Source organism: uncultured Formosa sp. (assembly GCF_947500765.1).
Classification (GTDB): domain Bacteria; phylum Bacteroidota; class Bacteroidia; order Flavobacteriales; family Flavobacteriaceae; genus Formosa.
Window position 1 is genome coordinate 461372 of sequence record NZ_CANMTH010000002.1, and the last position, 57671, is coordinate 519042.

General features: G+C 32.1%; 50 protein-coding genes (2 of these 50 running past the window's edge). 17 read left to right on the top strand and 33 right to left on the bottom strand.

What is annotated here, in order from left to right; translation table 11 throughout:
* On the bottom strand, positions 1-572 hold the beginning of the coding sequence (locus Q1B05_RS05085; protein WP_299778261.1) for a PAS domain S-box protein. The gene continues 901 nt to the left of window position 1, outside the view; only the first 572 of its 1473 coding nucleotides appear in the window; the start codon lies at positions 570-572; its stop codon lies beyond the left edge, outside the window.
* A 167-nt stretch (positions 573-739) separates the two neighbouring features.
* Between Q1B05_RS05085 and Q1B05_RS05090 the strand changes: the two genes are divergently transcribed.
* Together Q1B05_RS05090 and Q1B05_RS05095 are read left to right on the top strand one after the other, a co-directional pair.
* Positions 740-1117, top strand: coding sequence for a Na(+)-translocating NADH-quinone reductase subunit F (locus Q1B05_RS05090; protein WP_299778263.1), 378 nt, complete (start codon positions 740-742; stop codon positions 1115-1117).
* Positions 1118-2101 carry an FAD:protein FMN transferase gene (locus Q1B05_RS05095; RefSeq protein WP_299778265.1) on the top strand — a complete coding sequence of 328 codons (984 nt, stop codon included), beginning with the start codon at positions 1118-1120 and terminating at the stop codon, positions 2099-2101. It abuts the gene before it with no gap.
* A gap of 206 nt (positions 2102-2307) precedes the next feature.
* On the opposite strand, the gene Q1B05_RS05100 is transcribed toward Q1B05_RS05095, so the two are convergent.
* From Q1B05_RS05100 to map, 3 genes are read right to left on the bottom strand one after another with little or no spacing between them, the layout of a single operon-like run.
* A complete protein-coding gene (locus tag Q1B05_RS05100) occupies positions 2308-2688 on the bottom strand; it encodes a DUF423 domain-containing protein (RefSeq protein ID WP_299778267.1) in 381 nt (126 codons plus the stop codon).
* Positions 2689-2713: 25 nt separating this feature from the next.
* Positions 2714-3478: a class I SAM-dependent methyltransferase gene (locus tag Q1B05_RS05105; RefSeq protein ID WP_299778269.1), complete on the bottom strand. Its 765-nt coding sequence runs from the start codon at positions 3476-3478 to the stop codon at positions 2714-2716.
* Entirely contained in the window at positions 3478-4296 is an 819-nt protein-coding gene (gene map / locus Q1B05_RS05110; RefSeq protein ID WP_299778271.1) for a type I methionyl aminopeptidase, read from the bottom strand. The genes Q1B05_RS05105 and map overlap by 1 nt, the downstream gene beginning before the upstream one ends.
* A 124-nt stretch (positions 4297-4420) precedes the next feature.
* On the opposite strand from map, the gene Q1B05_RS05115 reads away from it, so the two are divergent.
* Complete coding sequence (locus Q1B05_RS05115) at positions 4421-5692, top strand: acetyl-CoA hydrolase/transferase C-terminal domain-containing protein (protein ID WP_299778273.1); 1272 nt, start codon at positions 4421-4423, stop codon at positions 5690-5692.
* Here the strand turns inward: Q1B05_RS05115 and Q1B05_RS05120 are convergent, their stop codons facing one another.
* Both Q1B05_RS05120 and gpmI read right to left on the bottom strand, forming a co-directional pair.
* Positions 5693-6109, bottom strand: a complete 417-nt coding sequence (locus Q1B05_RS05120) for a BT0820 family HAD-type phosphatase (RefSeq protein ID WP_299778275.1) — start codon at positions 6107-6109, stop codon at positions 5693-5695.
* A 27-nt stretch (positions 6110-6136) separates the two neighbouring features.
* A complete protein-coding gene (gene gpmI / locus Q1B05_RS05125; protein ID WP_299778277.1) occupies positions 6137-7657 on the bottom strand; it encodes a 2,3-bisphosphoglycerate-independent phosphoglycerate mutase in 1521 nt (506 codons plus the stop codon).
* Positions 7658-8157: 500 nt separating this feature from the next.
* Between gpmI and Q1B05_RS05130 the strand changes: the two genes are divergently transcribed.
* Positions 8158-8550, top strand: coding sequence for an ankyrin repeat domain-containing protein (locus Q1B05_RS05130; protein WP_299778279.1), 393 nt, complete (start codon positions 8158-8160; stop codon positions 8548-8550).
* 416 nt (positions 8551-8966) lie between these two features.
* A complete protein-coding gene (locus Q1B05_RS05135; protein WP_299778281.1) occupies positions 8967-9365 on the top strand; it encodes an ankyrin repeat domain-containing protein in 399 nt (132 codons plus the stop codon).
* 137 nt (positions 9366-9502) lie between these two features.
* On the opposite strand, the gene Q1B05_RS05140 is transcribed toward Q1B05_RS05135, so the two are convergent.
* Both Q1B05_RS05140 and Q1B05_RS05145 read right to left on the bottom strand, forming a co-directional pair.
* Complete coding sequence (locus Q1B05_RS05140) at positions 9503-10282, bottom strand: C4-type zinc ribbon domain-containing protein (protein WP_299778283.1); 780 nt, start codon at positions 10280-10282, stop codon at positions 9503-9505.
* A gap of 3 nt (positions 10283-10285) precedes the next feature.
* Positions 10286-11380 (bottom strand): Nif3-like dinuclear metal center hexameric protein, encoded by a 1095-nt coding sequence (locus Q1B05_RS05145; RefSeq protein WP_299778285.1) that lies wholly within the window; start codon positions 11378-11380, stop codon positions 10286-10288.
* Between the two features lie 53 nt (positions 11381-11433).
* Here Q1B05_RS05145 and lpxK point away from each other — a divergent pair, with 53 nt between their 5' ends.
* Positions 11434-12441: a tetraacyldisaccharide 4'-kinase gene (gene lpxK, locus Q1B05_RS05150; RefSeq protein WP_299778287.1), complete on the top strand. Its 1008-nt coding sequence runs from the start codon at positions 11434-11436 to the stop codon at positions 12439-12441.
* Here the strand turns inward: lpxK and Q1B05_RS05155 are convergent.
* The 10 genes from Q1B05_RS05155 to Q1B05_RS05200 all read right to left on the bottom strand — a co-directional run bounded on the left by Q1B05_RS05155 (position 12438) and on the right by Q1B05_RS05200 (position 22362).
* Positions 12438-14666, bottom strand: coding sequence for an ATP-binding protein (locus Q1B05_RS05155; protein WP_299778289.1), 2229 nt, complete (start codon positions 14664-14666; stop codon positions 12438-12440). The genes lpxK and Q1B05_RS05155 overlap by 4 nt on opposite strands.
* Positions 14667-14714: 48 nt before the next feature.
* Positions 14715-15710, bottom strand: a complete 996-nt coding sequence (gene gap, locus Q1B05_RS05160) for a type I glyceraldehyde-3-phosphate dehydrogenase (protein WP_299778291.1) — start codon at positions 15708-15710, stop codon at positions 14715-14717.
* The gene (gene lipA, locus Q1B05_RS05165; RefSeq protein WP_299778293.1) at positions 15710-16588 is read right to left on the bottom strand and encodes a lipoyl synthase; all 879 of its coding nucleotides are present in this window, start codon (positions 16586-16588) and stop codon (positions 15710-15712) included. The genes gap and lipA overlap by 1 nt, the downstream gene beginning before the upstream one ends.
* Before the next feature lie 137 nt (positions 16589-16725).
* Positions 16726-17274, bottom strand: coding sequence for an RNA polymerase sigma factor (locus tag Q1B05_RS05170; RefSeq protein WP_299778295.1), 549 nt, complete (start codon positions 17272-17274; stop codon positions 16726-16728).
* Entirely contained in the window at positions 17265-18377 is a 1113-nt protein-coding gene (locus Q1B05_RS05175; RefSeq protein ID WP_299778297.1) for a glycosyltransferase, read from the bottom strand. Before Q1B05_RS05175 ends, Q1B05_RS05170 begins: the two co-directional genes overlap by 10 nt.
* An 8-nt stretch (positions 18378-18385) precedes the next feature.
* Positions 18386-18589: a membrane or secreted protein gene (locus tag Q1B05_RS05180; RefSeq protein WP_299778299.1), complete on the bottom strand. Its 204-nt coding sequence runs from the start codon at positions 18587-18589 to the stop codon at positions 18386-18388.
* 153 nt (positions 18590-18742) lie between these two features.
* Positions 18743-19546 carry an anti-sigma factor gene (locus Q1B05_RS05185; protein WP_299778301.1) on the bottom strand — a complete coding sequence of 268 codons (804 nt, stop codon included), beginning with the start codon at positions 19544-19546 and terminating at the stop codon, positions 18743-18745.
* Positions 19547-19555: 9 nt separating this feature from the next.
* Positions 19556-20089: a sigma-70 family RNA polymerase sigma factor gene (locus Q1B05_RS05190; protein WP_299778303.1), complete on the bottom strand. Its 534-nt coding sequence runs from the start codon at positions 20087-20089 to the stop codon at positions 19556-19558.
* A gap of 69 nt (positions 20090-20158) precedes the next feature.
* Complete coding sequence (gene murB / locus Q1B05_RS05195) at positions 20159-21172, bottom strand: UDP-N-acetylmuramate dehydrogenase (RefSeq protein ID WP_299778305.1); 1014 nt, start codon at positions 21170-21172, stop codon at positions 20159-20161.
* Positions 21172-22362: a pyridoxal phosphate-dependent aminotransferase gene (locus Q1B05_RS05200; protein ID WP_299778307.1), complete on the bottom strand. Its 1191-nt coding sequence runs from the start codon at positions 22360-22362 to the stop codon at positions 21172-21174. The genes murB and Q1B05_RS05200 overlap by 1 nt, the downstream gene beginning before the upstream one ends.
* 178 nt (positions 22363-22540) lie before the next feature.
* On the opposite strand from Q1B05_RS05200, the gene Q1B05_RS05205 reads away from it, so the two are divergent.
* Positions 22541-23794 (top strand): PDZ domain-containing protein, encoded by a 1254-nt coding sequence (locus Q1B05_RS05205; RefSeq protein ID WP_299778309.1) that lies wholly within the window; start codon positions 22541-22543, stop codon positions 23792-23794.
* 63 nt (positions 23795-23857) lie between these two features.
* On the opposite strand, the gene Q1B05_RS05210 is transcribed toward Q1B05_RS05205, so the two are convergent.
* Positions 23858-24247 carry a DUF1573 domain-containing protein gene (locus tag Q1B05_RS05210; RefSeq protein WP_299778311.1) on the bottom strand — a complete coding sequence of 130 codons (390 nt, stop codon included), beginning with the start codon at positions 24245-24247 and terminating at the stop codon, positions 23858-23860.
* 276 nt (positions 24248-24523) lie between these two features.
* Between Q1B05_RS05210 and Q1B05_RS05215 the strand changes: the two genes are divergently transcribed.
* Positions 24524-27160 carry a valine--tRNA ligase gene (locus Q1B05_RS05215; protein WP_299778731.1) on the top strand — a complete coding sequence of 879 codons (2637 nt, stop codon included), beginning with the start codon at positions 24524-24526 and terminating at the stop codon, positions 27158-27160.
* 176 nt (positions 27161-27336) lie between these two features.
* Here Q1B05_RS05215 and Q1B05_RS05220 read toward each other — a convergent pair whose 3' ends face one another.
* From Q1B05_RS05220 to gcvP, 4 genes are all read right to left on the bottom strand, one after another.
* On the bottom strand, positions 27337-28188 hold the full coding sequence (locus Q1B05_RS05220; protein WP_299778733.1) for a glycosyltransferase family 2 protein: 852 nt from the start codon (positions 28186-28188) through the stop codon (positions 27337-27339).
* 2 nt (positions 28189-28190) lie between these two features.
* On the bottom strand, positions 28191-28712 hold the full coding sequence (locus Q1B05_RS05225; protein ID WP_299778313.1) for a methyltransferase: 522 nt from the start codon (positions 28710-28712) through the stop codon (positions 28191-28193).
* Positions 28713-28741: 29 nt separating this feature from the next.
* The gene (locus Q1B05_RS05230) at positions 28742-29800 is read right to left on the bottom strand and encodes a 3-oxoacyl-ACP synthase III family protein (RefSeq protein ID WP_299778315.1); all 1059 of its coding nucleotides are present in this window, start codon (positions 29798-29800) and stop codon (positions 28742-28744) included.
* Between the two features lie 111 nt (positions 29801-29911).
* On the bottom strand, positions 29912-32755 hold the full coding sequence (gene gcvP / locus Q1B05_RS05235) for an aminomethyl-transferring glycine dehydrogenase (protein WP_299778317.1): 2844 nt from the start codon (positions 32753-32755) through the stop codon (positions 29912-29914).
* A 124-nt stretch (positions 32756-32879) separates the two neighbouring features.
* Here gcvP and Q1B05_RS05240 point away from each other — a divergent pair, with 124 nt between their 5' ends.
* Positions 32880-33710: a hypothetical protein gene (locus Q1B05_RS05240; RefSeq protein WP_299778319.1), complete on the top strand. Its 831-nt coding sequence runs from the start codon at positions 32880-32882 to the stop codon at positions 33708-33710.
* On the opposite strand, the gene Q1B05_RS05245 is transcribed toward Q1B05_RS05240, so the two are convergent.
* From Q1B05_RS05245 to Q1B05_RS05265, 5 genes are all read right to left on the bottom strand, one after another.
* Complete coding sequence (locus Q1B05_RS05245) at positions 33700-33960, bottom strand: glycine dehydrogenase (protein ID WP_299778321.1); 261 nt, start codon at positions 33958-33960, stop codon at positions 33700-33702. The genes Q1B05_RS05240 and Q1B05_RS05245 overlap by 11 nt on opposite strands.
* Before the next feature lie 4 nt (positions 33961-33964).
* Complete coding sequence (locus Q1B05_RS05250) at positions 33965-34519, bottom strand: sigma-70 family RNA polymerase sigma factor (RefSeq protein WP_299778323.1); 555 nt, start codon at positions 34517-34519, stop codon at positions 33965-33967.
* 121 nt (positions 34520-34640) lie between these two features.
* Complete coding sequence (locus Q1B05_RS05255; RefSeq protein ID WP_299778325.1) at positions 34641-36671, bottom strand: M3 family metallopeptidase; 2031 nt, start codon at positions 36669-36671, stop codon at positions 34641-34643.
* Between the two features lie 171 nt (positions 36672-36842).
* Positions 36843-37322, bottom strand: coding sequence for a 5-(carboxyamino)imidazole ribonucleotide mutase (gene purE, locus Q1B05_RS05260; RefSeq protein ID WP_299778327.1), 480 nt, complete (start codon positions 37320-37322; stop codon positions 36843-36845).
* A gap of 35 nt (positions 37323-37357) precedes the next feature.
* Positions 37358-38512: a 5-(carboxyamino)imidazole ribonucleotide synthase gene (locus Q1B05_RS05265; protein ID WP_299778329.1), complete on the bottom strand. Its 1155-nt coding sequence runs from the start codon at positions 38510-38512 to the stop codon at positions 37358-37360.
* A gap of 162 nt (positions 38513-38674) precedes the next feature.
* On the opposite strand from Q1B05_RS05265, the gene Q1B05_RS05270 reads away from it, so the two are divergent.
* Positions 38675-39784, top strand: coding sequence for an adenylate kinase (locus Q1B05_RS05270; protein WP_299778331.1), 1110 nt, complete (start codon positions 38675-38677; stop codon positions 39782-39784).
* Positions 39785-39840: 56 nt separating this feature from the next.
* Positions 39841-40839 carry a GTPase ObgE gene (gene obgE, locus Q1B05_RS05275; protein ID WP_299778333.1) on the top strand — a complete coding sequence of 333 codons (999 nt, stop codon included), beginning with the start codon at positions 39841-39843 and terminating at the stop codon, positions 40837-40839.
* A 67-nt stretch (positions 40840-40906) separates the two neighbouring features.
* Here obgE and Q1B05_RS05280 read toward each other — a convergent pair whose 3' ends face one another.
* Positions 40907-47104, bottom strand: a complete 6198-nt coding sequence (locus Q1B05_RS05280) for an MG2 domain-containing protein (protein WP_299778335.1) — start codon at positions 47102-47104, stop codon at positions 40907-40909.
* Between the two features lie 155 nt (positions 47105-47259).
* Between Q1B05_RS05280 and Q1B05_RS05285 the strand changes: the two genes are divergently transcribed.
* Together Q1B05_RS05285 and Q1B05_RS05290 are read left to right on the top strand one after the other, a co-directional pair.
* A complete protein-coding gene (locus tag Q1B05_RS05285) occupies positions 47260-48003 on the top strand; it encodes a hypothetical protein (protein WP_299778337.1) in 744 nt (247 codons plus the stop codon).
* Positions 48004-48057: 54 nt separating this feature from the next.
* Positions 48058-49413, top strand: coding sequence for a Mur ligase domain-containing protein (locus Q1B05_RS05290; RefSeq protein ID WP_299778339.1), 1356 nt, complete (start codon positions 48058-48060; stop codon positions 49411-49413).
* Positions 49414-49588: 175 nt separating this feature from the next.
* Here Q1B05_RS05290 and Q1B05_RS05295 read toward each other — a convergent pair whose 3' ends face one another.
* The 3 genes from Q1B05_RS05295 to Q1B05_RS05305 all read right to left on the bottom strand — a co-directional run bounded on the left by Q1B05_RS05295 (position 49589) and on the right by Q1B05_RS05305 (position 53300).
* Positions 49589-52138, bottom strand: coding sequence for a mechanosensitive ion channel domain-containing protein (locus Q1B05_RS05295; protein WP_299778341.1), 2550 nt, complete (start codon positions 52136-52138; stop codon positions 49589-49591).
* A gap of 96 nt (positions 52139-52234) precedes the next feature.
* On the bottom strand, positions 52235-52831 hold the full coding sequence (locus Q1B05_RS05300) for an FMN-binding negative transcriptional regulator (protein ID WP_299778343.1): 597 nt from the start codon (positions 52829-52831) through the stop codon (positions 52235-52237).
* Between the two features lie 16 nt (positions 52832-52847).
* Complete coding sequence (locus tag Q1B05_RS05305) at positions 52848-53300, bottom strand: DUF1569 domain-containing protein (protein ID WP_299778345.1); 453 nt, start codon at positions 53298-53300, stop codon at positions 52848-52850.
* Positions 53301-53350: 50 nt separating this feature from the next.
* On the opposite strand from Q1B05_RS05305, the gene radC reads away from it, so the two are divergent.
* The 4 genes from radC (at position 53351) to Q1B05_RS05325 (ending at position 56859) form a co-directional block, all read left to right on the top strand.
* Positions 53351-54049, top strand: a complete 699-nt coding sequence (radC, locus tag Q1B05_RS05310; RefSeq protein ID WP_299778347.1) for a DNA repair protein RadC — start codon at positions 53351-53353, stop codon at positions 54047-54049.
* A gap of 70 nt (positions 54050-54119) precedes the next feature.
* Positions 54120-55424, top strand: coding sequence for a polysaccharide deacetylase family protein (locus Q1B05_RS05315; protein WP_299778349.1), 1305 nt, complete (start codon positions 54120-54122; stop codon positions 55422-55424).
* Positions 55414-56100: a YjjG family noncanonical pyrimidine nucleotidase gene (locus Q1B05_RS05320; RefSeq protein ID WP_299778351.1), complete on the top strand. Its 687-nt coding sequence runs from the start codon at positions 55414-55416 to the stop codon at positions 56098-56100. The genes Q1B05_RS05315 and Q1B05_RS05320 overlap by 11 nt, the downstream gene beginning before the upstream one ends.
* Positions 56101-56133: 33 nt before the next feature.
* Positions 56134-56859, top strand: a complete 726-nt coding sequence (locus Q1B05_RS05325; RefSeq protein ID WP_299778353.1) for a hypothetical protein — start codon at positions 56134-56136, stop codon at positions 56857-56859.
* 14 nt (positions 56860-56873) lie between these two features.
* On the opposite strand, the gene Q1B05_RS05330 is transcribed toward Q1B05_RS05325, so the two are convergent.
* A protein-coding gene (locus Q1B05_RS05330; protein WP_299778356.1) for a replication-associated recombination protein A crosses the window boundary here: on the bottom strand, positions 56874-57671 show its 3' portion. Its footprint extends 480 nt past the window's final position; only the last 798 of its 1278 coding nucleotides appear in the window; its start codon lies beyond the right edge, outside the window — the gene reads right to left on this strand; it ends in the stop codon at positions 56874-56876.

Sequence of the window (57671 nt, forward strand, 5' to 3'; positions counted from 1 at the left end):
ATCTTTATATCTTCGGGATGCGTAAGCTCTTTTAAACTATATTTTTTAAATTCTTCTTTTGTGTATCCAAAAGTATTACATAGACTTTGGTTAATATCTATCCAGTTACCTTTTAAATCTATAATTGCCATGCCAACCAAGGCACTTTCAAATGTTTTTCTAAGGTGTTGTTCTTTTAAGGCTAAAGTTTTAGTGATTTTTGTTTTTTCATCTATATCTTGAAATAAACCTTGCACTTTTATACATTTATTGTTTTCTATTATAGGCATGCCTATAGATCTTACCCATTTATCATGACCTGTAGCTGTAACAATTTGAAGTTCAGTATCAAAATTTGCGTGTTTATTAATGCAATCAGTAAATAATTGAGTTATTGTGTCTCTATCTTGCCCTGCTTTATAAAAAGATAATCCAGAATCAACGTCTGGTTTATAGTCAGGAGATACATCGTGTATTTTTTTTGTCTCAGAACTCCATTGGAGTGTTGCTAATTTTATATCATATTCCCATGTGCCTATAGCAGCATGTTCTTGAATAAAATTGAATAGGGAGGATTCATTTTTATTAATCATTTTGCTAATATATATGGTTTATATTTTAAAGAATAGTATTTTTTAATTTTAACGTTAAAATGTAAAAAACTCTTTATTCTTAACTTATATTCGGAAATATGTAATCTAGCCTTTATCTTTGCCTAGGTAAATTTTATTTTAACTAAACAATTTAGACTTATCCTAATATGAGTAAAGCACTTACTACACAAGAATTGCATAATTTGGCTATGAATCATGTTGGAAAAGATTTAGAAAAACGAGGCTTCGAATTTATAGCAGTTAATAGTAAATTAAAACGCCATCCACAATTTGTTTGTATTGATAAAACAGGACAATATTTTTTTGTTTTAGTGAGGGCCGTATTACTGCCAGACCATCCTGATAATTACGATGTGGTCTGGATGGAAACGTTTAAAGATCATGCCAAAAATAAAGATGCAAAAGTACTTTATGCAGGAGTTGGATTAAGTAACCCTAACGGAGAAGAACTTCCTATTTATCTTAATGAAGAATATTTAATCCAGTATAACGGTATTCAAGTTATAGAAACCCATTTAAATTAAATGAGACAAGCCCTTTTTTTTATATTATTTTTTGTTGTTCTTTTTTCGTGTAACAATTCTAATGAGCATGTTAAATTAGCGGGTCCTGTTTTTGGAACGTCTTATTCTGTTCAGTATTTTTCTGAAGACGGCATTAATTATCAAAATCAATTTGATAGTTTATTTGATGTTATAAATCATTCTATGTCTACTTATATTCCAGATTCAGATATCTCTCTTCTGAATAAAAATAAATCAAATGATATAGATAATCACTTCGCGTATGTTTTTGATGCTTCAAAATTGCTTTATAAGGCAACAGAAGGCGCTTTCGATCCTACAATTGGTGTTTTAGTGAATGCTTGGAGTTTTGGACCGGAAAAAAGAATTATAGGTTTAGATAGTCTTAAAATAGATTCATTAATGATTAGTGTAGGTTTAGATAAAGTGACTCGAAGTCATAATAAAATCATTAAAGAAAATCCGAATACATATATCGACTTTAATGCCATTGCTAAAGGTTATAGTGTAGATGTTATTGGACGATTTTTAGAATCAAAAAATATTACAGATTACCTTGTAGAAATAGGAGGAGAGATTAGAACCAGAGGTACAAATAAAGAAAAACAGAGTCCTTGGAAAGTGGGCGTAGAAATGCCCCATTTTGATGGTACACAATCTTTGCTTCGCGCAGTTGAATTAAAGGATAAAGCCATGGCAACATCTGGGACTTATAGAAAGTTTAAGGTAGATGCTAATGGTAATCGATACGCTCATATTATCGACACCAAAACAGGATATCCTAGTAAAACTAATTTGTTAAGTATTTCTGTAATTGCCGAAGATTGTATGACTGCAGATGCTTATGCAACGGCATTTCAGGCTATGGGAATTGATAAAGTAAAGGCTTTTGCCGATAAACACTCTGAATTAAAAGTGTTTGTTATATTCGAGAATGAAGAAAAAGAGCTTGATAGCTTATCTTTAAATAATTTTCCACAATAGAAATATCTACTTTCTAGCAGTTAGAAACATATTTTTAAAATCTGGCAGGCTTAAGATAATATCTAAAAGCTACTACTTAATAAAAAGCTGAACCAATTTGTATTGGTTCAGCTTTTAATTATTATATGAAATACCATAAGTTCCATTCTTTAAGTGGTTTTATATTGAAAAAGGAATGGTTTAAATATTAATGTTCTGAAGTGTTTCTAGAACATAGACATTAACGCTTTAACCAATAATAGCAACCATCCAGATGCTAAAAGCACACCTCCAATAGGTGTAATAGGTCCTAAAAAACTCATTTTTTTTCCTTTAGCATCAGATAAAATCAAACCATAAATACTAAAAGAAAACAGTATAATTCCTAGTGTAAAGCACCAGTATATTGCAGTCGACGAATAGCTATTGTTTAATCCTAAAATTAATAATACAATAGCATGATACATTTGGTATTTTACTCCAACTTCAAAACTTTGTAATTGATCTGTAGATAAAATTTTCTTTAAAGCATGTGCTCCAAAAGCACCAAAAATTATAGATAACATACCAAACAAGGCACCTGTTGCAATTATAATAGATTGTGTCATATTTTGTTTAGTAAAGCTAAAAATGTTATTTATAAACTACAGGAATAATTTCACCAGAGGCCAAGCAGTATTGTTGTATTGCATCTGCAGAAAGGTTTGCTGTATAATCTACTTCATCTACATTAAAACCAATGCTACGCAGTTTATTGAAGTAATCTCTACCATAAACACGAACATGGTCGTATTGTCCAAATATTTTAGCACGCTCTTTTTTATCGGTGATCGAATCGTCTTCAAAGGTAACTTCTCGAGATGCATCTTGAGGGATTTGAAAAATACCCATACCACCTGGTTTAAGAACCCGATAAAGTTCTTGCATAGCTTTGGTGTCATCTGGAATGTGTTCTAATACATGATTACACAAAATAACATCGAAACTATTATCTTTAAAAGGTAGATTACAAATATCAGCTTTTACATCTGCCAAAGGCGACAGTAAATCTGTTGTGGTATAATCTAAATTTTTAAGTGCTCTAAACCGTTTGTAAAAAGCTTGTTCAGGAGCAAAATGAAGTACCTTTTTAGGTGCAGTAAAAAAATCTGTTTCATTTTTAAGATATAGCCATAATAATCTATGGCGTTCTAAGGATAGGGTAGAAGGTGATAAAACATTATTCCGTTGCGTACCGTAACCGTAAGGTAAAAACGATTTAAAACTTTTCCCATCAATAGGATCTGTAAAATTACTGCCTTTTAAAACTGCAGCCATTATAGGACGAACCACATAACTTAAACGGATAAGTAATGGCCTAGGTATGGTATTTAAAACAAATTTAAAGGCTTTTTTCATTAAAGTACAAACGGCGTTTGTCTAAACTCGTCTTCTTCAGTAGTTGTGATGCCTAAAGCTTCGTGTACATAAGCAAATGTTGAAAGTAATTCTGCTTTACCATCTACAATAGCAACATCATGTTCAAAGTGTGCACTTGGTTTTTTATCTAAAGTAGTAATTGTCCAACCGTCTCTATGTTGTTTAATGCGTTGCGTTCCTAAATTTATCATAGGTTCAATAGCAACAACCATACCTTCAATAAATTTTTTCCCACGTCCGCGTCTTCCGTAGTTAGGCATTTCTGGGTCTTCATGCATTTTACGGCCTAAACCATGTCCTACAAGTTCTCTGACAACACCATAACCTTGAGCTTCACAGTAATTTTGAATAGCATAACCAACGTCGCCTACACGATTACCTACTTTTAATTCGCGTAATCCAACGTAAATAGACGCTCTTGTTACGTCTAATAATTTTTGAGTTTCTGGAGCAATTTCTCCTACAGCAAATGTATATGCATGGTCTCCGTAAAAATCATTTTTAAGTGCACCACAATCAATAGAGATTATATCGCCTTCTTGTAATGGAGTATTGTTTGGTATTCCGTGAACAACTTGTTCATTTGGACTCATGCAGAGTGAATTAGGGAAATCATACATCCCTAAAAAACCAGGATAAGCACCATGGTCTCTTATAAAGGTTTCTGCAAGTTTATCAAGTTCTAAAGTTGTTACACCAGGTTTTACTGCTTTAGCTAGTTCCCCTAATGTTTTAGATACGATTAGTGCACTCTCGCGCATTAATTCTATTTCTTCTCGTGTTTTTATTATAATCATGTCAATAAAATATGTGCAAATATACTTAAAAATACCTAGTTAAATTGTTTATACTAATATGACTTTAGACAGTTTTTAAACCTTAAAAAAAGTCGTAATTTGCATTTTTAAAAAAAAGAGGAGTATGTATAATTGTGTGAGTGCAGCAGATGCTGTTAAAGTTATTAAATCTAACGACAGAGTCTATTTGCACGCCGCCGCCGCCGTGCCTCAGTTATTAATAAATGCCTTGACGGCTAGGCATGAAGAATTACGTAATGTTGAAATTTGCCATTTACATACCGAAGGAGAAGCGCCTTATGCAAACCCAGAATTACGCAATAGTTTTCATGTAAATTCTTTTTTTATAGCTAAGAATATAAGGCATACAATTAAAGCAGGAAATGGATCTTATACTCCTGTGTTTTTAAGTGAATTGCCACTGTTATTTAAGCGTAATATTGTTGATTTACAAGTAGCACTTATTCATGTTTCTGTTCCAGATATTCATGGATACTGTTCTCTAGGGGTTTCTGTTGAAGCGACATTGGCTGCAATTGATAATGCAGATTATGTGATTGCACAGGTTAATAAACAAATGCCAAGAACGTTTGGAGATGGTATTATTCATATTTCTGAAATTAATTCGTTTGTAGAATGTGATGAACCCTTGCCTACACATGATATTCCTGAGCCTACTAAAATTGAAAATAAAATAGGTGCATACGTTGCCAATTTAATAGAAGATAGAAGTACACTGCAAATGGGAATTGGTACCATACCAAATGCGGTATTATCATTATTAGGAAATCATAAAGATTTAGGATTACATACAGAAATGTTTTCTGATGGTGTTATAGATTTAATCTTGAAAGATGTAATTAATGGTAATTATAAAAGTATAAATCCAGGACGAGCATTAGCTACATTTTTAATGGGGTCGCAACGTTTGTATGATTATGTAAACGATAATCCATATATAGAACTAAGAAGTTCTGATTACGTTAATGATGTGTCTGTTATTAAACAAAACCCGCGTATGGTGGCTATTAACTCTGCTATTGAAGTAGATGTTACAGGCCAAGTTTGTGCAGATTCTATTGGTGCAGATATGTACTCTGGAGTTGGAGGACAAATGGACTTTATACGAGGGGCTTCTTTAAGCGAAGGAGGTAAAGCCATTATAGCCTTACCATCTGTCACTAAAAATGGTATTAGTAGAATTGTTGCGTCTTTAAATTCTGGTGCAGGTGTTGTTACTACACGAGCGCATATTCATTATGTAGTTACAGAATATGGCGTAGCAAATTTATATGGTAAAAACATACAACAACGCGCAAAAGCATTGGTTGAGATTGCACATCCAGACCATAGAGAGTCTATAGATAGAGACTATTTTAAATTAGTAAGAGGCTAATTATTTTTTAAAAAGAGAGGAGAAAAATCCTCTCTTTTTTTCAATACTATTTGGATCAAAATTAGGGTCTGATAATAAGTGATATATCTCTCCCCAACCTAAAAATCCACCAATATTTCTATCATCGATAAAAATATCGGCGTTGATTTTTCTACTTTTAGTAACCTCAAACTCCTCTCCAGGAAAACTACTATTTATTGCATAAAATTCAATACCATTTTCTTTGCAAAATGCAACAGCCTCTTCTAGAGGTTTCCCGCATCTGTAAGTCCATAATATAAGTCGGTGTCCATCTTTCTGAAGACGCTTTAGGGTTTCGAAAGCAAATGTTTTAGCTTTTCCTATTTTTGGATATGCATCTTCTACAACAGTACCATCAAAATCTATGGCAATAATTAATTTATCTTGAAAAATCATTCAGTAAGGTTATGTTTTTTGTAAGTATTAATCTATAAGTGAATGCCTTGTCATCGCTTCTGGTTGAGGCACTCCAATTAATTTTAAAATTGTTGGTGCCATATCTCCAAGGACACCATCGTTAATTTGTTTTAATTCATTATCAATAAGAATTAAAGGCACTGGGTTTGTTGTATGTGCTGTGTTTGGAGAACCGTCAGGATTAATCATAGTTTCACAGTTACCGTGATCTGCAATTAATAAAGTTGTATAACCGTTTTCTAACGCTGTTGTAACCACTTCTTTAACACATTCGTCTACAGCTTCACAGGCTTTAATAGCAGCATTCATAACACCTGTATGTCCAACCATATCTCCGTTAGCAAAGTTTAAACACACAAAATCAACGTCTCCTTTCTTTAATTCAGGAACCAATGCGTCTTTTAATTCGAAGGCACTCATTTCTGGTTTTAAATCGTAAGTCGCTACTTTTGGAGAATTTTTCAAAATACGAGATTCACCTTCAAAAGGTTCTTCTTGTCCGCCTGAAAAGAAAAATGTAACGTGAGGATACTTTTCTGTTTCAGCAATACGGATTTGTTTTTTATTATTTCTTGCAAGTATTTCTCCTAAAGTATCTTTTAAATTATCTTTATTGAAGACAACTTTTATGTTTTTAAAGTTTTCGTCGTAGTTAGTTAGTGTAACATAGTACAAATCTAACTTATGCATATTTTGTTCGTGATAATCGTTTTGTGTTAATACTTCTGTAAGTTCACGACCTCTATCTGTTCTAAAATTAAAGAAGATAACAACATCTCCAGCTTTAATTTTTCCAACAGGATTTCCGTTCTCATCACAATTAATTATAGGTTTGATAAACTCGTCTGTAACGTCGTTATTGTAATTCTTAGAAATAGAATCTCCTACATTAGTTGTATGTTCTCCTTCTCCGTTTACCATACCGTCATATGCGATCTTAACACGCTCCCAACGTTTATCTCTATCCATTGCATAATAACGGCCTGTTATAGACGCTATTTTAGCAGGAGTATTTTGTATGTGATTTTCTAATTGATTTACAAAACCTAATCCAGACTTAGGATCTACATCACGACCGTCTGTAAAACCATGCACAAATACATCTTGTACATTTGCTTCGTTTGCTGCATCTAATAATCCGAATAAATGTTTAATATGTGAGTGTACACCACCAGTACTTAATAAACCTAAAAAGTGTACTGGCTTATTATTGTCTTTAGCATATTTAAAAGCATCTGCTAAGACTTGTTCTTTTCCAAGAGTTTTGTCTTTAACCGCTAAATTAATTTTAACTAAATCTTGGTATACAATTCGTCCAGCACCTAAATTCATGTGTCCAACTTCACTATTTCCCATTTGTCCTTCTGGCAAACCTACGTTTTCACCATCTGTCCTTAATTGAGCACTAGGATATTTAGTATATAAAGAATCAATGAAAGGTGTGTTGGCATTGTCTATAGCCGATACTTTTGGGTCTGGAGACATACCCCAACCGTCTAGTATCATTAAGATGACTTTTTTATTCATAATACATTTTATTTAGTACGTAAAGATAAAAGTTTAAAATGTCTTTAGGGAATTATTTAGGTTACAAAATCATGCTTTTTAATGCTTTTTTTAAGATTTTTTCACTACATCGTTTTAGTAGAAATGTCTTTAATATAATATTAACAATTTTGTTTTTAAATGGTTAGTCTAGTGTTATCAAAAAAAAATAGTTGTAACAATTTAGAATTCGTACAGTCTTTATAATACAATCAAACAAAGTAATTTATTTCACTTAAAATCTTTCATCATGAGAAACATTAACACACATTATTCTGAATTACCATTGTATTTAATTTCAGAAACGAAACAATTACCGTTTTATACATATCATAGTAGGCGTAATAGTTGTTTTGACTTTTAGAGAAATGTGAGTATCTATTAAAACGTAATCAATTTTATTAATACTCATATTTAAAACGGTGTCTTTTTTTATTATATAACAAACAAAAAATATCTAATTCAATTAAAATATTATAATCATGAAAAATCTATTATTTATTATCGCTATCGTATTTGGAGCATCAATAACCCAAGTTCAAGGAGCTAATTCGAATATACATTTAAAACCGTTGCAGCTTAGTGAGAATGTTTATGAAGTTAATTTATTATGTAAGTCTATTGCAAAAGGTGACACGGAAATTGTTAAAAAATTAATAGAGAGTGGTGAAGATGTTAATAAAAAATCTAACGGATTGACTCCGGCCATGTATGCGGCTAAATATAACAGAGTAGATATACTTAAATATTTAATTGCTAAGGGGGCTAATTTAAAAACAAAATGTAGTCTTGGATATACTGCTTTAGATTATGCTAAAGCAACAAATGCAAAAGATGCACAACACATTATTGAAGTTTTTTTAGTCAAAAAATAAAAACGAAATTATTTCGTGCTTTTTAACAAGAGGTTATTACTATTATAGCCTCTTTTTTTATAGAATTATTTCTGTTTATTGACACCCTAATAGGTTGATTAGATGCTTTTTTACTCTTTGTTAACTTAGAATTAGTGTTTTAATGACACAATGTTAAAATTAGTGTTAAAATAGCTAAAAACACCTAAAATAATAATGGGGTTTTAGAGGTGTTTTAGTGATTTTATGTTAACAAAAGACTTAAAAATAAACAGTTTTACTAGTGAAAATTGAAATTTGATTAAAGGTTGATAAAACCACTTTTTTAAATGTTAATATTTTGTTAAAAAGAATATTAAGATGTGATATTCTCATTAAATTTGAAATATATTATTAAATATATAAAAATATTCAATTTTATTAAAAATGTCGTAATTATGAGAACTTTACTATTTATCATCACAATCGCATTAGGAACTGTAACTACAAACGTACAAGCTTCTAATTTTATTTCAAATACAAACTCAAATCTTTTAACTGTAGAAGTGTACAAACCAATGGTTAATTTATTATGTACATCAATAGCAAAAGGAGATACAGAAATTGTTAAAAAGTTAATTGCAAACGGAGAAAGCGTTAATGCAAAATCTAACGGATTAACTCCTGCAATGTATGCCGCTAAATATAACAGAGTTGAGATTCTTGAGCTTTTAATTGCTGAAGGTGCTAACTTAAGAGTTAAATGCAATAAAGGGTATACAGCTTTAGAATATGCAAAAGCTACAAATGCAAAAGAAGCTCAAAGAATTATTGAAGCTGCAATTGCTAAAAAGTAAAAGAATAAATAACATAAATTGCTAAGTAAAGAGGATGTCTATGTAGATGTCCTCTTTTTTTATGCGTTTAATTTATGTCATAAAAAAACCGTCTAAATAGTTTAGACGGTTTTTTGTTTATTTATAAAGAAAAGGGTTTAGAATTTAGCAAAAAGCTTTTCCATTTTTTCTTTTTGTTCTGTAGCTAAGGCTTCATCAACTAAGATTCTACCACTATGCTCATCTGTAATAATTTTTTTACGAGAAGCAATCTCCATTTGAATTTGTGGTGGAATAGTAAAAAAAGATCCTCCAGAAGCACCTCTTTCAATGGCAACAACTGCTAATCCGTTTTTAACATTTGTACGAATTCTTGTGTAAGCTTTTACTAAACGCTCTTCAATTAAAGTCTTGTACTCATCAGATTTTTTAATCAATGCTAATTCTTCTTTCTCTGTTTCAGATAAGATAGCATCTAATTCACCTTTTTTGTGTTTTAAATGCGCTTGGCGTTCTTTAGAACGTTCTTTAGTTTGACCAATAATTTCTTTCTTTTGTTCAATTTGAACTTTGAATTCATTGATATGCTTTTCAGCTAATTGAATTTCTAACTCTTGGAATTCTACTTCCTTAGTAAGTGAGTTATATTCTCTGTTATTACTAACATTTTTTAGTTGCGCACTATATTTTTTAATTAAAGATTTAGCCTCTTCAATTAAATTCTTTTTAGATTTAATTTCTTCATCTAAAGTTTCTAGACTAGCGTCTAATTTCTCAAGTCTCGTGTGTAGTCCAGCAACTTCATCTTCTAAATCACGTACCTCTAAAGGTAGTTCTCCTCGAACGTTTCTAATTTCATCGATTCGAGAATCGATAAGTTGTAGATCGTATAAAGCTCTTAAACGTTCTTCTACAGTTACTTCTTTACTTTTTGCCATACTTTAAAAATACTTAACAGGGTTTGTATCGGTCTTTGATAAAACGATTGCAAAATTAGTGATTTTTTTTGTAAGATGTGCTACTAAACCATTTTTTGTAAACTGTTCACTTTCAAAATGACCAATATCTGCTAAAATTAATGTGTTTTCTGCCGAAAAAAAGTCGTGATACTTTAAGTCGGCTGTTATAAATGCATCAACTCCAGCGCGTTTAGCATTTTCAATAGCAAAACTTCCTGATCCACCTAAAACTGCAATTTTTTTTATGGATTTACCTAATAATGTACTATGGCGAACACAAGCAGTATTCATTTTAGTTTTTAAATACGTTAGAAATTCTGTTTCGCTCATTTCAGATTCAAACTCACCAATCATTCCAATTCCAATATGTTGGTTTGTGTTTTCTAGTGTTGTTATTTCGTAAGCAACTTCTTCATAAGAATGTGTTACGAATAATGTTTTTAAAATTTTTGATTCTAAATGTTTAGCAAAAGTTACAGAAATTTGAGTTTCTTCTTCAAAATGAGTTTCTCCTTTTTTACCAATTGTAGGATTAGAATTAACGTTTCCGTTAAACGTTCCTGTACCTTCAAGATTAAAACTACAATCTGAATAATTTCCGATTTGTCCAGCACCTGCATTAAATAAAGCCTTACGCAATGTTTCTGCTTCTGCTTTGGGTACATAAGTTGTGAGTTTTTTTATGGTGCTTTTCTGCGGAATTAAAATGGATGTATTAATTAAGTCAAGTTGATTACAAATCATTGCATTAACACCTTCAAGATGATTATCTAATGCGGTATGAATGGCATAAATTGCAATATTGTGTTGTATGGCTTTTAAAACAACACGTTCTACATAGGTTTTTCCTGTAATTTTCTTTAAGCCTTTAAAAATAATAGGATGAAAACTTACAATTAAATTACAGTTGTTTTCTATAGCTTCATCTACAACAGCTTCTAAAGTGTCTAGTGTAACTAGAATACCAGTTAACTTTTCGTTTTTATTACCAACAAGAAGCCCAACATTGTCGAAATCTTCGGCATAATTTAGAGGTGCAAAATTTTCAAGATGATTTATAACGTCTTGAATAATCATAATATTTATGGTATTAGGTTTAAAACAAAGATAAAATATTTACTTTCGTTACAATGAAATTATTGCGTTACATCTTCTTTCCAATCGTGCCTATTTATTATTGTATAACTTGGGTTCGAAATCTTTTATTCGATTTAGGTATTTTAACATCTACCTCGTATGATTTTCCTGTTATTTGTGTTGGTAATTTAAGTGTTGGTGGCACAGGAAAAACCCCAATGATTGAATATTTAATACGGTTATTAAAAGACGATTATAAAGTGGCTACTTTAAGTAGAGGGTATAAACGTAAGAGTGAAGGCTTCCAAATAGGGAAACCTGGAATTACAGCAGATGTTTTAGGTGATGAACCTTTTCAGTTTTATTCAAAATATGCAGATAAAGTTGCTGTTGCTGTAGATGCAAATAGGAGAGAAGGTATTGTTAAACTTAAGCAGTTACTGCCTAAAATAGATGTTGTGCTTTTAGATGATGCTTACCAGCACAGAAAAGTTAAAGCAGGGTTTAATATTTTACTTACCACATATTCTAATATTTATACTTCAGATATTGTTTTACCTACAGGAAATTTAAGAGAACCAAAAAAAGGAGCTAATCGTGCAGATATTATTATAGTAACTAAATGTCCTGTATTACTTTCGGATTCTGAAAAGAAAAAAATAACAGAAGCTATAAACCCTAAAACTCATCAACATGTGTTTTTTAGTGCTATAAAATATGCCGATTATATTATTTCTAATACCAAGAAATTGCTTTTGGCAGATGCTCCAAAATTCACTTTAGTTACAGGAATTGCTAATCCAGTGCCGTTAGTTGATTTTTTATCTGAGAAAGGGTTAGATTTTGAGCATTTAAACTTTAAAGATCATCATGATTTTACTCCAGAAGAATTGGATGTTTTTAAACAGAAATCATTTATAATTACTACTGAAAAAGATTTCATGCGTTTAAATCGGTATCCGTTTTTAGAAGATAAACTATTTTATTTAAGTATAGAGGCTGTTATAGATAATCCTTCATCTTTTAATCACACAGTGAAAACGTTTATATCTCGTTTTTAACCTTTACTATCTTTATTACCAATTACTGCACTGTATAATTTCTTTTCGAATTCGTCTTGTTTAAATGGTTTAGATATAATATCATCGAAACCAGCTTCTTCAAATTCCTGCATTTTATCTTCAATAGTAACGGCTGTAAGCGCAAATATATTAAGTTCTCTATCAAATGTCCTAATAATCTTAGTGGCTTCAATACCGCTTATGCCAGGCATGTGTATGTCCATTAAAACAACATCGTAATGATTGTTTTTAACCATATCTACAGCTTCTTCACCATTATCGACAATGTCACAATTAAGTTTCATTTTGGTAAGAATTTTATTTGTAATCATTTGGTTAATTTTGTTATCCTCAACAACCAAAATTTTAATATTACTTAATTCTATGTCTGTAACATTTTTAAAGTAATTTTTCTTTTGCTCAGGAAGAACTTCTTCTGTAGTATGTTTTAAAGGTATTTCAAAAATGAATATTGTTCCCTTATTCAGTTCACTTTTAAGATAAATTTTACCTTTAAGAATATCAATCAATCCTTTTACAATTGATAGACCAAGTCCTGTACCTCCGTATTTTCTATTAATTTGTATTGACCCTTGAGAGAAACTTTCAAACATATGTTTTTGCTTCTCTGTTGTGATTCCAATTCCGTTATCTTCAATTTCAAATTTCAAATTAAATATATCGTCGGACTGATCTAGTTTAATAACTCTAACCCAAATATCTCCATCTTTAGTGAACTTGATCGAGTTTCCTATTAAATTGATTAAGATTTGAGATAATTTAATTTGATCGGCTTTAAAGTGAAGCGGTATATCTGTATCGTATTCAAAATGAATTTTTACACCATTATCTATGGCAGAATTTTTTAATGCAGAAATGACATCAGAAATTTTCTTTCTTAAATCGAAAACTTCATATTCTACGTCTACTTTATTTGCTTCAATTTTATTAATTTGAAGGATATCGTTTATAAAGGTTAATAGGTAATCTCCAGAAAATTTAAGTGATTTTAAATGTTGTATCTGGTCTGGTTTAGGGTTTTCATCTAACAGCATATTTGTTAATCCTGTAACGGCATAAAGTGGCGTTCGTAACTCGTGAGTTACTGTAGATAAAAAGTTTGCTTTAGTCTTAGAAGCTAATTCGGCTTTCTCTTTAGCAAGTATTAATTCTGCATTTTTTTTATGCAGCATGTTGTTTGTTTTTAACCTAATGTTGTTGTTTTTGTAAAGCGATAAGGTTAGAAGAGACAGGATAGTGATAAGTGCTATACTTAAAATAGTTGCTAATTTATTTAGACTCTTATCAACTTTTAATTTCTGTAAATCGGCTTCTTTTTCCTTCTGAAACTCGGTTTGATTATCTAAAATAAATTTAGCACGTTTCTCAGGCGATAAATTTTTGTGTTTTATTTCAAGTAAAGATTGAGATAAAGTAATGTGATTTTTTAAATATTGAGTAGATACTTGATAATTACCTAGTTTCTCGTTTAATTCGCTTAAAATTAAATAACCATTACTTAATACGTCTGTAAAGTGATTGCTTTCTGCAATTAAAATTCCCTGATTTCCATATTTCAAAGCGTTATCATTTTCGTTTAAAAAATAATATACTTTCGCTTGATAAATCAAGGCACTACTTCTAATTTTTTTTAAATCGTAACGCTGTGCTAACGCTAAAGATTTATCCATGCGTTCTCTTGCTTTTCTATATTGTTTAAGTTCAATATAGGCTTTTCCTTGATTTAAAAGAACTTCTGCCTCGAATTCAGAAAGACCTTCTTGTTCGAATAACGATAATGATGCGATATAATATGTTAGTGCTTGTTCGTATTCTTTTAACGACATGTAGACATTTCCTAACGTTTTATAAGTTTCTGCAAGATTTACATTGTCTTTTGCAAAACGTTGAACTTCAATGGCTTTTGTAAGTGTTTTTAAAGCTTCATCATTGTCTTCAATAACGTATTCTAATTTCCCGATTTTAGAATAAATAAGACCAATACTTTTTTTGTTTTCTATGTTTTCTGCAAGTTTTAAAGCCTCTTCTAGCTTCTTTTTAGCAGGATAATAATTGTTGTTGTCTAAGTCGTATTGCGCTTGTGTAATGCGGTAATCTATAGTGTTTTGAATGGTTTCAGGGTCGTTGCTAACAGTTTCCTGAGCATTAAGACTAATGGTGAATAGTATAAGTATTCCTACTAAGTAGCTTTTAATGTTAATCATAAAATAATTCGATTATCGCGTAAACATTCTTTTACCCGTTAAAAGTAACTATTTTTCCGACAACTTGCCTATTAAATCGATAATTCTACTTGAATATCCTGTTTCATTATCATACCAACCAATAATTTTCACCATATTTCCAATAACAGAAGTCATTTGTGCATCAAAAATACAAGAATGTGGATTACCTACAATATCTATAGAAACTATTGGGTCTTCAGTGTATTCTAAGATTGATTTTAAATGTGTTTCTGAAGCGGCTTTAAAAGCGCGGTTTACATCTTCTATTGTCGCTGTTTTCTTTATATTGAATGTTATATCTGTTAGAGAACCATTAGCAACAGGTACGCGAATACCACAACCTCCAATAACATTAGATAGATTTGGAAAAATTTTAGTTAATGCTTTTGCAGCTCCAGTTGTGGTAGGGACAATAGATTGTCCTGCAGCCCGTGCACGACGTAAATCACGATGTGGCTGATCGTGTAAACTCTGATCTGTTGTGTAAGAATGAATTGTAGTAATGTATGCTTGTTCAATACCAAATAGATCGTTAATAACGGCCATCATTGGTGCTGCATTATTTGTTGTACAAGAAGCATTAGAAATGATTTTTTCACTACCATCAATCAAATAATCATTAACACCTAATACAATTGTTTTAATATCATCCTCAGGAGCAGGTACACTTAATATAACACGATTTGCACCATTTTTTATGTGATGTTGTAAAACGTCTTTTGTCTTAAATTTACCAGTAGATTCTATAACAAAATCTACTTGGTAAGGCTCCCAATTTATGTATTGGGGATGTGTTTCATTTAATAATGGAATATGAACATTGTTTACTACAATATTATTTCCTTTATAAGTTACAGGCTTATTTAAAATACCATGAATACTATCGTATTTAAGCAGATGACTTAACGTATAGGCATCTGCTAAATCGTTTATAGCAACTACGTTAATATTAGGATGATCTTGAAGGAGTCTAAAAACACGACGTCCAATACGACCAAAACCATTTATGGCTACATTAATCATTAGTTAATGTGTTTCTGTGCTTTGTAAGAAGAACGTACTAAAGAGCTGCTTTCAACATGTCTAAAACCTAATTCTAAACCAATTTTTTCATATTCAGCAAATTGATCTGGAGTAATAAAACTTTGTACAGGTAAATGTTTTTTACTAGGTTGTAAATATTGACCAATAGTAACAATATCTACATCATTGGCTTTTAAATCGTGAAGTGTTTCTATAACTTCTTCACGTGTTTCACCAAGACCTAACATAATTCCAGATTTTGTTCTACGTTGTCCTTTAGATTTTAAATATTTTAAAACACCTAAACTACGATCGTATTTTGCTTGAATCCGTACATCACGTGTTAAACGTCTTACGGTTTCTATATTGTGAGATACCACTTCTGGTGCAACTTCAATAATACGATCAATATGTTTTTCTACCCCTTGAAAATCAGGAATAAGTGTTTCTAAAGTTGTATTCGGGTTCATACGTCGAACAGATTTAACGGTTTCGGCCCACATAATACTCCCCATATCTTTTAAATCGTCGCGATCTACACTAGTAAGAACGGCATGATTTATTTTCATTAATTTAATAGAGCGAGCTACTTTTTCAGGTTCGTCCCAATCTACAGTTTCTGGCCTACCGGTTTTTACACCACAAAACCCACAAGATCGAGTGCAAACATTTCCTAAAATCATAAATGTTGCAGTACCTTCTCCCCAGCATTCTCCCATATTTGGGCAACTACCAGATGTACATATTGTGTTTAAACTATATTTATCTACAAGACTTCTTAGTTCGGTATACTTTTTTCCTGTTGGTAATTTTACACGTAACCATTTTGGTTTTGGAAGACGTTCAGGTAAAATATTTGAAGCAGTTTCTGTATTCATGAATTTTTTCTTTTCGATAAGCAAATATACAAAGTAAAATTTTAAAAGTATGCTATAAAGACGTTGGATGATAAACTCGGAAATCGACTTAAAATAGAAGTTTGTTTGAACGTTTTTTAATACTGATTTTTTAGAAGTTATTCATTTTGAATAATTTCTGAAAGTAATTTTTTAGCTCGAAGCAGTTTAACTTTTACATTATTGATAGGCTCCTTAAGTTCGTTGGAAATTTCTTTATAAGTTAATTCTTGAAAATAGCGAAGATTGATCACTTCTTGGTAATGAGGTTTTAATTTTTTGATGTCTCTAAGAAGTTTTGCTAAATTTTGATCGGTGATAATTTTATCTTCAGCGGAAGGGGATTCGTCTAAAACTTGATTGAGAGTGTTTGCATCTTCATTTGAAATCTGCCTGGAAATAGAACTTTTTTCTTTCCGAAGTAAATCAATATGAAGGTTTTTAGAAATAGTTATTAGCCATGTTTTAAAAACAAATTCATCATTATATGTTTCAATTCTATCAAAAGCTTTAGAAAATGTTTGAATAGTAATGTCTTCTGCATCGTTCTCATTTCCGATACGTTTTAACTGAAACCCATAGACATCATCCCAATACGTGTGAAGCAAAAAATTGAATGCTTTTTGATCGTTTTCTTTGGCTTTATGTATGGCGTTTTTTATTTCCAAGTACGAGGTTTTGATATCTTATTTGATATAAATATAGCTAATTGTGTTAGAATAATGAAAATTTCTAGTATTGGGATTAGAAATACTAAATCAGTTTCGTTTAATTTTTTAGCTGTTTTACCAATAATAGTCCACTGTACAAGAATGCGTAAAACAAATAAGCTAGCTACAATTTCCCAATTAAATAAGTAAGACAGTAAAAATATACCTGTACTCCAAAATAAAAGTTGAGATATATAATATAAACCTAATAAAAATTGATGACTTTTTTTATAGTGATTAGCGGTAGATACATGTCTGCGTTTTTGTCTTAACCAAGCTCCAACTGTTTTTTTAGGAACAGATTCTGTGAAACTTTCTGGAGAATAACACAAAGCGGTATTTTTACTTGTGGCCATTTGGTTTACAAATAAATCGTCATCGCCAGAACGTACATTCATGTGGTTAATAAAACCGTTGGCTTCAAAAAATAAAGTTTTTGTATAGGCTAGATTACGTCCTACGCCCATGTATGGAATACCCATGTTTGCATAAGAAAAATATTGAGAAGCGGTTAAAACAGTTTCAAATCTAATTAATTTATTTAGGAAGGAATTCTTAATTTTAGAATAAGCTCCATAACCTAAAATTATAGATTTATTGTCTCCAAATGCCGCTGCCATTTCTGAAATCCAAGTATTAGATACCGGTTTGCAATCTGCATCTATAAATAATAAATGGTCATGTTTTGCTGCTTTTATACCAAGGGTTAAAGCATATTTTTTATTCGCCCAAAAGGCTTCAGTATTCTTTACATCAACAATTTTAATAGTATTAAACTGTTCTGCAAAATCTTCAATTACACTTAAGGTTTCATCACTAGACGCATCATTAATTAAAACGATTTGAAAGTTAGGGTAATCCTGATTTAAGATTGAAGGTATAAACTGTTTTAAATTTTCTTCTTCATTTTTAGCACACACAATAACAGAAATAGGAATAGCTGTTTTTTGGGCTTGTCTAGGTTTTAGAAATGCAAATGATCTAAGAAAAATTAAATAATAAAATAACTGTATAAAGACAATTGCTACAAAAATGTAGAAAATAATGTCAAGTGCAACCATGAATAAACTTAAGAGTGTTGGGGTTCGCTACAGTCTTTGTATTGTTCAGGAGTTTTTCCACAAAATCCACAAGCTTCACCAGATTGGTTTAAGGCAGGGTTTTGGCTTGCACAAGTTCCAGCAAATTTACCATCTTTTTTTGCCCATAATTTTATGGCTATTCCTGCAATTCCAACTCCTAATAAAACTAATGTTATAAGAAATAATTTCATAACTGTATATTTAATTGAATAGGCTACATCTTTAAAGTAATTTTAGAGTAACGTATATTTGACAAAGGTACTATAATTTGATAAAATAGTGAAAAAAGAAAGCCTCACTTTATCTATAAAAGTGAGGCTTGTTTAAAGTATGTTTTGTTGCGATTAATCTCTACTTTTTAATGCAATTTCTGCAACCGAATTTTCTAAAGAAGCATTAGTATTACCGCCTTTAGGCTCTATAGTTATATTTAAACCTAGCGCATTTTCTGTATACGGAATTGATTGTAACTGTTTATCTGTTTCGTCTAAAATACCTAAATTCACCATTTTACCATTTAATTCGGCCCATATTTGGTAGCATTGTTCTTTAGGAAGTTCAGGAAGTGAAACCACATCAATCATAGATGTTTTTTCTTTTGGGTTTATGTAAGCAACCGTTTTTAAATTCTTAGCTCTATTATTTCCCTTGATAATGTATCTCTCGGTTTCAGTATTGTTTAATTGTTTGAACTGAGACATAATATCGTCTAATCTTTGATTATTTTGCTGAATGTCGCTTCTTAAATCAAATATTTCATCTACAACTACTTGGTTTTCTCGCTTTAAATCTAAGTTTTTAGTATAAAAGAAAACGGAAGCACATGCAAATAAAGCGGCAACTATACTGGCAGCAACCGTAAACCTATATGATGGTTTTGTAGTGTGTAACTGAGGTTGTAATTTAATTACTGGATTTTCGTTATCTATAGTATTTAATACGTTATTTAATATAGAAGTAGGCGCTTCAACAGCGTGGTATTTAGATATAATTTCTAAATTATATTGTAATTTATTATATGCGTGTTCTACTTCTGGAAATTTTGAGATGTAGTTTTCAACTAATTCTGTTTCTTTAGAAGAGGTTTCTCCTATGGTGTATTTTTCTAAAAGATCAGAATTTAAAAATGTAGTTATTTTATCATTCATGATTATAATTTATTCGGGATCGTAAATCTTTTTCAGTTCACGAAGTCCTATTTTTAATCTTGATTTTATGGTACCTAACGGAATGTTTAATTCGTCGCTAGCCTCCTGCTGCGTCATGCCTTCAAAGAATAGTGCATTAAGTACAATATTGTACTTTGGATCTATAGACCTTAGGTGTTTTTGAATATCCATGACATCCTGATTTAAACCTTCAGCCGATATTTTATATACGTTAGAATCTTCTATTTGGACTTCCTTATTTTCTTTATTTGAAAGCGATCTTATTTTATCTATTGCTGTATTATATGCAATTCTATATAGCCATGTAAATAATTTGGCTTTACTTGGGTCGTAAGATTTTGCTTTTTTCCAAACTTTAATAAAGCTCTCTTGTAGTACATCTTGAGCTAAGTCGGGGTCTGTTATCACTTTAGAAATTACTCCTAGAAGTGCATCGGCATAATGTTGATATAGTAAAGTAAGAGCCTTTTTGTCTCCATGCTTTAATAGCCCAACAATTTCCTGTTCAATAGGTGTAATCAAAATAATAGCGTTTAGTTAGTTTAATCACAATAGGATGTAATTAATCAAAGTTAGATAAATTATTGCTAATTATAAGATATTAACCTCGGATTCGATAGTAATATTAAAGATTCGTTGAATTGTTTGTTGAATTATGGTAGAAAGTTTTAAAATATCGTAACCCGTAGCTCCACCGTAATTCACTAAAACTAAGGCTTGATTTTTATGAACACCATAATTACCCAAACGTTTTCCCTTAAAACCAGCTTTTTCAATAAGCCAACCCGCAGGAATTTTAACTTCGGTTTCCGAAACCGGGTAACTTGGAAGGTCTGGAAACTGTTTTAAGGTCTCAAGATAAACAGATTTATCGACCACAGGATTTTTGAAAAAACTACCACTATTTCCAATCTTTTTGGGGTCGGGTAATTTACTTTTTCTAATTGCAATTACGGCATTAGAAACCTCCTGAATTGTTGGTTCTGTAACTTGCATAGCTTCTAGTTCTGCAATAATAGCTCCGTAATTGGTATGTAATGTATGGTTTTTTGTAGTCAGTTTAAAAGTTACTGATGTAATGATATACTGACCTTTAGCACGATGTTTGAAAATAGAATTCCTATAACCAAATTCACACGCTTCTTTTTTAAATACCGTTATGGCTTTAGTTTTTAGATTAATGGCTTCACAAGATTCAAAAATATCTTTTAATTCTACGCCATAAGCACCAATATTTTGAATAGGAGAGGTGCCTACATTTCCAGGAATTAAAGACATGTTTTCAAGTCCACCAAAATTATGACTCAAGGTCCAAAGCACAAATTCGTGCCAATTTTCACCAGCATTTGCTTTCACTAAAACGGTATCGTCTGTTTTAGATATAATTGAAATTCCTTTTAATCGTATAAGAATAACTAAAGCATCTACATCTTTAGTTAATAAAATATTACTTCCGCCACCTAAAATTAATTTTTCAGGATACTCTTTAAGCGCCAAAACCTTTTCTAAATCTTCTAGATTAGATATTGTTACAAAATGTTTTGCAACAACATCTATTCCAAAAGTATTGTATGGTTTTAAAGATACATTGTGTTGTATTTTCACTAGTCTTTATAAACTTTTAAAGCTTCTTTTAATAATGTAACAGCTTTAATTAAACTTTCTTTATTTAAAACGTAAGCAATTCTAATTTGGTTTAAACCTACACCTGGAGTAGAATAAAATCCAGCAGCAGGAGCAACCATTACGGTTTCCTTATCAATGTCAAATTCTTCTAATAGCCATTTTGCAAATTTATCAGAGTTTTTAATAGGCAATTCTACAATACAATAAAATGCACCTTTTGGAACTCCTATTTTAACACCGTCTATTTTTTCTAATTCAGAAATTAAAGTATTTCTACGACCAAGGTATTCTGTTTTAACTTCGTCAAAATAGCTTTGTGGTGTGTCTAAAGCGGCTTCACTAGCAATTTGTGCTAATGTTGGTGGGCTTAATCGTGCTTGAGCAAATTTTAAAGCGGTTTTTATAACTGCTTTGTTTCTAGAAACAAGACAACCAATTCTAGCGCCACACATGCTGTAACGTTTAGATACAGAATCAATCATAATGGCATAGTCTTCTAAGCCATCAATAGACATGATAGAATGATGTTCTACACCGTCGTAAGTAAACTCTCTATAAACTTCGTCTGCAATTAAAAACAAATCGTGTTTTTTAACTAATTCAGCCAATTGAAGAATTTCTTCTTTAGAGTATAAATAACCTGTAGGATTTCCTGGGTTACAAATTAAGATTGCTTTTGTTTTAGGCGTAATTAATTTCTCGAATTCAGAAATTGGAGGTAACGCAAAATTATCTTCAATTTTAGAAATCACAGGAACTACATTTACTCCAGAAGCAGTAGAGAATCCGTTGTAATTTGCATAGAACGGTTCGGGGATAATAATTTCATCATCGGTATCCATAATGCTTCCAAAAGCAAAAAGCAAGGCTTCACTTCCTCCGGTAGTTACAATAATATCGTCGTGCTTTACTTCAATATTATTTTTATGATAGTAATTCGCAATCTTAGTTCTGTATTGTTCAGAACCTTCAGAACGGGAATATTCTAATGTTGTTAAGGTATTATTTTTTACCGCATCTAAAGCGATTTGAGGTGTTTTAATATCAGGTTGACCAATATTTAAATGATACACTTTTTTTCCGGCTTTGTAAGCTTTCTCAGAGTAAGGAACCAATTTACGAATTGGAGATTCGGGCATGTTCTGGCCTTTGTTAGATATTCTTGGCATAGTATAAAATTTGTTATGACAAAGTTGAGGAATTTTCTTTAAAAAGGTTTAAAAATGATGTTATAAAATAAATACGTAAATTGATATCAGCGAATTTTACGAATTCATGAAAAATTTATGCCTTTTTTTGATTTTTATGTGTTTTGTGAGCCTTTCTGGGTTTTCGCAAACAGGCTTTATGCTTCAGAAAAAAAAGAAGTTCGATAAAATAAATTTTAAACTCATTAATAATTTAATAATAATTCCTGTAGAAGTAAACGGTGTAGCGTTGTCCTTTATTTTAGATACTGGAGTTTCTAAACCTATAGTTTTTAGTTTTTTTAATGAAAAAGACACGCTTCAAATAAAGAATACAGAGGCCTTTTTTTTACAAGGTCTTGGAGATGGCACATCGTTTGAAGCCTTGAAATCTAAGAATAATGTTTTTAAAATAGGAGCAGCTATAAATTTAAATCAAGACATGTATGCCATTCATGATGCTAATTTAAATTTTACACCTCAATTAGGAATTCCAATACACGGTATAATTGGTTTCGATTTATTTAAAGATTTTATTATCGAAATAAATTATGCTTCTAAATATATTAAATTAAATAATCCTGATTCTTATCGTTACAAAAAATGTAAAAAATGCGAAACAGTAAATCTAGAATTTTATAATAATAAACCGTATTTAAATGCAGAAATTAAATTGAATGACACTAACATTCCTGTAAAATTATTAATTGATTCAGGTGGAAGCGATGCATTGTGGTTGTTTGAAGATAAAGCGTTAGGGGTATATGAATATAAGCACTATTTTAAAGATTTTTTAGGAAGAGGGTTAAGCGGAAGCGTTTATGGCAAGCGTTCTAAAATTCAGGAACTTAATATCAAGTCGTTTACATTAAAAACTGTAAATGTAGCATATCCAGATTCTATAGCCATACAATTAGCTAAGCGTGTAGAAGATAGAAATGGTAGTATTTCAGGAAATGTATTAAAACGGTTTAATATGATTGTAGATTATAGAAATGCACGATTTACTTTAAAAAAGAATAAATTTTATAAAGATGATTTTGCTTATAATAAAAGTGGGATAGAATTAGAATATCGTGGAGATTTAATCGTAAAAGAAGAACATGGTTATGCTTCTAATGCGTTTTCAGATAGAGAGATGGATATAAGTGTTGCATTAACTCCAAGTTATAGCTATGTCATTAAGCCTGCTTTTGTAATTGTAGAATTAAGACAAGATTCTCCCGCAGCACGTTCAGGGTTAATGATTGGAGATGTAATTTTAAAAATAAATAAAAAACGTGCATATCAATATAAACTGCAGGATATTATTAGTGTGTTCTATGGTCGAGAAGGCGATCGGGTTAACGCTATAGTAGATAGAAATGGTACTGTTTTAAAGTTTACGTTTAAATTAGAATCTCCTCTAAAATAAAACCCCTTGAGTATGAGCTCAAGGGGTTTTATGTGTGTGTAAAGAAAAACGTTCTCTGTTTTTCTATTTTGTTTTACTAGGATCAATAACTTCTCCTTTTATTTTTAATGCTACAGTTGGTGTTTCTGCATTAGACATAACAGTAATTGTTTTTCTAATAGGCATTACACGGTTTGTATCATATTTTACTGAAATTTCTCCAGTTTCGCCAGGCATAATAGGTCCTTCTGGTTTTTTAGGTACTGTACAACCGCAACTAGATGTTACTTTAGAAACAATAAGTGGTGCATCTCCAGTGTTTGTAAATTCAAATACACGAACACCATCGGCTCCTTTATTTATAGTCCCGTAGTCAATAGTATCAGATTTAAACTCGATTTTAGCAACTTTATCTTGTGCTTGAATAGAGAAACTTATTAATCCAATAAATAAAATAGTTATAAATTGTTTCATGATATTGTATTTTTTATTTGTTGTAAACGTAAATACTTTTTATTCAGTATGCAAAATTTTTAGATGTATTACTTACGCATTAACATTATATTAAGATTTGCTAATCTATAAACTTACAATATAATTTCACATCAAAAGAAATATAAGTACTTTTGCATCTTATGTTCAAAAACTATTCCAAAGTAATAAAATGAACTTAAAATAATAGATTTAAATAACTATTTATTAGGTTTCATTTTTTTATTTTAAGCAATACAAAGACTCAAAATTATGCCGATGGATATTCCTTCAAAATATGATGCAAATTCAGTAGAAAGTAAATGGTACGATTACTGGATGAAAAATAATTATTTTCATTCAACACCAGATGATAGAGAACCGTATACCATTGTAATCCCTCCACCAAATGTTACAGGTGTGTTGCATATGGGACACATGTTAAACAATACCATTCAAGATGTATTGGTACGCCGCGCACGTTTATTAGGTAAAAATGCTTGCTGGGTTCCTGGAACAGATCATGCTTCTATTGCTACCGAGGCGAAAGTAGTTGCCAAATTAAAAGAGCAAGGCATAGATAAAAACGATCTTACTCGCGATGAATTTTTAGCACATGCTTGGGAGTGGACAGAAGAGTACGGAGGTGTGATTCTTGAACAACTTAAAAAATTAGGATGTTCTTGCGATTGGGATAGAACGAAATTTACAATGGACGACGATATGTCTGAAGCTGTAATTAAAGTGTTTGTCGATTTACATAACAAAGGCTTAATTTACCGTGGTTACCGTATGGTAAACTGGGATCCGGAAGCACAAACAACCTTGTCTGACGAAGAAGTGATTCACGAAGAGCGTCAAGGGAATTTATATTACATTAAGTATAATATTGAAGATAGCGACGATACGTTAACAATTGCTACCACACGTCCTGAAACGATTTTTGGAGATTCAGCAATTTGTATTAACCCGAACGATGAACGTTTTACACATTTAAAAGGAAAGAAAGCAATTGTGCCAATATGTAATCGTGTGGTGCCTATTATTGAAGACGAATATGTCGATTTAGAATTTGGTACTGGATGTTTAAAAGTAACGCCTGCTCACGATGAAAACGATAAGAATTTAGGCGATAAGCACAATTTAGAAGTTATCGATATTTTTAATGCAGATGCAACTTTAAATAGTTTCGGATTGCAATTTCAAGGTCAAGATCGTTTTGAAGCAAGAAAAACAGTCGCAAAAGAACTTGATGCTTTAGGTGTTTTAGAAAAAACTGAAGTTCACGTTAATAAAGTAGGAACGTCTGAACGTACAAAAGCAGTTATCGAGCCACGATTAAGCGACCAATGGTTCTTAAAAATGGAAGATTTAGTAAAGCCAGCTATCGAAGCTGTTTTAGGAGAAAATGCTGAAATCAAATTATTTCCAAAGAAATTTGAAAACACTTACCGTCACTGGTTAGAGAATATTCGCGATTGGAATATTTCTCGTCAGTTATTATGGGGACAACAAATTCCTGCATATTTCTATGGTGATGGAAAAGAAGATTTTGTAGTTGCAGAATCTATTGAAAAGGCAGTAGCATTAGCTCAAGAAAAAACGGGTAAAACCGATTTAAAAGCTGAAGATTTAAAACAAGATACAGATGCTTTAGATACATGGTTCTCGTCTTGGTTGTGGCCAATGAGTGTATTCGACGGTATTCGCAATCCTGAGAATGAAGAAATCAAGTATTACTATCCAACTAATGATTTAGTAACAGGTCCAGATATTTTATTTTTCTGGGTTGCTAGAATGATTATTGCTGGTTACGAATACAAGGACGAAAAACCATTTAATAACGTATATTTAACTGGTTTGGTTCGCGATAAGCAACGTCGTAAAATGAGTAAATCTTTAGGAAACTCTCCAGACGCTTTAAAATTAATTAGTGATTACAGTGCAGATGGTGTACGTGTTGGTTTATTGTTGAGTAGTGCGGCTGGAAACGATTTAATGTTCGATGAAGCACTTTGCCAACAAGGAAAAGCATTCGGAAATAAAATTTGGAATGCCTTTAACTTAACCAATATTTGGGAAGTTAGTGATGCTATCGAGCAACCACAATCTAGTAAAATAGCTTTAGAATGGTACGACGCTAAGTTTCAAGATGCTTTAATAGAAATTGAAGACCATTTTAGTAAATATCGTTTAAGTGATGCTTTAATGAGTATTTATAAATTGATTTATGATGATTTCTGCGGATGGTTATTAGAAATTGTAAAACCAGCGTATCAGCAACCAATCGATGCTAAAACGTACAATAATGTAATGGCTTGTTTTGAAGATAATTTAAAAATTCTTCATCCGTTTATGCCGTTTTTAACTGAAGATATTTGGCAATATATTGCAGAACGTACTCCAGAAGAAGCATTAATAGTTGCAAAATGGCCTGTGGCGAAAGCAATAAATAAAGACTTAATTTCTCAATTTGAATTTGCATCTGAAGTCATTTCAGGAATTAGAACAGTACGTAAAGACAAGAATATTGCATTTAAAGATGCTATTGGTTTTTCTGCAATTAATCATGAAAATGCAAATACTGATTTTGATACTGTAATTGCTAAATTAGGAAATCTTGAAGCTATTGAATATGTGTCTGAACCTGTAGAAGGCGCAATGACGTTTAGAGTAAAATCTAATGAATATTTTATTCCTATGGAAGGTGCAATAGACGTTGAAGCAGAACTTAAAAAGCTATCAGAAGAATTAAAATACACAGAAGGTTTCTTAAAATCTGTTCAAAAGAAGTTATCTAACGAACGTTTTGTCGCAGGTGCTCCAGAGCAAGTTATCGCTAACGAACGTAAAAAAGAAGCAGATGCTATAGCTAAAATTGAAACATTACAATCTAGTTTAGCCAGTTTAAAGTAAATAGGTTACTCTGTAATAATTACACAGAGTCTCATTATAAAAAACACCTCAGTAGATTTTGCTGAGGTGTTTTTTTATAAATTTTAAATTACCTTGTCATTCCGACGATAGGAGGGATCTCGTCTTCAAATTTTAGAACTTACACTTTATTAACTCTATTTTACATGTTTCTTTTATTAGAATCCAAATTTCTTCAACATGCCATTCCATCGTAATTTTCTAATAAAATCACCTTGTTCGGGAGTTACTAAGGGGGTAATGTTTTCTTTTTTAGCTTTAAAATAGCCAGACATATAATCATTAAATAATCGGATGTTTTTCTTTTTCATCGCTAATTTAAAAGCAGAAATGGCTGTGATAGAAAATCCGTAGCGCATTTTATACATGGCTTCACCTTGCATGTATTTAGAGCTTTTATTATAACTCGCGCCAGTTGGTTTTAAATGCTTAACGTGTAATGATTTGTCTGTGAGAATTTCCCAATGATAATACTTTGCTAGTAATTCATCAATAGTATCCCAACCCATGGCTGGTTTTAATTTTCCAATATCAAGAAAGCATTCTTTTCTATAGGATTTTAATGCACCACGAATATGATCTTTATTGGTTAAATCTTCTAGAATCCAATTCTTATCTTTTTGGATATAACAAAATCCAGCAGCCATACCTAATTTTAAATTGGCTTTAAAATGATTAGAAATCGTTTCTAAATAGTTTTCAGGAAAGATTAAATCGGCATCAAATTTGCACATGATGTCGTAGTTGTCATCTAATGTTTCTAAGCCTTTGTAAAAGGCGTTTATAATTTTAGATCCTGGTAAATGTTTATTGGAAGATTTTACATTTACAATAGAAATCCAAGAGTATTTTTCAATATATGTTTCAACTATAGTTTTTGTATCATCTGTAGAATGATCGTTTACTACTACTACTTTTTTTGGTAAAAACGTTTGCTGACTTAAGGATTCTAAGGTTAATCCAATAGAGTCGGCTTCATTATGAGCGGGTATGACAATATAGAAATTCAACATTATATACGTTCTGCATATACAATATAGTAACGCGGTATAAAGCGTCTTAGAATAGGGCGTATTCCAATTTTATTTGTAGGATTAGTCCATTTATGACGGGCTTTAATTTGCCAGCCAGCTTTTTCAAGTAACCAATCGAATTGCCAGTCCTCGAACTCATGGTAATGTCTGTCTCGCATATCGGTTTTACTTCTATAAGCTTCAGCAAACCATAGTTTAAGTGGTACACTTGCTACCAATTTATTAGCTTTAATATCTTTTAAAACAGTAAAAGGAGATAGTAGATGTTCGAAAATTTCGAAAGCAGTTACAACATCTGCATTAGAGTTTTTTAATGCAGAGGTGTCTATATCTAAATCTTCACCAGAAGTGTTTTTAACATTAAAACCGTGCTCTTCCATTACTTTAGTAAATGGGTTTACAACACCTAAATCTAAAAGATTAGATTCTTTTTGTATGTGTTGCTCTAAGAATTCAATGGTGTTTTTATATCGCTTATGCGGAAAATGACTTTCGTACATGGTGTTCTATTTCCGCATAAGCGGTACTTTTAATATTTATATACTATAGCATTAATGTGCATTCCTGCACCAACGCTTGCAAATATAATAACATCGCCTGTGTTAAGACTATGATTTTCTAATTTATTATGTCTAACAATATCGAAAAGGGTAGGTACTGTAGCGACAGAACTATTCCCTAAATTTCCAATTGTCATAGGCATAATATTCTCTGGTGTTTTCATTTTAAATAGACGGTAGAAGCGTTTTAGAATGGCATCGTCCATTTTTTCATTGGCTTGATGAATAAAAACCTTCTTAACATCATTTATATCTTCACCACTTGCATCTAAACAGGCTTTCATTGCAGAAGGGACATGAGTTAATGCAAATTCGTAAATTTTACGACCATCCATTTTTATATACTTGGTGTCATCTTCAGAATCTTTGTTGAATGTTTTGCCGTAAGATAAATGAAATGCATTGTCAAGCGTATAACTTTCTGTAATGTGAGATAATATACCTCCTTCTTCATTAGTAGCTTCAAGAATACAAGCGCCTGCACCATCAGAAAAAATCATGGCATCTCGGTCGTGTTTATCGACGACTCTAGAAAGCGTTTCAGAACCAATAACTAAACAACGTTTAGCAATGCCTGCTTTTATAAAAGCTTGTGCCTGTATAACGCCTTCAATCCATCCTGGACATCCAAAAAGTAAATCGTAAGCAACACATTTAGGATTTTTAATTTTTAGCTTGTGTTTTACACGTACAGCTAAACTTGGTAACATATCACTTTGTCTGCTTCCTAATGGAATATCTCCAAAGTTATGGGCAAAAATGACGTAGTCTAACGTTTCTGGGTCTATGTTGGCATTCGCAATTGCTTTTTCAGCAGCGAAAAAACCGATGTCAGAAGATGTAAATTCTTCTTTCACATAACGACGTTCAGAAATGCCTGTTATGGATTTAAATTTATCAATTATGACAACATTGTCATTTTCGAAGGGAGTTCCGTCATTATTGAGGAACGAATGATTGAGAAAACTATCGTTTTTTTGAACAACTGAAGGTATGTAACTTCCTGTTCCTGTGATTTTTATGTTCATTAAAAAGAAATTGCCTTTATAGCGTGTTTTGTACCCATGAAGATACTGACATTTACTATAAAGGCAATGCTTATTTAAAGGTAATTTACGATGTCCAAAAACGCCTATAAATTACATGTAACTTTCTATAGGTGCACAAGTACACATTAAATTTCTGTCTCCAAAAGCATCATCTACACGACGTACAGTTGGCCAAAATTTATTATCACGAACATAGTCTAAAGGGAAAGCAGCTGTTTCTCTAGAGTAAGGGAAATCCCAAGTACTAGAAGTAAGCATTTCCATAGTATGCGGTGCATTTTTTAATACATTATTTGTGTCTTCTTTAGATGCTGAGTCTATTTCCTTTTTAATAGAAATAAGGGCATCACAAAAACGATCCATTTCTTGTTTACTTTCACTCTCTGTTGGTTCAATCATTAAAGTTCCTGCGACAGGGAAAGATACTGTTGGTGCATGGAATCCGTAATCCATTAAACGTTTTGCTATATCTGTAACTTCAATACCATGTGCCTTAAACGGTCTACAGTCTACAATCATTTCGTGTGCCGCTCGTCCGCATTCTCCAGAATATAATGTCTCAAAATTACCTTGTAAACGACTTTTAATATAGTTTGCATTTAAGATTGCAACCTTAGTAGAATCTGTTAGTCCTTGTGTGCCTAACATTTTAATGTAACCATAAGAGATTAAACATACTAAAGACGATCCGAAAGGCGCAGCAGAAACAGCTTTAATTGCTTTTTCTCCTCCTGTTTTTATTATAGGGTTTCCTGGTAAAAATGGAACTAATTGTTTTGCTACACAAATTGGTCCAACACCTGGGCCACCACCACCATGAGGAATAGCAAACGTTTTGTGTAAGTTTAAGTGACAAACGTCTGCACCAATGTTTCCTGGATTTGTTAATCCAACTTGAGCATTCATGTTTGCACCGTCCATATATACTTGTCCGCCGTTATCATGAATAATTTCAATAATTTCTTTAATCGCAGATTCGTAAACACCGTGAGTAGATGGATAGGTTACCATTAAACAAGCTAAATTGTCTTTATGTAATTCTGCTTTCTCACGTAAATCATCAATATCAATATTTCCTTCTGTAGTCGATTTTGTTACCACAACTTTCATACCTGCCATAGCTGCACTTGCTGGATTTGTTCCATGAGCAGAAGACGGAATTAAACAAATATTTCTATGCTGATCGTTACGAGATTCATGATAAGCTTTTATTACCATTAAACCCGTAAATTCGCCTTGTGCACCAGAATTAGGTTGTAAAGACGTTGCAGAAAAACCAGTAATTTCTGTTAATTGATTTTCTAAAGCTTTTAAAACGGTTTGGTAACCTTGTACTTGATCTAAAGGCGCAAAAGGATGAATACTACCCCAATTAGGAGAGCTTAAAGGCAACATTTCTGAAGCGGCATTCAATTTCATTGTACAAGAACCTAAAGAAATCATAGAGTGATTTAAAGATAAATCTTTACGTTCAAGCATTTTTATATAACGCATTAATTCAGTTTCTGAATGGTGCGTATTAAATACATCTAAAGTTAGGAATGGTGATGTACGTTGTAAATTTTTATTAATGTTATTAGATTCAGATAGTGATTCAATAACAATTGGTTCTGTTTTTACAACTTCAGCAAAAACAGAAATAATATCATTTAAATCTGAAATAGATGTTGTTTCATTTATAGAAATGGTAACGGCATCTGCATGTGGGTAGAAGAAGTTAATCTCCTTTGTTTCTGCAATTGCTTTTATTTTTTCAGCATCAGCTTCAATATTTAAAGTATCGAAGAAGGTGTCGTTCTTTTGTTTGTATCCAATAGTTTTTAAAGCCTCCGACAATGCTGAAGCTTTATCGTGCACTGCGTTTGCAATAAAACTCAAACCTTTTGGTCCGTGATATACTGCATACATTCCTGCCATAACGGCTAATAATACTTGAGCTGTACAAATGTTAGATGTTGCTTTGTCTCTTTTAATATGTTGTTCCCGAGTTTGTAAAGCCATACGTAAAGCACGGTTTCCATCTAAGTCTTTAGTGACTCCAATAATACGTCCTGGAAGATCACGTTTGTAAGCTTCTTTAGTGGCAAAATATGCTGCGTGAGGCCCGCCGTAACCCATAGGGATTCCGAAACGTTGTGTGGTTCCTACTACAACATCGGCACCAAATTTACCTGGAGCTTCAAGTTTTACTAAACTTAAAATATCTGCAGCAACTGCTACTTTTATATTTGCAGCATTCGCTTTTTCTATAAATGTTTTAATATCACTAATTAATCCATCTTTACCTGGGTATTGTAAAATAGCACCAAAGAAATCTGCAGAAAAATCGAAAGTGTCTTCATTACCTATAATCAATTCAATTCCGATAGGATTAGAACGATTTTGCAATAAAGCTAAGGTTTGAGGAAGAATAGATTCTGAAACAAAGAATTTGTTTACACCATTTTTTTTCTGAGCACGATCGCGAACCGCGAATAGAAGACTCATTGCTTCTGCTGCAGCTGTACTTTCGTCTAATAAAGAGGCATTAGCAATTTCCATTCCTGTAAGATCTGTAATCATGGTTTGGAAATTTAATAAAGCTTCTAAACGCCCTTGAGCTATTTCTGCTTGGTATGGCGTATATGCTGTATACCAACCTGGATTTTCTAAAATATTACGTTGTATAACTGCGGGTAATATAGTTGGATGATATCCTAAACCAATATATGATTTGAATATTTTATTTTGTGTTGATAACTCATGAATATGAGTTAGGTAGTCATGCTCACTCATTGGAGCGTCTAAATTCAGAGGCTTTTGTAAGCGGATACCATCAGGGAGAGTCTCGTAAATAAGTTGATCTAAACTGTCTACGCCTATAGTGTTTAACATTTGGTTTTGGTCCGCTTCTCTAGGACCAATATGACGCAATGAGAAAGCATTTGTATTCATAAAATATAATTGTGTTTTGCGGCGCAAAAATACATAATTTACTAAGTTCTGTTGTTACGATTAATTAAAGATTTTTGTTAAAGCAGGTTGTTAATTCTAGTTTATATATTTTTGCGGAATGACAATGTTGAAAAAACTCTTTAAATTTTATCTAAATGCCAGTATTCATGTTTCTTTATCAGTGTTTTCTTTAGCATGGATTACATTGGTAAAATACGGGTTGCCTTTCGATGAAAATATTTTGTATTTTATTTTATTTGCATCTGTTGTAGGGTATAACTTTGTGAAATACTTTGGATTAGCAAAACTGCACCGTAGATCTATGGCGAGTTGGTTAAGAGCTATTGAACTCTTTTCTATATTGTGTTTTGTGTTTATGTGTTATTTTGTTTTTAAGTTAGAGCTAAACACCATTTTTATTATAACGGGATTTGGATTGGTAACGTTTATGTATGCTATTCCGTTTTTACCAAAACGTTTTTTTGTAGACAAGCATCATAATTTAAGAAGCATAAGTGGACTTAAAGTATATTTAATCGGATTAATTTGGGCTGGAGTAACCGTATTGTTGCCTTTAATTAACGAAAATTATGCGTTTGATGAAGATGTAATTTTGACGTTTATACAACGTTTTGTTTTTATAATAGCGTTGATGTTGCCCTTTGAACTTCGTGATTTAAAATATGATAGTTTGAAATTAGGAACAATTCCGCAGAAAATAGGAATAAATCGAACTAAAATTTTAGGTGTTTTATTGGTGCTAGTGTTTTTCTTTTTAGAATTTCTTAAAACACATTTAATAGGTCATTATATTTTAATACAATTTATAATAGCGTTTGTTCTTATTCTATTTATACTTTTTTCTAGGCAAGATCAGAGTGATGTATATACAGCATTTTGGGTAGAGGGAATCCCTATAGTGTGGTTAGCTTTAGAACTTTTTTTTAATGTTTAGCATTTTGGTTTTTTATTTCCTTTTCTAAACATTTTTTCATTTCAGATTTTGATTTACTATCTAAACATACAATGTTAGATTTCTTTATTGTTTCAGTTAGTTTATGATTGTCTATAGTATGTTTTTTACATAGATCACAAAATAGAATATGTATTCTAAGTTTTAAACGTTCCAAAAATGTAGACTCGTTGTATTGTGCCTTATCACAAACATGTGACGCTTCTTCGCAAGACATAAATAATTTATTCATAATTTTAATACCAGTTTTTTTCTAGACAGCTTGAAAGGGCTGTTCGGGCTCTATGTATAATAACCCATAAATTAGACGCTGTAATATTTAATTCATTACAAATTATTTCTGTGTCGTAATTTTCTATAGTTTTCATCTTGAAAACTTGGGCTTGTTTTTCGGGTAACTTGTCTAAGCAGTTATAAATAGCGATACTAAGTTCTGTGTTTTCTAAGACGTCTTCTGCATTTTTATAAGATTGGTCTTCTACACGCTCTTCTAACCATTCTCCCTCGTCTTCACTGTCGCTAGAGTAGGACATACGTACTTCTGCTTTCCCTTTTTTAGAGTTTATTTTTCGGTAATAATCAATTATTTTTCGTTTTAGAATGGAAATTAACCATGTGCGTTCACTGGCTTCTCCTTTAAAGTTTTTCATCGATTTTAATCCTGCAAAAAAAGTATCTTGAACTAAATCTTTAGCAATTTCGGAATCGCTAACTCTAGAAATGGTATAGTTGTATAGGTAGTCGGAATACGAATCTATCCATTTGGTTGCATCGATTTTATGGTCTGGCATATAACAAATTGTCAGTTAATGTTCAAAAATAGCAAAACTATTTCAGAATAATAGGAGAGTTTTTGTAAGGTTTAACATTTAAAAAAAGTTCATAGCTCTAAAGGCTATGAACTTTTTGAAATTATTTTATTAAACCAGCACGTCTTAATAAGGCTTCTGGTTGAGGTTCTTGACCTCTAAAACGTTTGTATAATGTCATGGGATCTACCGTTCCGCCTAGAGATAATACATTATCTTTAAACTTGGTTGCAACTTCAGAATTAAAAATTCCTGCTTCTTTAAAATATTCAAAAGCATCTGCATCTAAAACTTCTGCCCATTTATAACTATAATATCCCGAAGAATAACCGCCTTGAAAAATGTGAGAAAAAGCTGTACTCATACAATTTTCAGCAACATCTGGGTATAATTTTGTGTTTTCGAATGCTTTTAATTCTTGTGTTTTAACATCGTTAAAGTTTGAAGGGTCTTGTCCGTGCCAACTCATATCTAATAATCCAAAGCTAATTTGGCGTAAGGTTTGCATGCCTTCGTTAAAAGTTGAAGACTCTTTTATTTTTGAAACTAATTCCATCGGGATCACTTCACCTGTTTCATAATGTGTAGCGAATAACTCTAAAGCTTCTTTTTCGTAACACCAGTTTTCCATCACCTGACTTGGTAATTCTACAAAATCCCAATATACGCTAGTTCCAGATAAGCTAGGGTAAGTGGTGTTTGCCAGCATACCATGTAATGCATGACCAAATTCATGAAATAGGGTTGTAACTTCGTTAAACGTTAATAACGATGGTTTGCTTTTTGTTGGTTTTGTAAAATTGCAAACTATAGAAATATGCGGACGATTGTTTTCTCCGTTTTTAATAGATTGTGATTTATAAGAAGTCATCCATGCTCCATTTCTTTTTCCTGCTCTAGGAAAGAAATCGGCATAGAAAATAGAAACCAAGTCGCCAGAATTGTTTGTTACCTTATAAGTTAATACATCTTGATGATATTTATCTATAGTGTCAATATTTTCAAAATGTAAGCCGTACAATTTTTCAGCAATTTTAAAAGCACCGTTCGTTACATTTTCTAGTTTGAAATAAGGTTTTAGCTTTTCGTCGTCTAAATCGAATAACTTTTGTTTTAGTTTTTCAGCATAATATCCAGAATCCCATTTTTCTAGTCTATCTATACCGTCTAATTCTTTTGCAAAATCTTCTAAATTTTTAAACTCTTCTTGTGCTGCTGGTTTTGCTTTGTCTAGTAATTCGTTTAGAAATTCTATGACATTTTCTGGCGTTTTAGCCATACGTTCTTCTAAAACAAAGTTTGCATGTGTTTTATAGCCTAATAAATTTGCGCGTTCAAAACGTTTTTTAACAATATTTAAAACAATGTTTTGGTTGTCGAATTCGTTATTATGAAATCCTTTTTTACCAAAAGCAATTGCTAATTTTTTTCTAAGTTCACGATTATCTGCATACGTCATAAACGGAATGTAGCTTGGGTAGTCTAATGTAATTAGCCAGCCGTCTTTATCTTTAGATTCTGCTAATTGTTTTGCTGCTTCTTTAGCGCCTTCAGGTAAACCGCTTAAATCTGCTTCATTTGTAATGTGCATTTCAAAAGCATTAGTTTCTGCTAAAACATGCTCACCAAAGGTTAAACTTAATTTACTTAAATCTTTGTCTATGTTACGAAGTGTTTCTTTTTTGTCTTCAACTAAATTAGCACCATTTCTAGAAAAGCTTTTGTAAGATTTGTCTAAAAGCATAAGTTGCTCTCCATTTAAATCTAACTTGCTTTTATTGTCGTAAACAGCTTTTACACGTTTAAAAAGGGCTTCGTTTAATGTGATATCATTCCCGAATTCTGAAAGTAATGGTGAAACGTCTTGAGCAATTTTCTGAATGTCGTCATTGGTTTCTGCAGAATTTAAATTGAAAAATATATTAGTTACGCGATCCAATTGTTGTCCAGAAAATTCTAAAGCTTCGATGGTGTTTTCGAATGTTGGTGGTTCTGGGTTAGATGTTATATGGTCGATTTCAGTTTTTGTCTCTTCAATTAATGTTGTAATTGCAGGTAAAAAGTCTTCGTTTTTTATTGCCGAAAATGGAGCTGTATTGTATGTTGTTTGAAAAGGATGTAATAGAATGTTCATTTTTTGATCGATTTTATCTAAATAAATGTTAAAAAATGTTTTTAACTTCTTTAAAAATTAAGAATTGTTATATCTTTGCAAAGATTTTTTTCATAAAAGAGCTGGTTACTCTGAAAAAATTTATTGATTAATAGCGAAAAAAAGCCTCGATATTTCGAGGCTTTTTTATGTTTATAAGTGTTTGGCTGTTTCTAGAACAGCCTGTTTTAAGCCTTCTTTGTAAAGTACTATTTTATCTAGCACCGCAGGGTTTGAACTTCCTATAATTTGAGCCGCTAATATACCTGCATTTTTAGCACCATTAAGTGCAACAGTAGCTACAGGAACGCCACCAGGCATTTGTAAGATAGATAGTACAGAATCCCAACCATCTATAGAATTACTACTTTTTACAGGAACTCCAATAATTGGTAAAGGCGATAAAGATGCTACCATTCCTGGTAAATGCGCTGCACCACCTGCACCAGCAATTATAACTTGTATACCACGAGTATGCGCATTTTTGCCATAATCGAATAATTTTTCTGGAGTTCGGTGTGCAGAAACAATATCTACTTCTACTTCTATGTTAAATTCTTTTAATATATCTATTGCATCTTGCATAACAGGAAGGTCACTTTTACTTCCCATAATAACGCCAACTTTACTCATACTATATATGTTTTCTTTTATTGCTATTGTTTTTTTTATTCTGAAATAACTTGAATACTGTTTTTTACACTCTCGGCAATTTTACGAGCTTCAACAATATCTTTATTTACAATGGTTACATGTCCCATTTTTCTAAATGGACGGGTTTGTTTTTTACCATATATGTGTGGTGTAACTCCATCCATGGCCATAATGGTTTCTATATTTTTATAAACAACATTTCCTGTGTAACCTTCTGCTCCCACTAAATTCACCATAATACCATTTAATTTATTCTGGGTATTTCCTAAGGGTAAGTCTAGAATGGCTCTAATATGTTGTTCGAATTGAGAAGTATAACTAGCTTCAATAGTTTGATGGCCAGAATTATGTGGTCTTGGAGCCACTTCATTTATAATAATATCGTCGTCTTTTGTCTGAAACATTTCAACAGCCAATAAACCAACATGATTAAAGGCTTGCGCTGCTTTTAGTGCAATATCTGTCGCTTTTTTAGCAACAGCATCGCTAATTCGTGCAGGACAAATAACATATTCTACTTGGTTTGCTTCTGGATGAAATTCCATTTCTACCACAGGATATGTTGTAATCTCGCCAGATACATTTCGCGCCACGATAACCGCTAATTCGTTTTTAAACGGAATTAATTTTTCTGTAATACATTCTACATTTGGCAAGTTCTCTAAATCTTTTAATTCGCGAACAATTTTTACACCTGTACCATCGTAACCAAACTGAGCACTTTTCCAAACAAACGGAAAATCTAATCCACCGTTAGAGATGGTGTCTTGAATTTCTATAGTATATGCAAAACGAGAAAATGGTGCAGTTGGTAAATTATGGTCTACGTAAAATAATTTCTGTTTAGATTTATTTTGAATAGTACGTAATGTTTTAGAAGATGGATATACTTTTATACCAATCTTCTCTAAATCTTCAAGCGCATTTACGTTTACATTTTCAATTTCAATAGTTAATACATCAACGTGTTTTCCAAAATTAAAAACCGCGTCGTAATCCATTAAATCTCCAATAAAAAATGCATTACTGCCTACTTTGCAAGGCGCTTCTTCACTTGGGTCTAAGACACTGGTATAGATATCGAATTTGCGGGTTTCATTAAGTAGCATTTTTCCTAATTGGCCACCACCTAGTATTCCTAATTTAAAATTTGAAGAAAAGTAATTCATTATATAACTGTTTTGCTCGTGTTTTAGACAGTACAAAAATACATTTTAATATGAAATTAATTCTAAATTTAAGGAATCAATGCCATGAAACCTTTTTCTAAATTAGATTATAGGTCTCATTTGATTATCTTTGCCAAGAATTAACAAAAAATAGGTTATTTTATGATTAAACTTCACGACAAATATTTTAAGCCTTTTATCTCAGCTAAACAAATAGATGATGCAATAACACGAATGGCAGAACAAATAGCAGTGGATTTTGCAGATGAAATTCCTGTTTTTATAGGTGTTTTAAACGGTTCGTTTATGATTGTAAGCGACTTTGTTAAAAAATATCCAAACCCGTGCGAAGTGACGTTTATTAAATTAGCGTCTTATGAAGGTGTAAAATCTACAGAAGATATTCAACGTTTAATTGGATTAACTCAAGATTTATCAGGACGTTCTGTTATTATTTTAGAAGATATTATAGATACAGGTCGTACTTTAGCAGAAATTCATCGCATTTTTAAAAATGAAAACGTTAAATCGTTGACTATTGCAACCTTGTTTTATAAACCAACCGCATATAAGAAAGATTTTAAACTTCATTATGTCGGTATCGAAATTCCAGACAAATTTATAGTGGGTTACGGTTTAGATTACGACGGATTAGGTCGAGATTTACCAGAAGTATATCAAATTAAAACAACTCAACATATGACAAATTTAGTTCTATTCGGACCTCCAGGAGCAGGAAAAGGGACGCAAGCAAATTTTTTAAAAGAAAAATATAATCTGGTACATATTTCTACAGGAGATGTATTTCGTTATAACATAAAAAATGAAACCGCTTTAGGAATGCTAGCCAAATCTTTTATGGATAAAGGTGAATTGGTTCCAGATAAGGTTACAATTGAAATGTTGAGTGCTGAAGTTGAGAAAAATGCAGGAGCTAACGGATTTATTTTTGATGGTTTTCCGCGTACAAGTGCACAAGCTGCTGCTTTACAGGATTTAATGAAAAGCAAAGATTCTGAAATTAATGCTATGATTGCATTAGAAGTAGAAGACAGTGTGCTAATAGAACGTTTACTAGAACGTGGTAAAACTAGTGGTCGTTCAGACGATGCTGATGAGTCTATTATCTCCAATCGTATTAAAGAATATTATTCTAAAACGGCAATATTAAAAGATTACTATTCTGAACAAAATAAATATTTTGGAGTAGACGGTGTAGGTTCTGTAGAAGAAATTACAGTACGTTTAAGCAAAGTAATTGATTCATTATAATAGTACAATTACATTTTTAACATTTTAAAACCTTTCATTAAAAGGTTCAAATAATTATGACTGAAGGAAATTTTGTAGACTACGTAAAAATCCAATTAACTTCTGGGAACGGAGGTAAAGGGTCTACGCATTTACATCGTGAAAAGTATATCACAAAAGGAGGTCCCGATGGGGGAGATGGTGGTCGAGGAGGTCATGTTATTATAAGAGGTAACGATAATTTATGGACTCTTTATCATTTAAAATTTAAGCGTCATTTACGTGCTGGGCATGGCGAACACGGAAGTAGTGGTCGTAGTACTGGTGGAGATGGTGAAGATGTGTATTTAGATGTGCCATTAGGTACTGTTGTTCGAGATACAGAAACGGATGAAATCCTTTTCGAAATCACGTATACTGGCGAAGAACGTATTGTTTGTCAAGGAGGAATGGGTGGTCGTGGAAACTGGCACTTTAAAAGTTCAACAAATCAAACACCTCGTTACGCACAACCAGGTATGCCTTTAATAGAAAAGTATGTGACTTTAGAGTTGAAATTACTTGCCGATGTTGGTTTAGTAGGATTCCCAAATGCAGGGAAATCAACTTTATTGTCTGTGATTACTTCAGCAAAACCAAAAATTGCGGATTATGAGTTTACTACTCTAAAACCAAATTTAGGTATTGTAGAATATCGCGATTTCCAAACGTTTGTCATGGCAGATATTCCTGGTATTATTGAAGGTGCGGCAGAAGGTAAAGGATTAGGATATTATTTCTTAAGACATATAGAACGTAACTCGACGTTATTGTTTTTAATTCCTGCTGATGCTGAAGATATTACTAAGCAATATGAGATTTTGTTAGACGAATTAAGACGTTATAATCCTGAAATGTTGGATAAAGACCGTCTTATTGCGATTTCTAAATGTGATATGTTAGATGATGAATTACAAGCAGAACTAAAAGTAGAACTTGATGAAAAATTAGGTGTAGATTATATTTTTATTTCAGCCGTAGCGCAACAAGGTATTACCGAATTAAAAGATAAACTTTGGAAAATGCTTAATGTTTAAGTTTTTCTAAATTATATAAAAAAAAGGAGCCTAATTTAGGCTCCTTTTTTTATGACTTCATATTTTATCATTTTATAGTTATAGTGGTGCCTTCACTGTGGCTACTAAATTCTGGAGCATACATACTTTCTATAGTCGTTATGCCATTACTCATTTTACCTGCGTTGTTTACGCGCAAATCATATTCAAATACATAGACACCTTTACTTACAGCATCGAAAAAGAAGTGCGTGGCTGCATCTTTAGTACTTTCATAGTATCCTAAACCATCTTGCCATTTATAAGACGATAAAACATTTACGGGTTCCAAACCAGATGCGCGCATATCTTTCATATGAAGGAATTCCATGTTGCGATCTGTTTTCAGAGTGATACGTACAGTAATTAAATCTCCAACTTTTAATTTAGTTGACGGCTTAATGGCTTTAAGTGCTTCACCTGTATCTGTGTTCGATTTTATAAATAGTTTTTTTGTTAATTGTAGCGGTGTTTCTGCTGAGGTTATGGCATCTAAATTTTCAAAATATTGCCAATATAGGGATCCCCAAGCTATGCCTTTATTTTTATTTGTTAATGTAATCTCTGCTAATTCTGGAGTAATCTCATCGGCGTTCCAAGTGGTTTTAAAGTAACCTGTGCCTGCTTCAACTTTGATGTCTTTCAATTTGTTTTCAGGAATTGGTTGTCCGCCAACGGTAATGTCTACAGATTCTGTAACCGATAACCAGTCACTTCCTTTTAATAAAATAGCATATATCGCATCTGTAGTCGATTTTGTAGTAGACCAACGATTTGTTTGCTTATTTTTTAGCAACCATTTTGTTAAATTATCTACAGTTGTTGTGTCGTTTTCTATTTCCGAAAAGGCTTCAATTAATAACGATTGGGTTTCAATTGGCGATTCGTACCAATACCAAGACGCTGTGTTGGCTTTCCAATACATACCTAGTTCATCATTTGTTATACTATTTTCTTTTAAAGATTTTATAATGGCAGTTGCTGTTTTTTTATCTCCTAAACGCTGTGCAATTAAGGCCATTAATCCTTTGTTGTATAACGAACCTTTTGTCCAATATTTTTTAATCTGAGAGCCATAATAATTGATTGTATTTTGAAGTTCTTTAGATGGTTTATCTTCAGTATAAAAACTTCTCATATACAAATAATGTAATTGTATATCGTTTAAATGGTAAGCATCATAATCTGGTTTAGCATTGTATTTAGAAATATTTTTATAAGTTTCTATAAATTCGGAATCTGTGAATTTAATTGCTCTAGATAACATGTGTTCTGAATCTTTAGTATCTAAGCCTAAATGTTGTAAATGTCCGAAACCAGTAACGATATGCTGAGTGATGTATCTGTTTTCGCTTCCGCCAGCAAACCAAGGCCAAGCGCCAGAGCCTAGCTGATTACGTTCAAGTTTTTGTTTAGTTGCTTGTAATTTAGCACTCATGGTATTCATGTCGAATAACAAACCAATACGTTTTTTTTGTTCTGTTTCACTTTGGGCATCACGTAACCAAGGGGTTTCTTCGATAAGAATAGATTTTAAGTCTTCGTTTTTTTCTAGATTGCTAATCAGTGCATCTTTAGATTTCCATAGATTGAATACCTCTTGAATTCGCGGATTAGAAGTTACAATATGGCTTGCTAAGCTATTTCCGTAAAAGCGAGAAAAGATCTGCTCGTTACAGTCAAACGGATACTCAATAATATACGGCAACGCCTGAATCGCATACCAAGCCGGATTAGATGTAATCTCTAATGTCAGTTTATGATGTTTTAACGTTTTAGAGGTATTGTGTTTTAATTTATCTAACTGAAAGTGTCGTATTTCGTTACCATTTACCCATAATGGCATGCTTTCGGTAACTAATGTTCTGTTAGATAACACCGGCAATATGTTTTGTTCGCCATCGCTAAAGGTTCCTGCTTTGGCTATAATTTTATACAAAACGGCATCTACCGTTTCTGGAATTTTAAGCTTCCAAGACACTTGAGTTGTGTTCTTAGTATCTACTGAAAACGATTTTACAGCATTTGTGTTTTCTAAATTAATATCGATAGGCGCATTGGTTGTCGCATCGAAAAGCTGTAAAACGGCTTCTCCATTTAAAACAGTGTCAGATAAATTTGAAATTTTTGAGCTTATGGTAATGGCATCACCTTGACGTAAAAAACGTGGTGTGTTGGGCTGAACCATTAGTTCTTTTTGTGTCACCGTTGTTAAGGTCTGTATAGCACTATTCATACTCTTGGAATGTGCTAATAGTTGCAATTTCCATTGCGTTAAAGCTTCTGGTGAAGTAAAACTGAAACTGACATCACCTTCACTATTAGTTTGGAGTTGCGGAAAGAAGAAAGCCGTTTCTTTAAGGTTTTTTCTAATTTTAACATCGTTAAATGCAGATCCATTTTTAGTTGAAATTAAAACAACACCGTACAATGCTTTGCGTCCGTAAAGCGCCATAGCTTCCTGAGGTTTTAGTACTTCAATACTTAAAATATCGGCTTTATCTACTGTATTAGCTTCAGATGCTACACCATCAATTATAAATAAAGGTGTGTTTTTACCTGATAATGAACTCACCCCACGAATAGGAACACTAACGTCTTCTTCAACCTCTTCAATTACAGTTTCTGCTACTTCAGCACTATCTTCAGCGATTGAAATCACCTCTGATGAAGGTGGTGTTGGCACGGCCATACTAGCGCGTTTTTGACTTAGATATCGACGATTAATCCACTGGTTACCATTAAAATTAAAACCAAACCAATTTAGTGCATCGTACAATTGAGGTGTTACTTGTATGTGTTCTGAAGTATAATTAAAGTGTATAGAATGATTACCAAAAGATGAATTTGCTCTCCAATTATTATAAGAACTATATCGCGGCTGAGAAATAGCATATAGGTTCCAGCTGTGTCTGTAAAACTCATCTAAAGAAGCATCGTACATACTTGCTAAGACTTCACTACTTAGTTTTTCGCCTTGTGGTCCAGAAATATTAAACTCCCAAGTTTCTTGAGTTCCAGGCTGTATTTTATCTCTAAATGTTTTAGTATTAATGCGTAAGTCCGTCTCTGGATAGGGCACTGTAATATGCTCGGTTCCTGATTTAAAACTATTGAAAGCGGCATAGCTGTAATGAATGGCAAAACCGCCTAAGTCGCTTTGAGAAACAGGAATGGTAATCGTTTTTTTATTTTGATTTAAAATTATTGTATGGCGTGCAAAAACCTCATAATTTTTTTCTATTTCAACCGTAACCACTAAGTGTTCGGCTGCAGAAGCCAAAGTTAACGCGACTAAATCTTCTGGCTGATACTCCGATTTATCCGTCTGAATTTCAAATATTCCGTGGTCAGCAACGGTGGTGTCGTTTGGATTAAATAACGCGAAAGTCGTACTTGTTGTAATGTGTTCCGATTGGGCTGTAATACTTTCAAAGACTGCGATGTATTGCCCTGAATCCCATGACTTAATTTTTCCTAAATTCAGCGTTTTAATATCTGCTGTATTTACATTTTTTTCAAAAACAAGTTTTCCTTTTGTCCAGTTATTAAGGTCGTCTTCGTTACTATAAGCATCGTGTGGAAATGTCGCTTTGAAAGTGTTTTTATCTATAATTTGATAATCGGGAGCTTCCCATGGACGTGTTCTTAATACATTTCTTGGACCTTGTAATTTATAAATTTTCAGACTGCCTTTAACGGGAACAAATTCACCATTTAAATTCATGGTTTGTATCCCTATGGTGTGGTCTTTTTCGGTTTTGTTTAGTTTGTTTTCAATCTCTAAACGCGCTTTAGTGGTATGGTAACCCACAGAAATTAGGGTAGACGCAGAACGGGTTTCTCCGTTAATATCGGTGATGTCGGCTGTAACTTCATAATTAAAAATTGGAAGAGCTGATTTATCTATAGTTACGTCTGCAAGTGCTTTAAATGTAAAACTAAAATCACCATTGTTATATGTAGTTAGTTCTCCATGCGTTATTTCTTGTGCTTCGTTGTAATAATACGGTCGTGTTCGCGAATACCAGTTAGGGAATTCTACCTTACGTGTTACACGATAAACAACCTTTGCTCCAGAAATACTACTTGCTGAGAACGCCAAAGCATTTCCGGAAATAGTAACAGAATCGTTAATTTTATAAGTCTCTGTTATAGGGTTAAAAGTCGCTTTAAACGTTGGACGTTTGTAATCTTCAACATTAAAGTAGGTTCTCGAATTAAGTTTTTTTTCGCTATTTGCACTACTAACTTCAATATAATATCGACCATTTAATCCGGTGGTAGGTAGAATAAAGTTACCGTGAACAGACCCAAAGTCATTTGTTTTTAAAGTCAACGTTTTTACGATCTCACGGTTAACATTATATAAGGAAACCTTAAGGTCTTGTTGTGTTAACACTGCATTATTATCTGCTGTGGTCTGCATGGCAATAGCCTTAAAATAGACTGTTTGCCCAGGCCGATATAAGCTTCGGTCGGTAAATGAAAATGATTTGTAGGTTGGCTCTGGGGTATTTGTATTCCTTTTGTAATAGTACGACAGCTGAAAACTATCGAAATATGCGGTGTCGTTTGTACTGTTAATGGCTAAATCTATACGAACGTATTGGCGTTTAGTCGTTTTCGGAATACGAATATTGCCGTAACTGTCGGTCAGGTTACGCTCTGTTTTCGTCTTGTTGTTATTATACCGATAGGTTGTAATGACTTCTGTATTTGTAATAGGCTGGCCTGTATTTCTATCAATAATTTGAAACACAAGATGTTTGTCGCTATCCTTTTTTACCAAAGCCATATTAGAGACCTGAAATGTTGTGTAGCCAGTTGTTCCCGATTTAGGGTCGGTTGCTGCAATAAAGTATATACCATTGTCAAAGGCAGGCGCTATAATTTCGGTGGTATGTGTTTGGAAGTCACCTTCAGTCTTTAATTGTGCGCTCCAAGTTTTACTATATTTTAAAGTAGCTGCAAAATTGTCTTTTTCTTTTTGTCTGTATAAATGTTTAAAATCTAACTTAGATTTATGTGATAGTTTAGCTACTTTAAATTTAAGACCATCTGTGTTTTTATATGTGATTAACAAACGAGATTTTGTTTGTATAGGTAAAGTAGATTCTGTGGTGATTTTAACTTCCGGCTGTAAGATTTCCGACTTTAAATTTAATGCTTGTTTTGCTATGCGCGTTTCAGGAAAAGCTGTGTTAATTCGATTACATAGTGCAACAGCGTCTTTTAATTTCCAGAGTTGTTCCGTCGAGGTTCTATTAGAATATTCGTCGCCTTGAATTTTATACATTCTTGCACGCTCTAAATCGTAGCTGGCAGATGCTAAGCTGTTTTTATAGCGTGTACTTCCGTCTTGTAAGGCATCAATTAAAAGCTGTTCTGCATTTTTGAATGTGGCATGCTGTTTAACAAATAATAGACGTTCAATATCTACAGCAACTAAAGCTGCGGTATTTTCTGTTTGAAGATGATAGCAAATGAGGTCTTGATACAGGGTTAAGGCTTGAAACTCTAAAGATGTTTGGTCTTTAGTTTCAATATCTATATCGGTGAAAATTATAGCCGGACTTAATAGTTTTGGGTCGGAAACTTCAAATTTATATGCCGGTTTAGTAATATTACGTTCGTTGCTTTTATAAAACTGAAGCGCATTATGACTTAAAAAATCGAAAAGTGTAGGACGGTAGATTTTAGATTCTTTTTGTGTTACTAAAAGGTCTGAAAATTCATCTGTAGAAGTTTCTTTTAATATGGTTTCTTGGTTTAAACTGTGCTGAAAATGATTCTGAATTTCGGCAAATAGTGTGCTTAAATCCCAAGTTCTAAAATCTGTTTTGTCTACTTTTTCGGCAGTTTTGGTACGATTATAAAACTGATAACGGTTTTGTCTAAAATAATCCCAATACAAATTGGCTAAAATACTTTCTAAAATATTTTTAGTAGGCGCTTTGCTTTTCGCGATTTCAGATTTAAAATTATTTATAATACTTATTTGAGCATCTTCTTCTAGAACTAAAGCAAATTTGCTTTTGTACAGCATGCTTTTTATATGCTGAGGTTGATTGTTGTGTTTAAGAGCAATTTTATCAATGTGTTCTACTTTTTCTAAAGCCGATTTTGGTAAATCTGCAAGTTCTAACTGTTCAACTTCAGACCATAAATTCTCAAAATTTGGTTGCTGAGCAAGTACAGTATGTGAGAACATTAAACTTAAAAGTAATGGTTTTATAAAATTCATAGTTGTAGATTGATTTATAGTTTGTAGTCTTAGAATTAAACTGAAATCAAAAATAATTCCACTTTTGATTTATATTTAAAAGGAATCTCTTTTTTTTAGTTTCCAATTTTATTATACATATTAGAATATGCATATAAAAAGATTATTTTTGCTGTATGAGATGTCTTCTAATTTGTGTTATTAGTACTGTACTATGTCTTCCAAACATTCTGTTTTCTCAACAAATTTTAGTTGAAGCACAAGCATATTTTGATGCTAAAAATTATAATGAAACAATTTCTGTATTAAAACCGTTTGTAGTAACTACCAAAACGAATTTTGAAGCCATGGAGTTGTTAGGAGATGCTTATAGCCATTTAAAAGTGTGGGATTCTGCAATTGTTGAATATAAAAACTTGGTTGTAATTGATGATGAAAATGCAAATTATCATTACAAATACGGAGGTGCATTGGCTATGAAAGCTTTAAAGGCAGATAAAATGTCGGCAATTCCATTGATTTTAGACGCTAAATCTGAGTTTTTAAAAGCATCAGAATTAGATGAAAAACATATTGAAACACGTTGGGCATTGGTGAAATTATATATGGAATTACCTTGGGTTTTAGGCGGAAGTACTTCTAAAGCGATTCAGTTTGCTAACCAATTAATTGCGCTTTCTGAAGTCGATGGTTATTTAGCCAAAGGTTATCTTTATAATAAAGACGGAGATTACAAACAAGCTAAATTTTATTATAAACAAGCAGTAGAGGTTGGCCAGTCTAAAACCTGTTATACCGAGCTTGCAAATTTTTATTTAAAGTATCAAGAGAAGGATAAAGCTCTAACTATTTTAAGAACGGGATTCGAGTATTTAAAAGATGAAGAACTTCAGCAAAAAATAGAGGAGATTACACAATAATCATTCAGAAAAACGTACTAAAACGTGTATCTTTACGATCTTCAAAATAAGTTTATGAATGTACATTTTATAGCCATTGGCGGGAGTGCAATGCACAATTTAGCTATGGCATTGCATAACAAAGGATATCAGGTAACGGGAAGCGACGATGAGATTTTCGAACCTTCAAAATCAAGATTAGAGTCTAAAGGATTATTGCCAGAAACATTTGGATGGTTTCCAGAGAAAATCACAGCACAGTTAGATGCAGTAGTTTTAGGCATGCATGCAAAAGCAGACAATCCGGAGTTGTTAAAAGCTCAAGAATTAGGTCTAAAAATATATAGTTATCCTGAATTCTTGTACGAACAGTCTAAAAATAAAACACGCGTAGTTATTGGTGGAAGTCACGGTAAAACGACTATTACTTCTATGATTTTACATGTTATGCACTATCATGATCGCGATGTAGATTATATGGTTGGTGCACAATTAGACGGTTTTGATGTGATGGTGAAGCTAACCGAAGACAATGATTTTATTGTTTTAGAAGGCGATGAATATTTAAGTTCTCCAATAGATAGACGCCCAAAATTTCATTTATACAAACCTAATATTGCGTTATTAAGTGGTATTGCTTGGGATCATATTAATGTGTTTCCAATATATGAAAATTATGAAGAGCAATTTAAAATATTTGTAGATAGTATTGTGAATGGCGGAAGTATAACTTATAATGAAGAAGATGACGCTGTTAAGCGAGTTGTAGAAGCTTCTGTGAATCCGATTAGAAAATTACCATATCATACCCCTGAATATACTGTTGAAGATGGGGAAACTTTATTAGAAACTCCAGAAGGACCATTACCAATTGAAGTATTTGGAAAACACAATCTAAATAATTTAGCAGGTGCCAAATGGATTTGTCAGCATATGGGAATTGATGAAGATGATTTCTACGAAGCGATTTCTACGTTTAAAGGAGCGAGTAAGCGTCTTGAGAAAATAGCCGAAGGACAAAATAGCGTTGCCTATAAAGATTTTGCACATTCGCCAAGTAAAGTACAAGCTACTACAAATGCGGTGAAAGCACAATATGAAAACAGAACATTAGTAGCATGTTTGGAGTTGCATACCTATAGCAGTTTAAATGCAGAGTTTTTAAAAGAGTATAAAGGCGCTTTAGATGCAGCAGATGTTGCGGTAGTATTTTATTCTCCACATGCTTTAGAAATTAAAAAATTAGAAACGGTAACCGAAGCACAAATTGCATCGGCATTCCAACGAGATGATTTAATTATTTATACCAATCCGGATGCGTTTAAAGACTTTATATTTTCTCAGAACTTTGAAAATAAATCGTTGTTATTAATGAGTTCTGGAAATTACGGTGGGTTAGATTTCGATGAAGTTAAAACACTTATTGAATAATGTGATAAATTGTTCGGTTACTTGATTATTTTTTACCTAATCCAAGAATTGTATAATTTAGATATGTGACCACGAAAAGAGTTTGTTTTCACGTTACAAATTAATTACAAATAGAAATAAAAAGGCGAGATTTTGAATAATTCAAAATCTCGCCTTTTTATGATTAAATACGTTGTTATTTAGTGTCTTCATTTTTAGAATCTGTAGAATGAATATCTGTTTTTAAAGGTTCTATAAATGGTTTATCTAAATTTTTATTTAATGGTTTTTCTTCTTCAATAGGGGTATTGTTTATTGGTAAAGGTGGCGTATTGAAGTTTTCGGGGAAATTACGCACATTAAGATCGCGCTGTGGAAATGGAATTTCAATACCTTCAGCTTTAAAACGATTATAAATACTAATAGAAATATCACTTTTAGATTGTAATCCAACCTCGTAGTGTACCCAAAATAATAATCTAAAATTTAGTGAGCTATCTCCAAAATCATTAAAAAGTGCTTTGGGAGCAGGATCTGCCAGAGTGTATTGATTTTCTGTTGCAATTTCTGTTAGAATTTCTAAAATACGATTAGGATCGGAGTTGTAAGATGTACCAATTAAAACTTCTACACGTTTGGTGTTGTTAGAAAGTGTCCAGTTTATTAAGTCGTTAGAAATTAAATTGTTGTTTGGTACCACAACTTCGGCACCATCAAATGTGCTTATATTTGAAGATCTTACGCCAATTCGGTTTACGGTACCTAGTAAATTATTGACTTCTACGGTGTCTCCAGGTAAAATCGGACGCTCAAAAACCAAGATTAATCCCGAGACAAAATTGGAAATTACGGTTTGTAAACCAAAACCAATACCTAAACCCAAAGCACCGGCCATAAGATTAAATTTACCTAAATCAATGCCTAAAGCACCGAGTGCAAGAATAAGTCCGAAGCCTAAAATAAAATATCTTATCACTAGAGAGATTGCTGAAGGTATCCCTTTAGAGAACTTAAAGAATCTTAAAACACCATCGTCATCATTTATTAAAAAAGAAATTATTTTAGTAAGTGCGTAAGTGATTATTAAAGTTAAAATAAAACCTAACACACCTTCTAGCGTAAAAGATAAACTACCTATTTGGTAAGGTTCTGTAATCGAGTCTTGAACCGTTTCAATTATTGGTGTTAACACATCAATAATACTTAAAAAATAGAAGGACCAAATTATACCAACAATTATTCTAGAGACTTTAAGTGTTAGTTTTTCTATACGCAATCGATCAGATTCGACATAAGATGGTTTCACACCATAATGACGATTAATTACACCAACAGTAATGCCATTTCCAATCATTAAAAGGGTATAAAAAAAAGTAGTTATTATCCCACTTTGTGTACTTATTTTTAAAGACAAGTCGGTTAAATTAGTGTAACCTAAAATGTTAGAGATAATCGAGATGATGCTTAAAAGATAAACGATAGGTGTTAAGCGAATAAGAAATCGTCCAAACGCATCTAAAGTAAGCTTTCTAGTTTCTAAATATGGATTAGTAAACTTGTAAAGTATTGCGATAACTGTAAGCGCTTCAACCATAATATAAATACGATATATTCCTGAAGAAAACCAGATATACGATTTTGAAGAGTTAAGCACAAAAAACAAAATTACAACCAAAATAATGCCTTTAAATTGCTTATGCATATATGGCCGAATTAACGGAATGGTACATGCCAGTACTAACAATGTTGTAATATCGCTAAATAGTTTTGGTGTATTAGTAAACATTAATTTAGCCAGTAAAAGCGATAGAAACACTATTGAAATGGTGTTTTGGTGTATAATGATGCTTTTTGCCGTTTGTAATTTTTTTGTTCTCTCTTTGTATTCGTATTTAAAAAATCCGGTTCTTAAACGACGAATAAATAAAGCAATACCAGTAACAAAAACAAGGTAGAAAAAAATAACACTTGTTCTGCTTTTTAAATACTCGTACGAACTTGAAACATTATCCTTTATAGATTCTATATCGTCTCTTATTTCAGGATTTTTAGGGTTTCCTGTAAAAGACGTATTCCATAAAGCATCGTGGCGTTTATGGAAAATGTTGTAAACATCAGAATTTTTTAATTCTGATAAATCATCCATTACTTGCTCTGTAATACTAATCTGAGCATCTATACTAGTCTCTAGTATAAGGTAATAGTTGTTGTTGTTAATAATAGCTGTCTTAGTTTCTTTTGTTTTATCCCAGACCTCTTTTATAGCATTTAAGACTTCATTGGGAGCGCCGTTTTCTATGGCTTTTTGATAGCTTAAATCCCAAGTTTTTTCTTTTATAATAATATCATTAATAAATCTTGAATTACGAATTTCTTGATTATTTACAGTCGATTGCCAACCATTTAAAGTGACCTTGTAACCATACCATTTAGAAATTAAATTATTTATTTTTTGAAGGTTGGGACTGGCCTTGATGAAATTTTCAACCGTGTTAGACTCTTGTAGTAAAAACTGTGAATGTATGGTGTGAATAGAATCGATTTTTTTAATACTATTCGGAATCTTAATCTTTTTTTGTGTTAGTTTAAGTTGGTTTGTAGCATTGTCTATTTCCCTAACTATATTTATAGTTGCAATAGCTTTAGGCTTAGAAAGCCTTGTAGTATCTAATGATGACGAAATTCCTTCTATGTCGGAAAATAAATCTGTTTGTGCTATGCCAGTGTAAGCAGATAAGTATAGCAAAATGCAGAAGAGTTGTTTTAAGATCTTTCTATGTAGATTCATATTCTTGATTAAGAATTATTAAGATACAAAATAAATGTGTAGAAGATTAAAGCTTTACGCTTTGGTTATGTTGTCTAAAAATGGTTTTATAGATGTTTTATTAACCGAAATTAATTTTTGTTTTGCAATGTTTTGCGCTTCTGGTGTTTTGTTTTGAGATAATTTAAACTTGCCTTCCCAATGCTTAATATCAATTTCAAAGCCCATTACATAATTTACAAATTGATCCATTTTTGGATTGTTATAATCTAAAATATAAGCATGTTCTGGTTCTTCTAAAAAAGCAGTCATATCTACCATAGATTGTTTAACTACATTATTATTTTCTATTTCAGTAGCTGTGCCTTGTAAATGTACTTTTATATAATTCCAGGTAGGTAGTTCTGTAGCTCCAATTAGACTAGGCGATATGTAAGCATCCGGACCTGAAAAAATAACAGTTACGGGGGTGTTTTTTGTTAACAGTTTAGCTTGAGGATTGTTTTTATCTATATGTCCAGTAAGTTTCCCAGATTTATAAATTAAAGGTAAATGTGATATAAAAGGTACGTTATCTTTTACAGAAATTAGTGTCGCTAATGAATAGTGATTAATCACTTCTATCATGTGATTCTTATCGGAGTCTTGATGTATGTCAGGCGGATAACTCAACGGTTAAATAATTTAGTTAGACGTTAAATTGGGATAAATGATGATCTAAATGTTTGTATTGCATTTTTCCCCATTGTTCGGGTGTAAAGTAACCAAAAAGTGGGTGATTAGGCCATGTTTTTACATCAGTTTTTTTAGAGAATTCTATGATGAGTTGTTCTAATCTTTCTTTTTCTGTTAAAAATTGTTGTGGTGTAGTTATTCTAAACTCCTTGGCTGTTGGTAAATTATGTTTCCAAGCCTTATTATTATACATTAAGGGTTTATATAATTTCATTATAAATTTTTGAATAAAACTAAGTTTTGTGTTTAGTTCTTCTCTTCCTAAAGCAATATTTAAAGGAACTTGACAATGTTTTAACATTTGACTAACATCCATTTTTCCCCATTGCGATTTACTGTGCTCATCTAAAGTATTAAGCCTTTTAAGAATGGTGTTAGTAGATTTAGATTCAAATAAAGTATTCATAATCAGTGTTTTTAATTGCGTGAGTAATTTACAATATTTATATTTATGGAATGTCAGAAAAAAAGATCCCGTTTTCTATTAAAAATTGGTCGCAAGACGATCAGCCCCGAGAGAAGCTACTTTACAAGGGGCAAGCAGCTTTAAGCGATGCAGAGTTAGTTGCTATTTTAATAGGGAGTGGAAATAGGACAGAAAGTGCTGTTGCTTTAACAAAACGGATATTAGCAAGTGTCGATAATAATTTAACAGCATTGGGTAAACTTTCTATAAAGCAATTAATGACTTTTAATGGTATTGGTGAAGCAAAAGCTGTAACCATTGCAGCCGCTATGGAATTAGGGAGAAGACGGCGAGGCGAAGAGGCTGTAAAGCAAAATAAAATAACATCTTCTGCTTCTGTATTCGAAATTATGCAACCGCTTCTTGGCGAATTGCCCCATGAAGAATTCTGGATTATCTATTTAAATAATTCAAATACCATCATACAAAAACAACAATTAAGTAAAGGTGGAATTACAGGAACATTAGTAGATGTGCGATTAACTTTAAAAATGGCTTTAGAGCTTGGTGCAACTGCGCTTATTTTTGTACATAATCATCCGTCTGGAACTTTAAAACCAAGTGTAGCCGATAAGCAAATCACTCAAAAATTAAAAACAGCAGCCTCTAGTTTAGATATTAAAGTTTTAGATCATGTTATAATAACCGAACACTCTTATTTTAGTTTTGCAGACGAAAATGAAATGTAGCTCGTATTTACTAGACTAATCGGTGTTCTTAATTGTAAAATCATTACTTTTATTACTTTAAAATCAATATGTGCTTTTAGTATATACTCATAAAATAACGCCACGTATAAAATTTGCGTTTAAACATCTCTGTACCAGAATTCTTGGTATTCCAGTATCGTTTACTACAACTATCGAAACATTTATTGCTCACGATAGTTTAAAAATGTCGTATACGAAACAGCCTTTAGGGAAAGAGATTTTTATTCGTAGCCACGATTTGTTGTTTGAACAAGGTCTTTCAGATCCGGATTTAAATATTATGAATTGGGAGGATACTAAGTGTTTCTTTTTTAATGGCGATAAAAGCGCAATTCCATTCGATATTTTTGCAGCTTCATTTTATTTGTTAAGTCGGTATGAAGAATATTTACCACATGTAAAAGATGAGTTTGGTAGGTATGTAGCAAAAGAAAGTTTAGCGTATAAATACAAGTTTTTAGATCAGCCAGTTGTCGATATTTGGGCCTATAAATTTAAAGCAGCTTTACAAGCACATTATCCAGATCATCAATTTAAAGACCGATCTTATAGTATAAAACCTATAATAGATGTGCCTTCGCCTTACGATTTTAGATTAAAAGGGTTAATGCGCAATTTAGGGGGAACTTTTAAAGATTTGTTTGCGCTTAGGTTTAAAAAGTTTTATTATCGCTATATGGTGTTATTTGGACTTAAACGCGATCCTCATGATACCTTTAAATACATATTAAACAAGCAGAAACAAACGAAGTATAAATTTCATTTTTTCTTTTTAATAGGCGATTACTCTACTTACGATAAGGGAATTAGTGTGCACCGAAAAGATTTTGTGTCTTTAATTAAATCGGTAGCAGATTACTGTAAAGTAGGTTTAAAAGTATCTTATTTTGCTATAGAGGATAAAGCCGTGCTAAAGGAAGAACAACAACGTATGGAAAGCATTATAAATACGTCTTTGGTAGAATCTCGAAATTCTTTTTCTAAATTAAATTTGCCTGATTTATATCGTAATTTAGTTGAATTAGAAGTACAAGAAGATTATACTATGGGATATGTAAACGAACTTGGTTTTAGAGCAGGAACGTGTACTCCATTTTTCTTTTACGATTTAGACTACGAAGTGCAAACGCCATTACGTATAAACCCTTATCACGTTATAGATTCTGCGTTATTAAAATATACGTCTTTATTAGACAAAAAGGAATCACTACAAAATATAATTAATCAAGTGAAACAAGTAAATGGAGAATTTGTTCCCGTATTTCACAATTATACATTTAGTGGTCATGGCCGGTGGAAAGGTTTTAAAGCATTATTCAATCTTATTTTAGACTCTACAGAACATGACAAATAATATAAAAGATGTGTTTTTCGATTTAGATCACACACTTTGGGATTTCGAAAAAAATTCAGCATTAACATTTCAAAAAATATTTGAAGTCAATCAATTACAAATTGATTTAGACGTATTTTTAAATGCATATATTCCTATAAATGAAGATTATTGGAAACGTTTTAGAACCGGAGAAGTCGATAAAGAAGCGCTGCGCTTTGGACGATTGAATGATACTTTTGAATATTTAAAAACTCCAGTTAAGGCAGATTTAATTTATAAATTGTCTGATGATTATCTGGCTTATTTATCATCATTTAATCATTTGTTTCCAGATACTACTTTGGTGTTAGGCTATTTGCAAACTAAGTATAATCTGCATATTATTACAAATGGATTCGATGAGGTTCAGTATTCAAAATTAACAGGCTCTAATATAAATCAATATTTTAAAACGGTTACAAATTCAGAAGAAGCAGGAGTAAAAAAACCGCATCCAGATATTTTTAAATATGCTTTGCAAAAAGCAAATGCAGAGGTAAATACAAGTGTAATGATTGGAGATAATTTAGAAGCAGACATTCTTGGCGCTATAAATGTTGGTTTTAAAGCAATTTATTTTAATGAAACGCCGTTAACAACGTATCCAGAAATTACTCAAATTGACAAATTAATTGAATTAAAAAACTTTTTATAAAACTTAATTACCTTTACACAAATTATTATACTCATGAGAAAATTATTTTTATTGTTATTTATAAGTGTGTGTTTTAGCTCTATTGCTCAAACAAATTTAAATACTTATAAATATGTGATTGTTCCTGAAACTTTCGATTTTTTAAAGAAACCAGATCTTTATCAAATGAATGCTTTAACCCAGTTTCTATTAAATAAAGAAGGGTTTATAGCAGTTATGGAATCTGATACTATGCCAGAAGATTTAAATGCAAATGGGTGTTTAGCGTTGCGTGCCGATGTTGTTAACGAATCGAGTTTGTTTACTACTAAAATAAAAGTACTATTAAAAGATTGTAAAAATACTGTTATTTATGAAACAGCTTTAGGAGCAACAAAAGAGAAGGACTATAAAAAAGCTTATCAAACAGCATTAAGAGAAGCTTTTAAATCTTTTGAAACTGTAAATTATAAATATCAACCTAATACGCCAACAACAGTTTCTGTTCCTGTTGCGCCAGCACCAGCCGTAACGTCTAATACTGTGTCTGAAACGGTAGCTCCTGTTTCAGGTGTTTTATATGCACAAGCAATTTCTAACGGCTATCAATTGGTAGATAGTACTCCTAAAATAGTTTATACTCTAAAAAAAACAAACATGGAAGATGTGTTTTTTGTTGTAGGAAAACAAGCAACTGTTCGTAAAACAGGAGATAAATGGGTTATCGAATTTTATGAAGGGGATACTCTAAAAGAAGAAGTCCTTAACGTGAAATTTTAAACGCAAAATTAAATTTAATAACCATATTTAGCTTTCCAACGTTGCTTTAAAAAGTTGCGATCAGATTGCTCTCTAGCATTAGCACCAGGCTCATACAGCTTGGTGTTTTTTATTTCGTCTGGTAAGAACTCTTGTTCTGCAAAGTTGTTTTCATAGCTGTGGGCGTATTTATAGTCTTCACCATAACCTAATTCCTTCATTAATTTGGTAGGTGCATTTCTAATATGTAATGGGACAGATAAATCGCCAGTAGCTCTAACTAATTGCTGGGCTTTACCAATAGCTTCGTAAGCCGAATTACTTTTTGCCGAACATGCTAAATAGGTTGTACATTGACTTAATGTAATTCTAGATTCTGGATAGCCAATTGCAGATACTGCCTGAAAGGTGTTATTTGCTATCACTAAAGCGGTAGGATTTGCATTACCAATATCTTCACTAGCTAAAATTAAAAGTCGGCGTGCAATAAATTTTACATCTTCACCACCTTCAATCATTCGGGCTAAGTAATATACAGCTGCATTGGGATCGCTCCCACGTATAGATTTAATAAAAGCAGAAATAATATCGTAATGTTGTTCGCCAGTCTTATCGTAACGAACCGTATTGTTCTGTACTTTTTCAAGTACAATCTCGTCTGTAATTATAATTTCTTCACTTTCAAAAGTATTTACTAACAGTTCAAAGATGTTTAGTAATTTTCTTCCATCTCCTCCAGAAAGACGTAATAAAGCAGATGTTTCTTTTAGTTTAATGTCTTTTCCTATCAAGAAGCTGTCTTTCTCTATTGCACGATGTAAGAGCTGCTCTAA

Excerpts from the sequence above, each read along its gene's own strand:
- Q1B05_RS05090 (WP_299778263.1), top strand. The coding sequence starts at position 740 with ATGAGTAAAGCACTTACTACACAAGAATTGCATAATTTGGCTATGAAT.
- Q1B05_RS05095 (WP_299778265.1), top strand. The coding sequence starts at position 1,118 with ATGAGACAAGCCCTTTTTTTTATATTATTTTTTGTTGTTCTTTTTTCG.
- Q1B05_RS05100 (WP_299778267.1), bottom strand. The coding sequence starts at position 2,688 with ATGACACAATCTATTATAATTGCAACAGGTGCCTTGTTTGGTATGTTA.
- Q1B05_RS05105 (WP_299778269.1), bottom strand. The coding sequence starts at position 3,478 with ATGAAAAAAGCCTTTAAATTTGTTTTAAATACCATACCTAGGCCATTA.
- map (WP_299778271.1), bottom strand. The coding sequence starts at position 4,296 with ATGATTATAATAAAAACACGAGAAGAAATAGAATTAATGCGCGAGAGT.
- Q1B05_RS05115 (WP_299778273.1), top strand. The coding sequence starts at position 4,421 with ATGTATAATTGTGTGAGTGCAGCAGATGCTGTTAAAGTTATTAAATCT.
- Q1B05_RS05120 (WP_299778275.1), bottom strand. The coding sequence starts at position 6,109 with ATGATTTTTCAAGATAAATTAATTATTGCCATAGATTTTGATGGTACT.
- gpmI (WP_299778277.1), bottom strand. The coding sequence starts at position 7,657 with ATGAATAAAAAAGTCATCTTAATGATACTAGACGGTTGGGGTATGTCT.
- Q1B05_RS05130 (WP_299778279.1), top strand. The coding sequence starts at position 8,158 with ATGAAAAATCTATTATTTATTATCGCTATCGTATTTGGAGCATCAATA.
- Q1B05_RS05135 (WP_299778281.1), top strand. The coding sequence starts at position 8,967 with ATGAGAACTTTACTATTTATCATCACAATCGCATTAGGAACTGTAACT.
- Q1B05_RS05140 (WP_299778283.1), bottom strand. The coding sequence starts at position 10,282 with ATGGCAAAAAGTAAAGAAGTAACTGTAGAAGAACGTTTAAGAGCTTTA.
- Q1B05_RS05145 (WP_299778285.1), bottom strand. The coding sequence starts at position 11,380 with ATGATTATTCAAGACGTTATAAATCATCTTGAAAATTTTGCACCTCTA.
- lpxK (WP_299778287.1), top strand. The coding sequence starts at position 11,434 with ATGAAATTATTGCGTTACATCTTCTTTCCAATCGTGCCTATTTATTAT.
- Q1B05_RS05155 (WP_299778289.1), bottom strand. The coding sequence starts at position 14,666 with ATGATTAACATTAAAAGCTACTTAGTAGGAATACTTATACTATTCACC.
- gap (WP_299778291.1), bottom strand. The coding sequence starts at position 15,710 with ATGATTAATGTAGCCATAAATGGTTTTGGTCGTATTGGACGTCGTGTT.
- lipA (WP_299778293.1), bottom strand. The coding sequence starts at position 16,588 with ATGAATACAGAAACTGCTTCAAATATTTTACCTGAACGTCTTCCAAAA.
- Q1B05_RS05175 (WP_299778297.1), bottom strand. The coding sequence starts at position 18,377 with ATGGTTGCACTTGACATTATTTTCTACATTTTTGTAGCAATTGTCTTT.
- Q1B05_RS05180 (WP_299778299.1), bottom strand. The coding sequence starts at position 18,589 with ATGAAATTATTTCTTATAACATTAGTTTTATTAGGAGTTGGAATTGCA.
- Q1B05_RS05185 (WP_299778301.1), bottom strand. The coding sequence starts at position 19,546 with ATGAATGATAAAATAACTACATTTTTAAATTCTGATCTTTTAGAAAAA.
- Q1B05_RS05200 (WP_299778307.1), bottom strand. The coding sequence starts at position 22,362 with ATGCCAAGAATATCTAACAAAGGCCAGAACATGCCCGAATCTCCAATT.
- Q1B05_RS05205 (WP_299778309.1), top strand. The coding sequence starts at position 22,541 with ATGCTTCAGAAAAAAAAGAAGTTCGATAAAATAAATTTTAAACTCATT.
- Q1B05_RS05210 (WP_299778311.1), bottom strand. The coding sequence starts at position 24,247 with ATGAAACAATTTATAACTATTTTATTTATTGGATTAATAAGTTTCTCT.
- Q1B05_RS05215 (WP_299778731.1), top strand. The coding sequence starts at position 24,524 with ATGGATATTCCTTCAAAATATGATGCAAATTCAGTAGAAAGTAAATGG.
- Q1B05_RS05225 (WP_299778313.1), bottom strand. The coding sequence starts at position 28,712 with ATGTACGAAAGTCATTTTCCGCATAAGCGATATAAAAACACCATTGAA.
- Q1B05_RS05230 (WP_299778315.1), bottom strand. The coding sequence starts at position 29,800 with ATGAACATAAAAATCACAGGAACAGGAAGTTACATACCTTCAGTTGTT.
- gcvP (WP_299778317.1), bottom strand. The coding sequence starts at position 32,755 with ATGAATACAAATGCTTTCTCATTGCGTCATATTGGTCCTAGAGAAGCG.
- Q1B05_RS05240 (WP_299778319.1), top strand. The coding sequence starts at position 32,880 with ATGTTGAAAAAACTCTTTAAATTTTATCTAAATGCCAGTATTCATGTT.
- Q1B05_RS05245 (WP_299778321.1), bottom strand. The coding sequence starts at position 33,960 with ATGAATAAATTATTTATGTCTTGCGAAGAAGCGTCACATGTTTGTGAT.
- Q1B05_RS05250 (WP_299778323.1), bottom strand. The coding sequence starts at position 34,519 with ATGCCAGACCATAAAATCGATGCAACCAAATGGATAGATTCGTATTCC.
- Q1B05_RS05255 (WP_299778325.1), bottom strand. The coding sequence starts at position 36,671 with ATGAACATTCTATTACATCCTTTTCAAACAACATACAATACAGCTCCA.
- purE (WP_299778327.1), bottom strand. The coding sequence starts at position 37,322 with ATGAGTAAAGTTGGCGTTATTATGGGAAGTAAAAGTGACCTTCCTGTT.
- Q1B05_RS05265 (WP_299778329.1), bottom strand. The coding sequence starts at position 38,512 with ATGAATTACTTTTCTTCAAATTTTAAATTAGGAATACTAGGTGGTGGC.
- Q1B05_RS05270 (WP_299778331.1), top strand. The coding sequence starts at position 38,675 with ATGATTAAACTTCACGACAAATATTTTAAGCCTTTTATCTCAGCTAAA.
- obgE (WP_299778333.1), top strand. The coding sequence starts at position 39,841 with ATGACTGAAGGAAATTTTGTAGACTACGTAAAAATCCAATTAACTTCT.
- Q1B05_RS05280 (WP_299778335.1), bottom strand. The coding sequence starts at position 47,104 with ATGAATTTTATAAAACCATTACTTTTAAGTTTAATGTTCTCACATACT.
- Q1B05_RS05285 (WP_299778337.1), top strand. The coding sequence starts at position 47,260 with ATGAGATGTCTTCTAATTTGTGTTATTAGTACTGTACTATGTCTTCCA.
- Q1B05_RS05290 (WP_299778339.1), top strand. The coding sequence starts at position 48,058 with ATGAATGTACATTTTATAGCCATTGGCGGGAGTGCAATGCACAATTTA.
- Q1B05_RS05305 (WP_299778345.1), bottom strand. The coding sequence starts at position 53,300 with ATGAATACTTTATTTGAATCTAAATCTACTAACACCATTCTTAAAAGG.
- radC (WP_299778347.1), top strand. The coding sequence starts at position 53,351 with ATGTCAGAAAAAAAGATCCCGTTTTCTATTAAAAATTGGTCGCAAGAC.
- Q1B05_RS05320 (WP_299778351.1), top strand. The coding sequence starts at position 55,414 with ATGACAAATAATATAAAAGATGTGTTTTTCGATTTAGATCACACACTT.
- Q1B05_RS05325 (WP_299778353.1), top strand. The coding sequence starts at position 56,134 with ATGAGAAAATTATTTTTATTGTTATTTATAAGTGTGTGTTTTAGCTCT.